Here is a 57671-nt window from a genome sequence, read left to right as displayed (position 1 = left end):
AGCGCGCGGCCCCGGGCCTGCTCCACATAATCGGGATGCATAAAATCGTAGATGCTCCGGCCGATGACATCGCAGGGCAGCGCGGCGCCGAACAGCTCCAGCCCCGCGGGGTTCGCGTAAATAAACCGCTCGTCGCGGATCATCGTCAAGGGCTGAGGCAGCAGCTCGATCAGATGCCTGTACCGCTCTTCGCTCTCCATCAGCTCCCGCTCGATCAGCACTTTCTCCGTGATGTTCCGGGATACGATGATGATGCTCTCCGTTTTCCCGTCGGCTTCCCGGACAGGGTTGGCTACACAATCGAAATGCAGCTCGGAGCCGTTCGCATGGATAAGCCGGCAGCGCGCCGTCCATACGCAAGCCGATTCCGGCATTCCTTCCAGCTTAAGCCGGATCAGCTTCCCGTCTTCGGGATGCATACTATCGTACAGCGACAGGCCGGCTGCGGTGGATTCGTCCAATCCCAGCCTCGCTTTATAGGAAGGGGACGTGTATTGGAACTTTCCGTCCCTGCCTACCACGGCCACGAGGTCCGTCATATTTTCCGCGATCAGTCGGTAGGTGGCCTCGCTTTTTTGTAACGACCGCTCGGTCAGTTTCTTCGAAGTAATGTCCCTGCACAGCACAAAAACTCCCGTAACCGCGTCGTTTACATACACGGGCACCATTTTTATATCCCAGTGGTACATACGGCCTTCTGTATGATAAGAATTCATTTCGAATGTCTGGTTCGTCCCCTGCACCACCCGGCCGAAATACACCGACATCCGTTTCAGGCTGTCCACACCGAACAGTTCGATAAGCGACAGCGGGTTCGCGATATTGTGCCGGCTCCCCGTAATTTCCAGGGCGGCCGAATTGATATCCAATACCTTCCCGTGCAGATCCAGCTCCACAATCACATCCGAATGATGCTCGAAGAGAGAACGGTAGCGCTGCTCGCTTCTCTGCAGAGCCTCCTCCGCCGCTTTCCGGGCCGTAATGTCCAGCACCACCCCGTCCAGACGCAGCAACGCGCCGCTCGTTTCATCCAGCGTCGGAATCATCCGCACCTGCACCCACCGGACATCGCCGCAGGCGTGAACGATCCGGTATTCGCTGAAATCGGAAATCCCCTCTTTGACGTTGACGCACGATGCTCTATACCGCTGAAAATCGTCCGGATGGATGATTCTTTCCCAGGCTTCCCGGGTAGCGAAATATTCGGGCCGGTAGCCGGTAATCTTGAGCAGGGCTTCCGATGTAAAAGGAACGCGCCGGGACGAATAATCATACGACCAGGTGCCCACATCCACGGTATGCATAATATTGACCAGCAGGCCGTATTTTTTGACGAGCTGTTCATGATGTTTCCATTTTTCCAGATTTCTTTTGTAAAGAATGAGAAGGATTTGGACGGTCAGAAGAAGGATGCATACAGCAGCGCCGATGATAAATTCATTCAAGATGTGTGTCTCCTTTATGCGTGAAGAGTGAGCCCGGGGATGATGTGCGGCAGATGAGGCTGCCACGGAACAAGAAAGGCACGAAATGGATTCAGATAAATAATAGTTCGGAAAAAGCGCGTTCCAGTCCTTCCCGATCCGTGCGTAAATGCGGATAAATTTGACAATGAAGAAAATTTGTTTAGTCCTAAAGTTTTTATACCGCGAAGCATTGGTTTATAATATAGCTTATCCGGATCAGCATTTAAAGGAGATCTTACAAATGAGCCCTGATTTTTATTCGGCCTCTTCCCCGCTCCCTGCGGGTGAAACGCCTCCCATCAAGCGCGTCCTGATCATGACGCCCGTCCAAGCCGAGCGGGACGCCGTACTCCGCGGTCTAGCCGGAGCGCCCGGCTTCCGGGTGGAGCTCGCGGGCGTCGGTCCCGTGGCCGCGGCTGTCTCCACGACGGCGGCCCTCGCCGCCGCCGAATACGACCTCGTCCTGGCCGCCGGAATCGCAGGCGGCTTCGAGGGCCGGGCCGAGGTCGGCTCGCTCGTCGTGTCGAGCGAAATACTCGCCGCCGATCTGGGCGCCGAGACGCCCGGGGGCTTCCTCAGCCTGGACGAGCTCGGCTTCGGCTCGGCCCGCGTGCCTGTCGACGCGGCGCTTGCCGGCCGCGTCGCCGAAGCCCTGGCGGCCGCCGGGCTGCCCGTAAGCACAGGACCTGTGCTTACGGTCTCCACCGTGACCGGCACGGCGGAGCATGCCCTGGAGCTCGCCCGGCGGGTGCCCGGCGCCGCGGCCGAGGGCATGGAGGGCTTCGGCGCGGCAAGCGCCGCCCTCGCCCGCGGCATCCCGTGCCTGGAGCTCCGCTCGGTCTCCAACGCGGTAGGGCCGCGCAACAAAGCGGCATGGCGAATTCCCGAAGCGCTCGCCATGCTGGAGAAAGCAAGTTCAGTCTTACCGGAGGTGCTGTTATGAAAATCGCGTTTTCCCCGTGTCCGAACGACACGTTCGTCTTCCATGCCTGGGTGCACGGGCTCGTCCCCGGCGCGCCCGAGCTCGATGTCCTGTATGCCGACATCGATATTACCAACGGTCTGGCCGCGGGTTCCGGCGGTCCCGAAGTGATGAAAATCTCCTACGCGGCACTGCCGTGGGTTCTCCGCGACTATGCCCTGCTCCCTTGCGGCGGCGCTCTGGGCAGAGGCTGCGGGCCGCTCGTGCTGTCGAACGGCTCCGCCGATCCGGCGTCCCTCTCCGGCAAGCGCGTCGCCGTTCCGAGCGAGCGCTCGACCGCGTACCTGCTGTTCCGGCTGTGGGCCGCCCAGCAGATTCCCGGAGGCGTCGGCGAGATCGTCGTGATGCCGTTTCACGAGATCATGCCGGCCGTCCGGGACGGGAAGATCGACGCGGGCCTCGTCATTCACGAGGCGCGCTTCACCTACCCGTCCTACGGTCTCAGCCTGCTGGCCGATCTCGGCAGCTGGTGGGAGTCCGACACGGGACTCCCCATTCCGCTTGGCGCCATTATCGCAAAGCGTTCGATGGACCCGGAAGCGGTGGCGGGATGGATCCGCTCTTCCGTCGAGTATGCGTGGGCCCATCCGGAAGCGTCCCAGGCATACGTGCTCCAGCACGCGCAGGAGATGTCTCCCGAAGTCGCCAAGGCGCATATCGACCTGTACGTGAATTCGTTCACGGGGGACCTCGGCGAGGACGGTTACGGAGCGGTCGAAGCGCTGCTCGGACGGGCCGCGAAGGAAGGGCTTGTGCCCGAGTTCGATCTGAAACTGCTTCGCGCCTAGCCTTCGGACTATCCCTCCATCATCGGAACCTCCATCCGAAAATATCACCGGCTGACAGTGGAGCACGCAAATATGAAGCCGGCACATGAAAGTTTATCTTCTTAAATAAGACAGCCCAAAAACAGCCTTGATTCGGTAGTTGACCGGATCAAGGCTGTTTAGTTTTTTATAAACAAAAGTTCTCCAAGTCCCCGGAATTTCTCAACCGTTCATCCGCCTCCGGACTTCTTTCACTGATTTGCTTTTCTCCCGCGGGTCCTTGTTCTATGCTGGAATCAACAATTTTAAACCGTTTTGTTAATGCTTTTCACTTGCCTGCGTATTAACATACGTAAATTTCCTCGCCCAGAACACTTAACCGAAGAAAGAAAGGAGGAAAGGAGTTGGAGAGCGTTTCAATAAATATGGAAATTTACCGCAATCAAGATGAGACAACGCGTGGAAATATTTTAACCTCCGAACAATTTTCAGAGCTGTATGAAATGTACATCGACCGCGTTTACAAGTACATCTACTATCGGATTCACAATACTTACGAGACGGAAGATATTTGCAGCAAGGTTTTTGAGACGGTCATTTCCAAGTACAACAGCTTCTCGGAAGAAAAAGCCAAATTTGATGTATGGCTGTTCGCGATTGTAAGAAACGCGGTGACCGATTACTTTCGCGCTCGAAAAAAAAGATTCCATTTTTCACTGGATTCCATTACCGGACACATCCTGCCTAAGCCGTCACCCGAAGAGCTCGCTATCCGGGGCGATGAGCATCGGGCACTGTTTAATGCGCTCGGGAAACTGCGTGACAAGGAACGCAATATCATCGCAATGAAGTTCGCGGCCGGTCTGAAAAATTCGGAAATCGCCGAATTGATGGGGGTCAGCGAGTCCAATATCGGCGTCGTAGTCTTCAGAAGTTTAAAAAAGCTGCAAAAAATTTTGGAGGCGGGTAGGTTCAGGAATGAGTGAAAAACAGAATCCGGAAGCATGTGAAAATGTCGTTGATCTGCTTGAAAACATGGAGGTCGATCCCTTGACCAAAGAACGTATTTTCAAGCGTGTGGCAAACAAATTGGAGACGGGAACCATTCAACCCGAAAACACGAAAAAGGATGCGATCACTATGTTGAATAAAAAATGGAAAACCGCTGCCGCGACGGCCGCTGCTGTAATTATCATTGGAGGCGCTCTTTCGACCACCTCATACGCACAGGGGATGTTCGATTCCATCCTGGCACGTTTCCAAGTGGGCAATATGAAAATCGTCCAAACCGACAAGGAACGACCGGCACCTGAAACTAACGTACCGGCCCAGCAGGACAAAGCCGCCGAGCCCGGGGAGATAAAGCTTCCGGAACAGCCGAAGCTGACTGTGCAGGAAGCCCGGGCAGCAACAGGCATGAATTTCCCTGTGCCTGCCTGGATAGCCGATTTTGAATACTCCAACACCGTTATTCAAGCTAAAACCATGGTAGAAGTACAGTACAGACAAGGCGAAAAAACCGTTAACTTCCTGATCTCTAAGGGAGGCGAGAACGGTATTGAGACAACTGACGAGGTTAAAACGGAGGTTATCGCCGGGAAGAAAGTCTATTTTGCGAACGGGATTGTACTCTGGGAAGATAATGGTTTCACCGTAGAGCTGTATGCACAGGAAGATTTCGACACGGCCTCGCTCGAAAAAATCATCAAAAGCTTTGCCGTCGGAAAACCGTTGACGCAGGAAGAAATCGACAAAGCGAAATCAACCCTCGACACCAGCTTGAATTCTGAAAAATCCGGACCCGCTCCAGCCCCGGCTTCGAACTGATAGCAATTAATCGCGGCAGCTTCTCCGGGACAAATGACGCCCCACAATCCTTACGGGTTGCGGGGCGTCATTTTTATGCCAGGAGGTTCGGAATTACGGCGGCTGAATCCAGGCTGCGGCCTCGTTTGTCATCCCGCCAAAATGATTTAAAAAGAAGAAGCCCGCAGCAGACACGGGCTTCTTCTTTCTTCTTCCTTCTAACGTGAGGCTTCCGGAGCGCGGTGCTCGGCATCATATGACGGTGGTCAACACGGTCCGCATAACGTGACTTTAGGGCAACGCCATCCGGCTTTCAGCATATGCCCCGCTGCCGCGAGTACGGCAGCTTGCCCGCAATTGTCGCAGTCGGCCGCTGCGTGCGCGGTTTAAACGACCGGGAACCAGCCCGGTGTATTTATGATCGCGTTCCACAGCGGGTCGGGAATGACCAGACGCTCCTGGTCTTCTTTCGTTAGCGTCGTCTTGATCTCCGACTCGTGTCCGTCCGCTACTTTACCGACCCAGTCCGGCTCCACGATCAGCTCGCGGCCCAGGGCGATCAGAGGCACGCCCGTCTCCAGCGCTTTCAATGCGTCGTCGGCCGTGTGAATAGAGCCTACGCCCATCACCGGCGTTCTTCCTCCGACGGTTTCGAGGATAATCTCGATCCGCGGACGATTATCATCCTGGGTTCTCGGAGCCGACCAGAAATCCATCAGGGATACGTGGATATAGTCCAGACCTTTGTCGGCCAGCGTATTTACGAGCTGAATGGAATCGTCCATGGAGATTCCGGGTGTCTCGGGCTCTTCCGGCGAGAAGCGGTAGCCGACGGCAAACGGCTGTTTCGCATGCTCCGCCACGACACGCTGCACTTCGTCGACGATCGCAAGCGGGAAAGTCATCCGCTTGTTCACGTCTCCGCCCCACCGGTCATCGCGGCGGTTGGAATGCGGGGAGAAGAACTGCTGGATGAGATAACCGTTCGCTCCGTGGATCTCCACGCCGTCATAGCCCGCTTCGATGGCGCGGCGGGTCGTTTCGCCGAAGTCGCGGATAATGTCTTTGATTTCGGCATCCGTCAGCGCTCTGGGCACGACGCTTCCTGCCTTCTCTTCCGACACGGCGCTTGCGCTTACGGTCTCGCCGTTCGGCACCAGCTCCGGCGGGCAGCTGCGGCCGCCGTGGAAGATTTGCAGAATGGCTTTGGCTCCCTGCCCCTTGATTGCCGAAGCGAGGCGGGCGAGGCTCGGAATCATTTCATCGCGGTCTCCGGCAAACTCGCCGGGGAACCCTTTGCCGTTAGGCGTTACATACGTACAAGCGGTAATTACAAGACCCGCTCCATTGGATCTGCGTTCATAGTATGCGATTTCAGCGTCCGAGACGGTACCGTCCTCATGAGACGAATAGTTCGTCATCGGTGCCATCACGATCCGGTTACCCAGCTCCACGCCGCTAGGAAGCTTAAAGGTTTCAAACAAAGCGTTAAACTTGCTGTTCATCTGGTTCTTCCTCCTCTATATCCGTTCACACGTACAGGGTTAGTTTGCTCCAATTTGTCCGGAGATATAAAAGTGTTGCGGTGTAACTCCGCGCCTGTTGACTTCTCCGGCCTTTGTTCTGACGCCTGTAAGAGCCGATTTATTTCAGGGCCTTTCCTGCGCCTGACTGTTATTTTATTGGTAACAGTTACACGTTGTCAAGTGCCGTCACATCCAGGCTTCCCGCTCGACCGCTTTTTTCTGTCTATTCCGCCTGTTTCTCTAGGAATTTGGCGAAAAAAATTTTGCCGTATAGGACCTGGATGTGCCGTTTTTCCATGCAGCCTTGCTTTCCGATAAAACTGTAACTATAATGATTACAAGATAGCACAAAAAACTTTCTGTTTGCTCCGCGCGCAAACGGTCCGAAATAGAAATGTGGAGGTTTGTTAAAATGAAAATTGAGATTTGGTCCGATTTCGCCTGTCCGTTCTGTTATATCGGCAAACGCCGGTTCGAGCAGGCGCTTGAACAATTTCCGCACAAGGACGAGCTTGAAGTCGTGTACCGCAGTTTCGAGCTGGACCCGAATTCCCCTCGGGACATCGGCCACAGCGTCCATGACATGCTTTCCCAAAAATACGGGATGAGCGTGGAGCAGGCCAAAACGATGAATGCCAACGTGGTCGCGCAGGCGGAATCCGTAGGGCTTACCTATCACATGGATACGATAGTCCTGACCAACACGTTTGACGCGCACCGTCTGGCTCATTTCGCAGACACACACGGCAAAATGCACGAAATGACCGAACGGCTGCTGAAGGCTTATTTCACCGATTCCCTTCATCTCGGCGATCCTGCCGTGCTGGCTTCTCTTGCCGAAGAAGTCGGCTTGGATAAAGCCGAGGCCGAACGGATTCTTGCGGGCGACACCTATGCAAACGAAGTGCGCGCCGACGAGCAGGAGGGCGCGGAGCTGGGCATCACCGGCGTTCCGTTCTTCGTAATCGACCGCAAATACGGCATTTCGGGCGCCCAGCCTCTTGAAGTTTTCGTGCAGGCTCTGGAGAAAGCATACGGCGAATCCAAACCGCTCACGATTTTGAGCGGCGCGGAAGGCGGACCGGCTGACGGAGCCTGCGCCGACGGCGTGTGTGCGCCCCCAACGCGGGACAAGTAAGCTGCCCCGCTTCAATTTGAACGCCAAAAGGCTGTCCCGCAAGGGACGGCCTTTTGACGTTATTGCCGCGGACCGCTCTAGGCCCGCAGCGGACCGGCCCGGGTTAAACACGGGAGAAACCGCACCCTGTTCTTACCGAGCACGCAAACCGCGCCGGGCCTTTGTTGACGGTAGGAAGGCGGTATGCTTAGAAGCGCGGCAGCAAGTGCGAGAAGAAAGAAGACCGGCTCCCGCCTACCGCTTTCACACAAAAGAGGCACGGAGCGACTGTTTTTCCGTGCCTCTTTTCCCCATCCGCTTGTCTCACTCTTTCCCGTCTACCTCATCAATTGTCGCCGAATAAATATTTTTGCCGTAAAAAATCTCGTCCATTTCCAGCGTCAGGCTTTCCGTAATTTCTTCCTGCTCTTCGGCAGTCAGCTTGTCCTTCGTATACCCGAATAAATAGTTGTTCAAATCGAATTCACGCAGTTTACATTTCGTGTGGAAAATATTTTCCTGGTACACGTTCACGTCGATCATATGGTATTTGTCCTTGACGGACTGCGGAATATAATTCTGGATGGAGCTGATTTCATGATCGATAAACAGTTTATGCCCGTGAATGTCCCGCGTAAAGCCGCGGACCCGGTAATCCATCGTAAAGATATCCGTATCGAACGAATGGATCAAGTAGTTGAGCGCCTTCAGCGGAGAAATTTCGCCGCAGGTGGAGACGTCGATATCCGCCCGGAACGTGGAAATACCCTCGTCGGGGTGGTATTCCGGATACGTATGGACCGTGATGTGGCTTTTGTCGAGATGAGCGACAACGACCTCCGGCAGAGGCCCGGGGGACTCCTCGAACGATTCCGTGGACGCGGCATCGACAGGCCCTTCCGATACGAGCATCGTAACGCTGGAGCCCTGCGGCTCGTAGTCCTGCTTGGCGACATTCAGAACGTGGGCGCCGATGATGTCGGACACGGTATTCAAAATTTTCGTCAGCCTCTCCGCGTTGTACTGCTCGTCGATATATTCCAGATACGCCTGCCGCTCTTCCCGGGTACGGGTGTAGCAGATATCGTACATATTAAAACTCAATGACTTTGTAAGGTTATTAAAGCCATGGAGGGTGATCCGCTGCTCGGGTGTCAGTGCCATGATTGATTTCCCCCTATCCCAGTTCAGGTTAAAAAAAGACTATTTTTATTTTTACCCACTCAGCCCAATAAAAAACATGTCGAAAAATAAGGAAAGTGTAAACATCGGAAAACGAAAAGACCGCCCTTGCGGGCAGCCTCTGGCACAAGCTTTATTCAGCTTACTTAAACCCGGGAAGACCGCGTTCCTTCAACCATTTTTCTTCGTAATAATCAAACACGTTGTTCTGGACGAGCGCTCTCCGCTGTGCGGCATACTCACGGCCGAGCTCCACCGACCGTTTCAGAACGCTTTCGACTTTGAGCCTAGTGATCGGCTCCGTAACTCCGTGTTCCTGGACAAACGCATACAGAGATTCCGCTTCCTCCTGCCTGCCCGCCATACTCCAGCCCATCGCTTCCTCGCACAGGATGTGGGAAATGATCATTTTGTTGTGTCTGTTCCCCGTTTCACTGCTGAGGGCGTCCATAAGAAACGGCATAAAATCTATCGCGTTGATCCGGTCCCTGCCGATTACCTGGCTGAAATATTTCGCGTAATAGAGCACGAACAGATCCGTAAACTTTTCCGTGATCCCTTTCTTGTTGCCGATATATTTATCGAACAAATACGTTTCCGACTTCAGCAGCAGAAATTTAAGGCTCTCTTCTTTAACGTTCGGGATCGTAAATAAAATATTCCAGTAATAATAGAGCGATTCGTACGGATCGGAAATCGTCTTGGCGAGCCTGCCGTCCGAGAAGATCAGCGTCCCCAGCCCCATCGCCAGCGATAAAATACCGAACAGCGTCACCACGAGGTAGTCAAAGCTGCTTTTAAGCAGCGTTAAGGCCAGAATACCCGTCACCAGGCTCATCACAGGCCCCAGAATAAAAATGACAGACTGCTTCTTATTATTTCTTTCGTAGGAAGCCTCGTCGCGGAAATCGGCCACATCCACAAGCACATTCCCGACGTAATAAAAGTTTTTCCACGAAAAAATCAATTTTTTCTGCGGAACGGACAGGGTTACCGGCCCCAGACTGAATTTGATTACTTTCCTCCCCGTAATAAACGCCCCCAGAACATGACCCAGCTCGTGAACAAAAAGGGCGGCTCCGCCCGCGGCCGCGAAAGACAGGAGGAAAACGACGATATTCAGAGCCATCCCGGGGCTCGCCACGGCAACTGCCGCCAGCACAACCAAACAGCCGATCAGAAATTTTACTTTTCCCTTCATTTCTCTCTCCTTTGAAGACCGGCAGATTTTGCGCCGAACGCTCCCTGCCGTTTGTTAAAAAGTCGTGTCAGGTTTATTTTACCTCATAAAATAAAAAGTTAAAAATATTAAAGAGGCACATCCGCCTGAGCGAATGTGCCTGACATGCCGGAATGCCTCTATTTATCCGGTGCCGCGTCGTAGTCTTCTTTTAAAATCGCGTAGATTTCCAGATCGACGATTCCTTTGCCCGACCACAAAGCGGCCTGACGGAGCATTCCTTCCTTCCGGAAGCCGTTCTTGAGCAGCACCTTCTTGGAGGCGTCGTTCGCCGGCATCACCTGGGCCTGAATCCGGTTTACCTCCGCTCCCGTAAACAGATAGGCGGTCAACAGCCGGACGGCTTCCGAGGCGATTCCCATGCCCCAGCAATCTTCCGCCAGGAAATAGCCGATCGTCACCATATCGACTTTTTGGTTGAAATCGAAAGCTTCGGCGATTCCCGTCAGCCTGCCGTCCTCTTTGCGGAAGATTCCCCACTTGATTCTTGATTTTTTGCCGAAATCTCTCTCGAAATGACCGATCATCGACCGGACCGTCTCTTTGTTATGCTTGGGGATAATGCCGCAGTGGCGGAATACTTCCTCGTTGTCGTAAATACGAAACACTTCGTCGAGGCTGTCCTCTCCGATTTTTTTCAATACCAGCCCGGATGAATCCAGAACAGGAACTTGCGCGAATACAGTTTCAATGTTCAACGTTACACCTTCTCGCAGCGGAATAAGTCAGCCTTGGGGACGGACAGGAATATACAGATCCACCTTTGCCTTGCCTTCCGGGTGCCGGGCCGGATCGTTCATACAAAACTCCAGGCCGTACCTGTCGTCCGCTTCATACCCGCTCCCCGGCAGCCAGTTTCCGTACAGGTTTGCGTAAGCGAGGGCCAGCTTGTCCACGGTATCGTAAAAGGCGTACCGGCCGTAGAGGCCGCCCTCCAGCGTTTTGAAAAAGACGTCCGTATGGCCCTCCCGTTCGAAATTCGGCGGCAGCGTGACACAGGCATCATAACGGCAGGCAAATTCGTCCACGAGTGACGGGTCATCCAGCGAAATCCCGATGAACTGCTGATTTTCCGGAGTGAGGCCGTTCCGGGCGGCCCAGCTCCCCAGCTTCTCCCAGGCCCCGCCCGTTTCCAGATAGCTTCCCGTATGGCGCACGCAAGCCGCTTCCAAATCCGGCAGTTCTTTCAGCGTGACATTCATGTTCCAAATCCTCCTCAGAAAGTGATTTCCGTTACCGGCACTTTCATCATACTCACGGGAGAAGGAGAGTTCTTCCTGCATCTTGCTGTCTCCTAACGAAAAATTGCGGTTTTGAAATTCGTTGCGGAGTTCACTCGGAGACTTCCCGTACCGCCTTTTGAAAACACCGTTAAATGTCGATAACGATTCAAACCCGCACGAATTCGCGATATCCAGTACTGTCCTGTCGGTATCTTCCAGAAGCCGGACGGCGTTCTCCAGCCGTTTGCGGGTCACGTAAGCCGCCGGAGTAACGCCTGTTACAGCGGCAAAAATGCGGGAGAAATGATATTTGGAAAAGTTCGATACGCCCGCCAGCGTGTCCAGATCGAGCTTGCGCGAGCAGTTTTCCTCGATGTAGGCCTTCACTTTGCCGATACGATCGGCATATTCGTGCTTCATGGTACGGTTCTTCCTTTCAGGCGGAATCTTGGCATGCGCGGGCGGCCGGACAGGGCCGCCTCGATGTGGCAGGACGACCGTCAGGCAGGACCATCCCGCCGGGTGGGCCGTCTCGCACGGCGGGATGCCCCGCCAAGATGCACTGTCCGGCACACCGGACGTGACGGCACAGCAAGTTGACGAGGCACAGCAGAGGGGCCTCGTCAGGCCGTCCATGGCGGTCGGAGCCGACAGATCGGGCCGGGAACGCCAAAGTGCCTGGCGGGCGTTTAGCGCCGCTGCTCCAGGAGGAGCCGGCTCGCCGGACATGGCTCGGCGAAGCCGCCGAGGGGCAAGCGGACCGTCAGGGCTCGGCAAAGCGGGCTCGTTAGGCCGTCCGTGTAAGGCCCCGCCTCACAGCACAAAGCCCGCTCCGTCTCAGCCCGGGCTTGACGATACGAGGCCCGTTCCGCGCTAGTCCGTGCCGTCCCGGAACGGCGCCTCGAACGCCTCGACTTCCTCTCTGGCCGGAAGAGAGGTCTGCGCGCCGAACCGCGTCACCGTCAGAGCCCCGACCTTCGAGGCGAACCGGACCGCTTCCTCCAGCGGCGCTCCCTCGCTCCACCGGACAGCCAGTCCCGCGTTGAACGAGTCGCCCGCAGCGGTCGTATCGGCCACCTCCACCCGGTAGGCCGGATGCGCCCCCTGCTCCCCGTGCAGGTCGTAGAGCACGCCCTTCCCGCCGCACGTTACGACGATGCCCGCCCCGTCCGTCATCTCTTTAAGCCGCCTCATGCTGTCAGAGACGGACGTCCCGTCCTGCCCCGAGGCATCGGCAGTACCGCCGGTTAGAATAAGCGCTTCCGTCTCGTTAGGCGTGATGAGATCGATCTGCCGCAGAAGAGAGAGCGGAAGCTCCGTGGCGGGCGCCGGATTGAGAATGACTTTCACGCCGTGAAGGCGCGCGATTTCCACCGCTCTGCGGACGGCTTCCGGCGGAATCTCCAGCTGGACGAGCAGAACGTCCGCACGGCGGATCGCCTCTTCGGCCTGCGACACCCGTTCCGGGGTCAGGGCGGCATTGGCTCCGGGCACAACGACGATGCTGTTGTCTCCGCCGCCCTGCACCTGGATCAGCGCGACGCCCGACGAAGTCTCTTCCGCCGTACTGACGAAGGCGGTGTCGATGCCTTCCCGGCGCAAGCCCTCAAGCATCTTTGCGCCGAACGTGTCATCGCCCACACAGCCGATCATGGACACCTGCGCGCCAAGTCTCGCTGCGGCCACCGCCTGATTGGCGCCTTTTCCGCCGTGGATCATCCGAAATTCCCGGCCCATTACGGTTTCACCGGGAACGGGGGCACGCTCGGCCGTAACGACCAAATCCATATTGATGCTTCCCGCAACCGCTATTTTGGCCTGTTTTTGACTATTCACGTTAAAGCTCCCCTTTCTCGCAAGACCCTATCAGGTACAGTGTAACATGTCTGCCCGGAGATCTGCTTGACGGCATACCCGCGTTTTGTACCGCCGCTCCCTTCCGCAAAAACCGAAGTCCGTCCTCTTTACATATAGTTGCCCCCGATGCAAAATATGGATATAGGTGATCCAAGCCTAAAATCCTTGTAGGAGTGATCGAATGTCCAAAAAGATCCTGATCATTACAGGCGATGCAGTCGAGGCTTTAGAGGTGTATTACCCGTACTACCGCGTGCTGGAGGAAGGCTATGAAGCGGTTCTCGCGTCTCCCAAGCAAAAAGTGCTTAAAACCGTCATCCACGACTTCGAGGGCTGGGACACCTATACGGAGAAGCCCGGATACCTTCTCGAATCACACGTTTCGTTCGCCGACGTAAACCCGGCCGATTTCGACGGTCTGATCATTCCCGGCGGCCGTGCGCCCGAATATATCCGGCTCGATCCCGACATCCCCCGCATCGTGGGGCACTTTTTCGAGGAAGGCAAACCTGTCGGAGCCATCTGTCATGCCGCTCTCGTGCTTGCCGCGCTGAAAACCAACAAGTACTTCGAAGGACGCACTCTAACCGCTTACACAGCCTGCCGGTACGACGTGGAAAGCGTCGGGGCTACCTATACGGAAGAAACACTGCACGTGGACGGAAACCTCGTCTCCGGGCATGCCTGGCCGGATCTGCCGGGTTTTATGCGCGAATTTCTGAAGCTGGTAAGAAGCTGACCGGACTTATTAACAATTCTTATAATTTATGCGATATAACAAAAACCTGCCGAAGCTTCAGCTCCGGCAGGTTTTTTTACGTATGAAAGGCCGTTCATACAGACAGCGGGAAGGCGGGCGAAAAGCGGCTTCGACTCGGCAGTCCTCCGCTTATTTGCGCAGCAGCCCCGCCTGCATCAAATAATCCTTGGCGGTCTGTTCCGCCGACGCTCCCTGAACGTTTACCTTGTAGTTCATTTCGCGCATCTCGTCGTCGGTGATCTTGCCGCCCAGCTTGTTCAGGACTTCCCGCAGCTCCGGATGCTCCTCCAGCGTCTTCGCAAGCAGCACGGGCGCGCCCTGATACGGCGGGAACAAATGCTTGTCGTCCTCCAGCATCGTCAGGTTATACTGCTTCAGTTCACTGTCGGTCGAGTAGGCGTCCACAAGATTAATATCGCCGGACTGTACGGCCTGATAGCGGATTTTCGGCTCCATCTTTTTGACGTCCGCAAACTGGAGGCCGTACAGCTTCTGGATGCCCCTGTACCCGTCTTCCCGGTCGGAAAATTCCAGCGTAAAGCCGGGCTTGATCGTCTGCCGCACCTTTTTCAGATCGGAAATGGTCTTCAGCCCCCGCTCTCCGGCAAACTGCGCGGGCACCGCCAGCGCATAGGTGTTGTTGTACGCCATCGGCGTCAGCATTTCCATGCCGAATTTGCTCCGCATGCCGGTTTTTGCCTGTTCGTACACCTGCGTGCGGTCGGTGCTGACCGGCGTCTCCTTCAAAAACTCGGAGATGGCGGTACCCGTAAACTCCGGATAAATGTCGATTTCGCCGGCCTTCAGCGCGTTGAAAACGAACGACGTTTTCCCTAAGCCCGGCTTAAGCTCGACCTTCAAATCCGTGTCCTGCTCGATGAGCTGCTTGTACATCTGGATCAAAATTTCCGGTTCGGAGCCGAGCTTGCCTGCGATCACGAGGTTTTTGTCCTTGCCGCCCGTGAAATACGGCACAAGCAGCAGAAGCAGCACGACCAGGATGGCCGCCCCGGCTGCCGGTACGAAGCGCCGGAAAGACATCCGCTCGAACGCCCGCAGCAGCAGGTCGAACAAGATCGCAAGCAGCGCCGCCGGCACCGCACCGAGAATGATGAGCGCGGAATCGTTGCGGTCGATGCCGAGCAGGATGAGATCGCCCAGACCGCCCGCTCCGATGAGAGCGGCCAGCGTCGCCGTGCTGATGATGAGCACGGTGGCCGTGCGGATGCCCGCCAGAATGACGGGCAGCGCGAGCGGCAGCTCGACCTTGAACAGACGCCTGCGGCTGTTCATGCCCATCGCTCTGGACGCTTCGATCAGCGAGGCGTCGACCTCTTTGATCCCCGTGTACGTGTTGCGCAGGATGGGAAGCAGCGCGTAGATGACGAGAGCGATTACCGCCGGCAGCCGACCGATTCCGAACAGCGGAATGAGCATGCCGAGCAGCGCCAGCGACGGAATCGTCTGCAGGACGGCCGCGATGCCGATAATGCCTTCCGCTCCGCGGGTCTTCCGGGTCAAATAAATGCCGAGTGGAACCGATATGAGGACGGCGAAGAACAAGGCGATGACGGACAGCAGAATATGGTCCGCCACGGCGCCGAGAAGCTGGGACTGCCTCTCGCGGAAAACTTCGGCCAGCGTATTCATGTCCGCGCCCCCTCCTTCAGCCGCCCGGCCATGAACTTCAGCAGCGCCTGCCGCGAGACGGAGCCCACGATCACGCCCGCCTTCTCAACGGCGAGAACCTCTTCATCGGCAAGCAGCTGCAGGGCCGCTTCCAGCGGCACTTCCGCCTTGGCGATAGCCGCGGGACGGGGAGGGAAATCGGACGGGCCGATTTCCAGCAGCACATCTTCCAGCGTCAGCCGGCCGCCGAAGAGCGGCTTCTGCCCGCCGACGAACTGTTCCACGAACTCGCTGGCGGGATTTTGTAAAAACCCCTGCGGGGTGTCCAGCTGGACGATTTCGCCTTCGTTCATGAGGCAGATCCGGTCCCCCAGCTTCATCGCTTCCTGCATATCGTGCGTCACGAACACGATAGTCTTCTTGATCCGCTGCTGAAGCTCCAGAAGCTCGTTCTGCAGCTTCTCCCGGCTGAGCGGATCGAGCGCGCTGAACGGTTCGTCCATCAGCACGATCTGCGGGTCCGCAGCCAGAGCGCGGACAACGCCTACCCGCTGCTGCTGTCCGCCGGACAGCTCCTTCGGCTTGCGGGAGCGGTAGGTCTTCGGCTCGAGTCCCACCATATCGAGCAGCTCGTCCACGCGCGCGCTTATTTTCGCGCGGTCCCATTTGCGCATTTCCGGCACGACGGCAATGTTCTCTTCAATCGTCATATGCGGAAACAGAGCGATCTGCTGGAGCACATAGCCGATATTCCAGCGCAGCTCGTGGATGTCGTACTCACTCACTTTGCGCCCGTTGATCCACAGCGTTCCCCCGGACAGCGGGATAAGCCGGTTGATCATTTTCAGCGTCGTCGTTTTTCCGCACCCGCTGGGCCCGATAAAGACGAAAAATTCCCCTTCGTTGATTTCCAGATTCAGATCGTTTACGGCTACCGTATCGTCCGCGTAACGTTTAGAGACGTTCTCGAAACGGATCATATTTTTCTCCTCTGCGGCACTCACTTTTATTGGCCCCTGTGTACCTGTCTCTATCTATAATAGCCTTACGGGCAAAAAATGAATCTGCAAAAAACCTTGACCGGCCCAGAGAACCGTCAAGGTTTTGAAATGAGATTATTCGGCGAACGAATAGGACTTTATGTTTTGAGCCAGCGTCGACACCGCCTACAAGCTGCTCGGAGGAGCGGCTGCCAACATTGCGGCGCTTGTTTTTATGACGGCGATCTCCTACTTCAAGCCGCTGGGCAAAATCTGTAAAACAGCGCGCAAAAGCTAGCCGCCAGCGCCGTACAGCCGGTCCCCCGCCGGGCACCTATCGTGCGGAAGGATTCCGCAGCGGCGGGAGCGGGAATTTCTGCGGGCACAGCACCTTCCGCAGCCGGCGCAAGCGGGAATGCGCCGATCGATACAGGCGCAGCGGAGAACGGGCTTCCGCGTTCCGCAGCCGGCGGCCTGCAATACGCGCGCCCCATCAGGCGGGGCCGGGGTACTGCTCGCCGAGTTCCGCGATGAGCTCCCGGATGGCGGCTACCAGAGCCGCCGGCTGCTCCACACGCGCTTCCCTGCCGAAGCTCACAAAAAAGCGGGCGGCCCACGGGATAAAGTCCGGCCGGATCATCCGGCTGATCGTCCCCGTCCCGTCCCCGTAAACGGTCAGCCCTTCGGCCATCCAGGTTTCCGTGCTGCACCTTCGGACACCTTCCTTGTCCAGCTTCACGTGCAAAGGCGAAGCCCCCTCTTCATCGGATACCTGCAAATAATCCTGGACGGTGAACTTGTCATAGTTCCGCTTGCCGCTCTGGTCCTCCACCGGCTCGATGGAGGTAATCCGGTCTACGCGGAACACACGGACCGCGGAGCGTTCGAAGCAGTAGGCCGGGCAGTACCACAAACCGTTCGTCGCATAAATACCGATGGGCTGGACCCTTCTCGAGACGACATCCGTATTGGCGTCATACCCGATCCGGATGATACGCTGATCCAGAGCCTGCTCCAGCAGCCCGGCCAGATGGGGAGCTTCCACATGGCGCTGCGGAGTCCAGAACGTGAAACGCGTCCGGAGCCCGTTAATCCGCTGCCGGGTTTCCTCCGGGAGATAATGATAAAACTTTTTAAGTGCGGAGATCGACTCCGGCTGAAAAGGCAGGTCGGGATAGTCGCGCAGCGACTGGTAAGCGAAAAACATCGCGACCGCTTCATTTTCCGAAAATAAAATGGGCGGCAGCGTTTTCTCTTTCAGCATCTGATATCCTCCGGCCGCTCCCGGCTCGGAGTATAAGGGAAGGCCGGCTTCAGCCAGTTCCTGCAAGTCCCGGAGGATGGTTCTCTTGGAAACGCCGAACTCCTGTGCCAGTTCGCCTGCCGTAAACCTCCGTTTCGTATTGAGCGTAATCATCAGTTCAATCTGTCTTCGGGATTTGGACAATGATATGGACTCCTTGCTTTCGATTTGATTTCAGGCACTGCTTCCGCAATTGCTTCAAGAATTGCTTCCAGTATACCTCACAAATGTTGACAATCCTTGTCACCATTCCATGATAAGTTGATTACAACCGCTGAATCAGGAAAGGGGCAAGTCATGGAACTGCTTAAAGATTTATATAGTCCAATTTTTTTCGAGCGTTTTATTCATTTCGTTAAAGAGAAGTATCCCGCATTTGACGGGGAGCGCTTCCGTTCCTCCATTTATGACGATAACTGGGATCAGGAGGCGTTCAAACAGCGGATGCGGCATATTACCCGTTCGCTTACGGAGACGCTGCCTCCCTCTTATCCCGAAGCATTGGAAGTTTTGGCCGCAGTCGCACCGCAGTGCCGGGGAGTAGAGTATTTGTTCTTTCCCGACTTCATAGAGCTTAACGGACTCGGTTCGTACGAGTTGTCTATGGAGTTTTTGCAAATATTCACTCCGTACTCCAGCTCCGAATTTGCCGTCCGTCCTTTTCTTCTGCAGGAACCCGGACGTACCCTGGAGCATATGAAGCAGTGGGCGCGCCATGAGAACGAGCATATCCGGCGTCTGGCCAGCGAAGGCTGCAGACCACGTCTTCCGTGGGCTTCCAATTTGCCGGCTCTGCGGAAAGATCCCCGCCCGATTCTTCCGATCCTTGAAACACTGAAGGAAGACCCGTCGGAATATGTGAGAAAGAGCGTGGCGAACAACCTCAACGACATATCCAAGGACCATCCCGAGCTCGTGCTGGTGCTTGCCAAGGGCTGGTATGGAAAAACCACGGCAACCAACTGGATCGTGAAACACGGCTGCCGCTCGCTGCTGAAGAAAGGCGATTCCCGTGCGCTCTCCCTCTTCGGTTACGAAGAGAATCGGAGCGTCTCGGTTCATGGTCTGGACGTGAAAATCGGAAGCATAGCGGCGGGAGAAAATCTTGAGTTTTCTTTCCGGCTTATGAACGAATCGGAAGACATACAGGCCCTGCGGATAGATTATGAAATCGGGTACCGGAAAAAAAACGGGACGCTTGCCCCGAAACGCTTCAAGCTGACCGAGAAACCGTTCGGACCGGGAACTCACCCCCTTGTCAAACGGCATTCGTTCAAGCTTCTTACCACCCGAACCTATTATGCCGGAGAACATGAGGTCCGCATTCTCGTGAACGGGACCCCTATGGCCGCGGTGTCGTTCGAATTTACGGGGTAACGCAATGCCGCTGCTTCCCGCCTGATGCGCCTGCAGTTCCCCGCTCCCTTTTCCGGCCGGTCTACGCTGCCGTTTGACGGTAGTTATTCCGATTAGCAAAAGGCTCGGGCCCTCTCCTCCCGAGGCGGCTTGAGCCTTTATTTCCGCTTGGCCCCCGGAAAGCAAAAAAACCTTTCCGCGGCATCTGCGCCATTTTCACAAGGCACACGTTTACGGAAAGGTTGGTTTTGTATGGTTAGTGGATGAGCGTGTCCCGGCACGAATGGTGCTACTCCAGAATCGGAACGGTTGCGGCTCTGCGTTCCGGTTCATTTGAACCAACCCTTCTCCTTGAAGCGGGTGATGGCTTCGATCCGGTTGCTCACGTCCAGTTTGTCGAGGATCACCGAGATGTAATTGCGGACCGTCCCGGTCGTAATGTACATCTGGCTGGCGATCTCTTTCGTATTCTTGCCGTCGGCGATGAGAAGCAGCACTTCCTTCTCCCGCTCCGTCAGCGGATTCTCCTCGCTGTAGGCTTCGTCCACCAGCTCCGAGGCGTAGAGCCGCCGGCCCGCCATCACACTGCGGATGGAATCCGCCAGCTCCTCGCTGGGGCTATCCTTGAGCAGATAGCCGTTCACCCCGGCCTTCATGGCGCGCTCGAAATAACCGGAGCGGGCGAACGTCGTCAGGATGATGACCTTGCAGCCGGAGCCTTTCAGCTCCTCGGCCGCGTCCAGCCCGCTTTTGGCCGGCATCTCGATGTCCATGATGCAGACGTCCGGCTTGTGCTCCTGCACAAGCTTCAGGGCGTCTTCCCCGTTGCCCGCAACGCCGACAACGGTCATATCTTCTTCCAGGTTCAGCAGGGAAGCAAGCGCGCCCAGCAGCATCCGCTGATCCTCGGCGATCACAATGCGAATCATTCTCCCGCCTCCTTTGCCGGTTGTTTCAAAACGATCGGAATTTTAATGACGACCGTGGTCCCTCCCTCGGAGACGATGTCCAGCGTGCCGTTAATAAATTCCAGGCGCTCCTTCATGCCGCGCAGCCCGTTTCCGCGGAAATAATCGAACTGCTCCGCGCGGCCGTTTCCGTTGTCCTTGACCTTGACGACGAGATCCGTCCGGGACGGCTCGATCACGATCGTGCAGGCTGTCGCACCGCTGTGCTTGACCACGTTGGTGACCGCTTCTTTAAGGCACATGCTGACGACATTCTCCGTCATCAGCGAAGTATCGATCTGCTTCGGGTCGCCTTCCAGCTTGAAAGCTATCTGCGCCGCTTTCAAAATCTGCTTGACCCGGAACATTTCTTCGGCGACCCGCGTGCTGCGCATGTTGGTCACCATTTCGCGCACTTCCTTCAGCGCGCTCCGCGCGGTCTGCCGCACATCGTTAATCTCGGCCCGCGCCTGGTTCGGATTCTTGGCGATAAGCTTGCCCGCAAGATCACTCTTGAGTCCGATCAGGGAAAGCTTTTGCCCCAGCGTGTCGTGCAGATCCCGGGCGATCCGCTGGCGCTCCTCCAGCTTGACCAGCTCGTCAATCCGTTTGTTCGCGTCCTCCAGCTGCCCTTGCAGCTTATCCCGCTTGTTCTTCGTATACGTGTTGACCGGAAGCAGAATGACCCCGATCAGGGAAATCAGCACGAACGGAAGCTGCGTAATGAATATCGGATTTTGCGTGACGAAACCGAAATTGATCGTAGCGATCGTGCTTACCAGATGAATGGTATAGAAGGTAAAGAAGCCGATCTTGTTCTGGATATTCCCGATAAAAAAAGCGAGAAACAGCGAAAAATACACGTATCCGAACAGCAGCGTCATCGCAATCGAAACGACGATCTGCACGCTCGTCCAGAAATACACAAGCCACCCCTTCGATACGACGGACAGCACGTAGCAGCTGAAAAACACAATGATCATGCCGATGCCGAAGACGTTCTTGAGGGTGGAGCCCGAACTGAATATGAAATAAAAAGGAAGGATGTAAAAGACTACCCACACGTAAGGACTGAGACCGGTGTTTTTCTGAAAAATTCGAATCCAATTCTGCATGGTCTCTTCACCTTTTCTGTGGCGCCGTTTTACATCCATTTTAGCATAAACCGTTAAGTTTGGGACTATTCGCCCTGGAAACCCGGTTTCGGATTTTTCAGGACATCGCTTGCTGCTCCCGGCCTGCGGAGCACATGTTTGACATCTTTAAAGCTTACAAACGTCTTCCCTTTCTCGTCCCACAGACGGAAGCGGAGAGACTGAAGGCTCGTACGGAGCGTAATGGTCGTCGCTTTTTGCAAAGGAAGCGTTGAGTTATGCGCCTTTTCCAGGTTGTAATTCGGCACTCTAGGGCTCAGATGATGAACATGATGGTAGCCGATGTTGCCTGTGATCCACTGCAAAACTTTCGGAAGCTGGTAGTAAGAGCTGCCGTCAACGGCCGCTTTCACGTAGCTCCACTCGTCTTCTTTCTCGAAGTAGGAATCCTCGAACTGATGCTGTACGTAGAAGAGCCAGATGCCAAGCAGTCCCGATACGAAGAATACCGGCGCCTGCACGAGCACGAACGCCTGCCAGCCGATCAGCCAGCACATCAGCGCGTACAGCAGCACGATGGATACGTTGATCACATACGTGTTGATGCGTTCCTTGCGCTTCGCTTTCTTGCGGTTGAAACGGTACTGGATCAGAAAGACGGCTATCGGCCCGAGGCCGAACATAACCAGCGGATTGCGGTAGATGCGGTAAGCGGCTTTACGGAACCATGGAGATGCGGCATATTCTTCTACGGTCAGCACCCACATGTCTCCGGTGCCGCGCTTGTCGAGATTGCTGCTGGTGGCATGATGCACGGAGTGGCTGTATTTCCACTGCTCGTAAGGACACAGCGTCAGAATGCCGGTAATCGTGCCGAGAATATCGTTGGCCCGGCGGCTTTTAAAGAAAGACTGGTGACAGCAGTCGTGAAATATGATGAACGTCCGAATGACAAATCCGGCTGTGAGTAAAGCGAGAGGGAGCGTGAGCCAGTACGAGACGGCAAGGCTTGCATAAGCCGCGTACCACAGCAGGAGGAGAGGCACAATCGTGTTGAAAACCTGCCGGATGCTTGATCTTGTATCGGTCTTTTCGTAGGGGGCGACATCTTTTTTCAAATTCATAACTTTCGTTTGAGACATTAGTATGTGTCCTCCTCGTTCCGATGCGGGGCTAAATCCCTGGCATCAGCGCGCTATTCTACCTTCATTATAAAGAGAACCGCTTTCGCGCAGTAGTCATAAACGTCATGAGGGCACATGACAAATGTCATATAGGCCGGAGGGAAAAAGGTCGGCGAACCTGCCTGACAGCCGGTCTCAGGGAAAAGGCGCCGAATCGGCGAGAGACGGAAGGTATTGCCGGAGAGGCCGGAGAGACAGCGGAAGGACGGCCGGAAACAGGCGGAAACGGCGGGGTCCGGTTCAGTAAAAATCGGCCCGGTTCTCTTCATCCGCTATGTCCTGAACCTCTTCGGGCGTAATGATCATGACGGCATATCCGTCTTCGTTCTGCTTCTTGAGGGCCCGCTCTTTCATAAAACGGGGACTCCCCTCGCCCGCTTCTTCATCATAAAAAAGAAGAAGGCCGTCCGTTTTGCGCAGGAGAAGGTCGTCCCGGGCCTGAAGCTGCCACACGCCGGCATACGGCTGTTTGCTGACAGCCCCGTAGAAATCCACGTCCTTCAGGATGCCGCGGTAAAACTCCTGCTTGTCTTCCTTCCACTTCTCTTCCGGGTTGGCGTAGGCGGTCAGAATCGACAGTTTCAACTGCGGATACTGCTTCTTGAGTTCGATCACAACCTCGCATGCCCAGAGATCGACCCCGTACTGCCCCGGCGTGATCACCCACTCCAGCCCGTCTTCGATGAGCGGGATCAGCCGGCCCGCTATCGCTTTTTTGATATACTCAATGCCTTCGTGCTTTTCGTTAAAAATGTTCAGCTCATGCGCCCGGTAGCCGGTCACGAGAAGGTTTTTCAACTGCGGACACTCCTTCGGTGCGGGTGATGACATACATCTTCCAATATACACGAAATGGCCGTTTTCCGCCTGCTTGCCGGATTGTCACCCCATGAAAGAACGGAACTGGCGGTGTGCTCAGGTCGTTAGGCGAGGGCCTTGGTTTGCCGGAAGGCCTAAGCTCCGCATGTCCCCCGCCGACGCATAAAAAAAGCCCGGGACCGGGTGGAAACCGGTTCGGGGCTGACGGACTTACGCGTTAAGATCGTAAAGACCCGGGCTGTGTTCGTTAGGAAGCTCCGGCAGATAGGGCAGCGGGAACCCTTCCGGCGGCGGCACAACTTCCAGAGTGCCTCCGTTTCGACTCGGCGACTGGCCGCTGTAAATCTCGCCGATCCGGGTATTATCCAGCCGGAAGTTAAACTGGGCGTTATGGAAGCCCATATCGACATATTTGCGGCATTCCGGATATTTGTTAAGGTCGTAATTCGGAACCGGGAACAGCTTGCCCCAGTTTACGCCGAGCGACTCCAGCGCTTTGGCGAAAGCGTTCTGATGGGCGTTGTCGCGGACGATCAGGAACGCCAGCGTTTCACGGAACGTTTTGTTCGAGCTCATCTCGTAAATGCGTGATTTCTGGAGAACGCCGGTCGATTCCAGCACCAGGTTATCCAGCAGGTCGCTGATCAGATTCCCGTGATCGTAGACGTAATTGCCCATCCACGGGTTTCCTGCCGCATCGACGGGAAGCGAGCTTTGAGCCCCGATAATAAAATGGTGCGGATTGGCATGCTTGACCGCTTCGTTCAGCGGAGCCCCGTCCACACCGGAATCACCGGGCATTTCTTCTCCCGATCCCGTGAGCAGCTGATTAATTGTATGCTGGACGAGCTCCACGTGGCTGAGTTCCTCCAGGAAAACGCCGCGGATCAAATCGCGGAACTGCGTTGCTTTGCCGCGGAAGTTGTTGCTCTGGAAAAAGAATTGCATCATCGTGCGCATTTCACCGAAACGACCGCCTAGAATTTCCTGGATCACTTTGGCTGCCGCCGGGTCGGGCTTGTCGGGAACGATCATGTTGATTAAATCTTCTTTATAGAAGTACATCGTCTGCCTCCTGGTCCGAATATGTAGGTACGGTTTAGTTTGGTTCGGAGGAAGAGGGTTTATTCTATCCTCGTTTTCCGATGATGAGATCTCTTGCAGAAATGTAGAGTCCCTTCCCCCACACACACCAAAACCGTCCTAACGCAAGCGTCAGGACGGTTTAAGTGCTCTATGTGCGGTATTGGCGCTCTGCGCGCCGTGCAGGTACCCTACAATCTCGGGTCGATCTCTTTCTCCTTCGCCACCTCAAACAGCACATTGGCCGCCGCTTCCTTGTATCCCTCATGGTCAGGCTCAATATCGCCGTATTTCACGGCAAGCATCTTCTGACCCAACAGGTATTCGTTCAGCGAGGTCCGCAGCTTAAGCCTGATGTTTTTCTGCTTCATGAGTTTGGCGTATTTGTGCGGAAAGCGGTAATCGTATCCGTAAACAAGGGTCAAGTAATCCCGGCTGCGGACTTTCATGTAAGGCACGGTCTCACTGCCGGGCAGCTCCGGCTTGATAACGACTCCTTCCATATGAAGACCGGTCGTCAGGCTCTCGAAGTACGCTTCCGCTTTCGCATAGCTGTCCGGGTCACTCAAATTCAGCAGGAGATATTTATCCCCGGACAAAAAGGCGTACATCTCGGACGTAGTCATCCGTGGAATTTGCTCTTCGCCGTTTTCGTGGATCATCTTGAGGATCGCAAACGGCTTGTATTCCGGCTCGCCGGGTTCTCCGTAAAGCTCCAGCTGTCTTTTATACGTGCGGTATGCGGCCTCGTGCTCCTCCAGCGGGACCCGCTTCTCCAGCAGACCGCGCATGTGCTTGTAGTTCTGATAGACGCTCGTACCGTATTTTTCGCTTAAAAGGGCTTTCGGCATCGTGAACTGATCTTTTTCGAAGCCGCTTGCCGCGTAGGTTTCCGCAAGTTTGCCGAACGCCTCCTCGAAGCCGTTCGCCCTCAGAAAATCCAGCTCCGCTTCCAGCGACTTCTCGATCGGTCTGAACTGGCGCTCGATAAGCCCCTCGCCCAGCGCATGCCAAGGAAGCAGTTCGCCGTCGAGCAGGAGCATGGCGATCTCGTTTTCTTCCATATAGGAATCGAATTTATCCAGCAAGCTTCTGAAAATACCGCTTAAATCGGCTCCCTTGATCTTGTAGCCGTTCCGGCTGACGCCATAGCAATGACCGGGATCGCGGTGCAAGTAGATCTGGCATCGGGAGCCCATATATTTGGGCTGAAGCACGACTCTATCCACTCCATGATCCGCAAAGTAGCGCAGACCCTCCCTCAGTGATTCCAGCTCGCCGGCGGCTTCGTCTTTGTCCGCGGGAGACATCGTTCCGGAAATGGTGTTGATCCGGTTCCTGGAGCAGTAATGCAGCCTCCTCAGTTCCTCGGCGTCCAAGTCTCCGAGAGTCACTTTGCGCTCTTCCCGGAACAGAACCGGCAGCTCCTCCGGCAGAACCGCCTCTCCGGCGGCGCGCGATTTGAAAAACGGCTTGAACGAGAGGCTTACCGCGGTCAGCTTATTTCCGCTTACGCACCCGGTGTCCACGTGGACCTTGTTTCCGATCCGGAACGCGTTCTTCGCCGCAACGTGCCCGAACACGTGAAACGGGTGATTTTTCACGGCTTCTTCTTTCAGGAAAGCGAGCTGCTCCTCGTAAGGCTCTCCCCGGTCCAGCCTGAAATTGCGCTGGTGACGCGCCGAATTTCCATCCAGCTTCCCGATATATTTATTGCGGCAAGGCGAATGGGTCACATAGAACGAAGGCCCCCGGGTACCTACCTTCCGGTAAAACGGCTTCGACATTTCGACGAGCTCGTTGAATTTCCGCAGCAGTTCGGCATCCTTCCCCAATGTCTCCACGGACGTGAAATATGATTGAAAAAGCTCTTCCTCAACTCCGCCGATCTCGCCTTTCAAATATTTGAACACGAAGTTTTCATGATTGCCGAGGACAAACAAGAAGTGTTCGCGGTTTTCGTAAAGGAACTCCACGATGGCTCTCGTTTGGCGGCCTTTATCGATCCAGTCTCCCGTCAGCACGATTTTGGTATGGCGCAGCTTAACCGGCAGTTCCAGTGAATTGCCGCTGAGCTTGAAGCCGTAATCGAGCAGGAGTCCTTTCAGATCGTCCACGCATTCGTGCACATCTCCGACAATGATGTAGTCGTCTTCCTGCGGAAGTACGGCGGCTAAATATTCCTCAAGGTCCGCAATTTCAACCGTATAGGCTTCATTAGCCTTCCCTTCCTCCGGGAAGTAGAAGTCTTTGGCGCGCACCTTGTGAATTTTCGTATACCCTTCGCGGGAGAGCGAGCCCATCACGTCTTGTTTCAACCGGTTGATATGCGATGTAATCAGCTTTTTGGAGCGTTCCGACGCGTAATAATCGTGCCGTTTCCGGTAATCGAAGAGGATAACTTCCAGGTTGTAGTTGTTCTCCTTCGCCACCGCGCGGACTTTCTCGCGGAAATCCTCGGCCAGTCCCGTCGTATCGACCACCACAAATTCGGCATTAACGGGAAAAGAGGTCGCCATCCTCAGCCGTTCGAACAAAAGCTGAAAAGCCTGGCCGCTGGATTCCAGCATAATCTGATCGTATTTATCGTAATCGAATCCGAGGATTTCCTGCCGGATACGGTCCGAGGACAAATACTGGACGTTCGCTTTCACCGCTTTATCGGAAGCTTCGAATTGAAGCCCGGGAATGAGCACTTCCTTGGCAAAAGTCGTCTTGCCGCATTCGGTCGAACCGACCAGCATAAAAATGGTATGAACACGGGTTTGAATATGCACGGGTTACGCCTCCTTTTTCGTTAAAATAACACCCTGTGTCGTGCGGATGGAGTTGACTCCGTCCCCGATCGCCGCCGGTTCGGCCTGACAGCCTGCCGTCTCGATAAAACCGCCGATCCACTGCCCGAATTCTTCCTCGCCCATCTCCCATTTATGATCGGGATGCCTGTAGCCGTCCAGCTCATAGAAGGGATTAAAATCGGCGTTAGGCGTCGTAATGATAAACCGGTCGAAATCCACTTCCGCACAAACCTGCAAGATCAGCTCCCGTGCTTCCTCGGGACTCATGTGCTCAATGACCTCCGTCATAATCACATCGACTTTTTCACCGTTGTACTGGTCGAGGAATTGCCGGATCGAAGGCAGGGTAACGAGATTATCCAGCTCCTTGGCCCGGGCCTTGCGGCGGACCGTCTCCAGCGTTTCTTCATGAATATCCACCGCGTAGTAAGTGTCTTCCAGTTTGGCCGCGAAAGGGATGGCATAGAAACCTTCCCCGCACCCGATATCGAGAATCGCTTTATCAAAAGGAAGCCGCCCGCGGATAAAGGACCGCCTCTGGTGACCGGTCCCTCCGAAATCGAAATCGATGGCGTAACGGTCCGTTTTTTCCAGTTCTCCCTTATACTTCTTAAAACGCTCACGCGAATTCAGGAAATTCCGCACGAACAGGCTCCGGATATAAAAAGGCGCGTCGATCACTTGCACGCTGCGGATATACTTCTCAAGCAGAAGATCGGAAATATCGATATATTCGTTGCCGAATGTGGACAGAAACAGGCAGAGCACGCTGACGGCATGCAGCAGGTGGTATAAACTGAGACCGGTCGTCACCGTCAAGGAGTAGGTTTTGTGTGCCTGATGGACGATTTCGAATGAAAAATCCGGCAAATGCTTTTCAAAAAAATGAATGTAGCGGACCAGCTCGATATGAATCATCGGAATGCGGACGGTATGTACATATCCTTCGGAATCACGTTCGTCCCTGGTTTTAAGCGGTGCCGTGAAAAATTCGTTCCACGCGTTCAGCGGAAACAGCGGCGTATTGTAGCGGGAAACGTTGAGATATTCAAACTCTTCTTTGTCATGCTGTTTGTACGAAATTTCGTTGTCGGCGTCCTTGAAATACACGTTAAAGGCGGATTCGCCGGTGTACCAGCCGTAAGCCGTGCCTTTGCGGACCGATCTGATCAGCATCCCCGATTCGGGGTTTTTGCGGATGAGATATGAAAACTGCGGATTTGTCGAGCTCAACTGTACGATAGCCATAACCATCTTCTCCCTGCCTGATTCTTTGTACCTTCATTATCGCTCATACGGCGGCAGCGGAACATGGCGAAAGTATTACGACGCCGGAGAAAGTTTTCCGTTCCCCCCGTCTCCCGCCTTTGATACAATGAAAAGATGACAGAATTTAGGGCATAGAAACGGGGGAAGACCATGGCCCGCGAAAGCTTCGATAAAGAAATCCAATTCCTTCGCCTGCTTGTTCTGACAAGCGGCGCCTACAGCCGGCAGCAGTTTGCCGAACGGCTGGGCATTTCCGTACATACTTTCGATAAAACGTTACGGCGGCTGAAAGAAATAGCGAGCACCGTCTCTTATCCCCTGGCCGAAGGACAGGACCGGGAATTCGCGGAAATGCTCCGCTTCAATTACTATGAGTCCTCCGATCCTCTGCTCCTCTTCCTCTACCGGGCAAAATCGATGAAGGAGTCCGAGAGCCGGCGTCTGCCCTTCCTGCTGGCGGCCATGCAGGATCGGGACCAGGCTATGTCGGCCGGGGAACTGATCGACGCATGCTGCGGAGGAATGCCGGGCGACGTTCCTCTCCCCGACGAGAAAACGATCCGCTCCGACCTCAAATATTTGGAGGAAGTCGGCGTGATCCGCAAGGAAGGCGGAAGTCGTCCTTACCGGTACCGCCTGCACAACGATCTGATCCGGCGCTTGAGCCCGGAGGAGCTTCTGGATCTGTACGATTTCGCCGACGTGATGGCCAATACCCGGCTTCCTTCCGTGCAGGGCTATCTCCTCCGGGACAGCCTCAAGAAAGCGATCCGGCAGCAGGGGCTGGAAGCGGCGATCGCCGAGCCTTTTCTATATAAATATCACTATTACTCGCGCATTCTGGACGAAGCGCATCTGTTTCCCCTCTTTCAGGCCATCCGGCAGCGGAGGAAGCTCCGGTTTCTGTATTTTTCGCCGAAGACGCACAAAAGCTATGCCTCCCGCAACACGAATCCGCTCTTTGAACGGGAGACGAACGGGAAACAGGCGCACGTGCTTCCCCTGAAGGTTGTGTATGACCATCAATACGGCAGATGGTATCTGCTTGCAAGCGACGCCCGGCAGGGAATCATGAAGTTCCGGATCGAGGGCCTCACCCAGATCGAGGAGCAGAACCCGGTTCCGGAAGAAGAGTTCCGGCGCAAGCTCGCGGAGCTGGAAGAGAAAACTCGCTACAGCTGGCTCATCGATACTTCCGAGCCCGTCAAGGTCCGGGCGCGTTTCTACAGGCCCCTGGATGCTCCGGCCGATTTTATCAAAGAGAGGGTGCTGCTCCAGGGGCAGTGGGGAACGATTACCGAAGAGAACGAGGAATCGTTCGTCTACGAAATTACGGTCAACGGATGCACCGAGATTAAGCCCTGGCTCCGCAGCTTCGGGTCCAGCTGTGAAGTGCTGGCGCCCCGTCAGCTTAGAAAGGAATTCATAGCGGAATGGAAGGAGATTCAAGCCTACTATGAACCTGTTCGAGAAAATCTTTAACTACCAGATGATTTCCCGGCTGGAGGAATCCGGTGTCGTAACGCTGACCTCCCATGAGCGCACCTGGCTAAAATCCGCTTTGAAGCATCCCGCTGCGGAAGAAGCATTTGCGGCCGAAACGCTGGTGAAGCTGCGCGGCCTTCTCGAAGAGGAGCCGGATCTGGGGACGGCTTCCCTCGTTACGGAGAAGGCCAAAAGCCCCGACAAGCAGGTGTACCATCCGCTTCTGCGCCCTCTGCGCCGCCTGATGCGGGAACGGCAGGGAATCCGGCTCAGCTACCGGATCCGGAACGGTCGCACGATGGAAAGCCAGTCGGGCATCCCTTACAAGCTGGAATACTCCATGGTGAAGAAAGAATGGTACCTGCTCTGGTACCATTTGCGAAACCGCATGTATATGGCGACCAAGCTCGGCAGCATCCTTGAGCTGGAGGCTGAGGCCCCGGCGGACGGTGTGTACGAGGAGATTACCGCCAAGCTGGATCAAAGCACCCTGCTTCGCAAAGAAAGCTCGGTCATCGAGGTCGTCCGCACGTATAACCGTGAGCTGTCGCGGATTCTGTACGCTTTCTCCTGCTTCGAGAAAGAGGTAAACTACGATGACGAGAACGATCTGTACCAGATCCGGCTGACCTATATGAGCGAAGACGCGGAGTACATTTTATCGAAAATCCGTTTTCTCGGAATGAGAGTAAAAGTCGTGGAAGGGCGGCATCTGCGGTGGCGGATGGCCGATTCGGCGGCGCGGGCGCTCGCCCGCTATGGGGATGAACCGGCGGAGCCCGGCGTCCTATCGCCCCACGAGACGACGGAACTGCACATAGAAGCGCCAAAAGCGCCGGCTCCTGGGAGCTGACGCTTTTTTTATGTGCATTTTTGCGATTATTCCTTTCGGTTACCCGTCAAGGAGCGAATCTCATCGACTACCTGCCGCTTTAGAAAAAAGCCTATTTCTCCGAAAGGGGTGCCCTTCTCAGGATGCTTTAAGTGATCGAACTCATCCAAAACGGCATCCTTCTCCAACTTATACACCGTACAGGCTTCGAACAGATCCTGCAGGCCGGCAGAGCGGCTTACTAACGGAAAGACCAGAATAGTCACCGTTTCTTTGAAATTAGGGAGAACGTAATATAAGGAATTATTTTTGGTCATATACCTATTCATATTGCGCATTCCCCTAGATACCGGTCCCTTTTTTTCGATTGTTTTGGAATACGGCGATGGCTTCCGCTTTGGAACGGACAGCCAGTTTTCGATATATGACACTCATATAGTTATCGACGGATCTTTTGCTGACAAAAAGCTTATCTGCTATCTGGCTGCTTGTTTCTCCAGAAGAGGCCAAAATCATAATTTTCTTCTCCTCTTCCGTCAATTGATCCGGATCTTTCTCCGGATCGGAAACGAGCTTCGCAATGGTTTCATGGGGCAGCACCAACTGATTATCCAATATGCATTCGACCATCCGCCTTATGACGGGGGCTTCTTTTTCTTTGGATATAATACCGTGGAGCCCTATCTCCGTTAGCGGGGCAACCAAATCAAGAACATCAAAGCCGGTTATCATCACGATTTTCATTGCCGGATGCGTCTCTTTAATCCATTTAGCAACGCTAATACCCGAACAATCCGGCAACTGATAATCTAGCATAACGAGGTTTGGGCCATATAAATTAATCATATCCATCCCTTGAACCCCATTTGTTGCGATACTGACCACTTTCAATCCCTCAATTTTTTCGATAATATGCTTGGTTGCTTCCGCCATGATGGGATGATCATCTATAATGATCACTCGAATTTCCTCATTCAAAATGCAGCTCCCTCCTTCCAGGGAATGATCGCTTGAATTTTTAGGCCATTGCCCTCACTGCTTTCCAAAGAAAATTGACCGTTCAGGGATATGATTCTGCTTTTCAATTGTTTCATCCCCATTCCCGATATTCTGCCATCCTGCCAATCTAAAATATCGATATTGAACCCCTTCCCGTCATCTTCATAGAAGAGTAAAATCTGCTTGTTATTTACACCTAACCGAATAGAGAGCAGGTTTGCCTCGGAGTGCTTTTTTGCGTTGTTAAGAAGCTCTTGGATAACGCGGAACAAATGGCGTTTTGTTTCCAGGCTTAACCGCTCGACAGTGTCGGCTTCCTCGACGCGGAATTCGACTTCAAACGATTCAAGTTTCATTTCTTGATCGATTAATTTTTGCAGAGCGACTACAATACCGGTTTCTTTAATTAAGTGCGGATGCAGTTCATAGCAGCTTTGCCGCAAGTTTGCATTAATAATATCAATGTACTCCATTATGTTTATTATTTGCGTTCTCTGCATAGGCGTTAGCTCTTCCTTCAAATTACTTAATCTTCTTTTAAGAAAGAACAAATCTTGCATTGTCGTATCATGCAGGTCGGTAGCGATACGTATGCGTTCCTTCTCCTGTAAGTCAAACAGGACTTTCCGGAACCAGATCAAGGCATCCGTCGCTTCTTCGTTCGGAATTTGGGAAGCGATTTGCTGCATCTTCATTTGCATCGTGCGAATCAAATAAACATTCTCCAGACTCACAGAAAGATGCCCGATTACGGTACGAAGCCACTGTCGATCTTCCGTACTCACATATGTATTTTCTTTCTCCTCCGTCAAAATCAGGTGACTGGTATATTCTCCATGCTTAGAAATGGGGTAAATGAAATACTCGCCGCTTCTGCATTCTTGGAATGGCTTATCCTTCGCAAGCTGCTTAACGATACGTTCATCGATTTCACCGTCGCATACTGCATCAACCTCAGTAGAAGATGCAAACACGATAGCTGCTCCGTAAACCTGCAGAACCGACACGATATCTTCCAAAACCGCCTCTTTAAATTCCCGAAAGGTCGTGATTTCACTCAATTGATCCGTAATTCGGCGAAGTGAATCCCGATGTAGACTTCTTCTTGGAAAAAAATAAGGCTCTGTTATTTTTGTGAAATATTCAAGCGAGAAGAGGAACGCCGAGCAAAACATGCATCCAAGCATAAATACAAGAATGATTTGTTGGAGGGGCAAATCAGGCAGATACGCAACCAACACACTTGTAAAAAACACGGAAGGAATGATAGACATAACGGCCATAAAAAGCAGCCGACGGACAAATAAATCAATCTCGTAAAGCTGCTTGGTCGCGATCAGGTAGGTAAGCAGTATCGGGAAGAGTAAAGCGAAGAGCCCGCTGTAGATAGGATCTACAATATACGTCATCGAAAAGACTCTGGGAACAAAATACAGGAGAGTAATAGGACCAAATGAAACTAATAGTGAAAGCATGATTGTTTTAATAATATCTGCTACGTATTTCTTATTCTTCCGTTCTTTTTGATACAGCGATAGGAGGAACACCATATTTATGATAAAGCCCGCTACAAAAACAACCATGGATGTGTTCTCCATGAATTGGAACACCCTTCTGGTTAATTCTGAAGGAACTACATAAACAAGCTGGACGAGAAAACTCAATCCAATAAAAATATACAAAATAAGTAGCAATTTAGAATTAGCATCCGTTCTTGTTTTGCCGCGCTCTCTCATAAAAACGATAAAAAAGTGATAAAACAAAACAGGGAGCAACATCACAGCGGTCAAAACCATGTTTTTTGCAAACCCGTCAGATCTTAAAGAACTTGGTAAGGACATAAATAAGATTCCTAAAGCTAAAAAAATTAGACACAAATAACGAAATGACGCCAAGGGCGGCATCTTCCAAACTAAGATGAATAAAGTAAAGAAACATAGAATTTGTCCGAAAATATTACACAGATCATAACTGGTTACATGCGAAGTCGGTGCGATTGTAAAAGTTTCATCTCCACGTATGATTTGCATCTGCTCAGCCCGCCCAACTGCATCCCATTTAACTACACTGGCAATGGAAGCGGGTGGTTTTCCGTCAACGGCAATGACTTGATCGCCGATTCTAACTCCTAAATCCCCTGATACCTGCTGTGTTTCAAAACCTGTTATCACCCACTGATGATCTTCATTTTCCTGAATATGAATTCCCACAAATGGTGAAGAAAATAAAAAGTGTGTAAACCCAACTTGAGTTCCAATTAGCAGTACAGCCAGTATACCTATAACAGATTTTGAGTACAAAATATTCCCTACTTTCGACCTAGAGAATGTGGTATATATTAAACAAACACACTTATTTATTAGGAGGTATATCAGCATGCAGCTTGTTCTCTGGTCCCCGGAACTACGAACAACTATTAGAAAAATGAAAGCAGAATCTTTGTCCGCTTCTCAACCGAATTCCCTACTGGAGCGTTTCTCCCTAGAAAGTACTAACACCGCTCAAAAAAAGCCGTCGCAACCAAAAGAGTACTGGGTCTAATTTCCTTACTTTATTCTATTTGTAAGTATATTCCTTCTCGAATTATAGCTTAAAATAGGTTTTCTTGGATACTACTCCCTTAAAATTATCGCTTCCTAAAACAAAAATTTTATGAAATAAGCGTGTACATAACAAATGCACAAAGCCGCGATTCCTGTTTCCGGGATTGGCGGCTTTTTGTATTATTTCTTTTTGATTCCTAATTACCAGATTTTATACCTATGCGTCTGTACAAGCGTATAGATAAAAGAGGTAACATTTTTTAAACGATTGTAAGCAAAGATTAAATTAAGGTATAATTTACCATAAAATACTTTTACCGATTCAATTATACGTAAACAGTTGAAAAAAAGTAGGAATTCAGCGAGAACGGCTGACATAATTTCCAGTGGAAAAGGAGTGGTGAGAACAATGAACGAAACCGTTTATAACTCGGATTTTTTTAAGTCACAGCAGGATGGGTCCAGGAAATCGGCCTGCGAGATAGTTCCTATTCTCTTGGACCTTATTAACCCGGAATCCGTCATCGACATCGGGTGCGGCACGGGTGCCTGGCTTTCCGTTTTTAAAGATCGCGGAGTCGGGGAAATCCTGGGGGTAGACGGTGATTATGTGAATGAGGACATGCTCCAAATACCGAAAGAGAATTTCAGAAAACATGATCTTGCCACGTTTTTTTCTTCCGGGAAGCAGTATGATCTGGTCGTTTCCCTGGAGGTCGGCGAACACCTGCCCCACACTTCCGCCGAGACCTATGTAAATACCCTCGTTTCTCACGGGGATGCCGTTTTATTCTCCGCGGCTATTCCTTATCAGGGGGGAAGAAATCATATTAACGAGCAGTGGCCGGGCTACTGGGCGGAGCTTTTTAACAAAAAAGGATTTGTCGCTATTGATTGTATCCGCAGTCAGGTCTGGGAAAATGCTCATGTCCAGTGGTGGTACGCACAAAACATCCTGCTTTATGTAAGAGAAGAAGCCTTGAGCCGTTATGCTTCCCTTCAAGATTACCAACCTTCGGAATCGGAACCTTTATCGCTTGTTCATCCCCGCTTATACATGCATCTGGCAAAAGATTTCTTCGGGGACGACGGCTATAAGGACGGCAATATTATCGGCCGGAAATTTACTCCACGAATATAGCCGCGGTGTCATTTGCATTGAACCCGGCTCCCCGATACAAAAAAGGCTGCCTCCTAAGAGACAGCCCGGGGCCGTACGCTTCTGAAGCGCCGTTCCCTTTTCCTACTCGTTCAAATGGTCGCCCAGGAACTTCACAAGCCCGTCGTCCGCATCCTGGGAATATTCCCAGACCATGGCGCCGCCCAGATTATGCGCCTTGATATAGGCGATTTTTTCCCGGAGCGCTTCCTTATCTTCGTACGAAATGAACGTTTTGCCGTCGTACAAATAAGCGGCTTTGGCCTTCTCGTCGAAATACCGTTTGAACCCGTTCTTGTTCATGTATTTCTCTTCGATGGTCTTGTAGCTGAGATCGGTCTTGTCGATGTCGATCGGCTTGCCGGGCGAGAACGCCCCGTCGCCGTCGCTCTTGACGTCTTCCCATCCGTACGAATACGCGGGAACTCCGAGCAGCAGCTTGGCCGGATCGATCTGGTGGCTGAGATACAGCTGCACGATGCTGTCCACGCTGTCTATGGATTTATTCTCCGCATCCTTGTACAGATTGGAGTTGAGCCCCGTCGTATCCGACCATTTGCCGGTCAGGTCGTAGCTCATGACGTTGATGTAGTCAACGTATTTTTCAACCTTTTTAACCTCGACGTTCTTGAAGTACCAGTCCTGCGTCCCCGACGCGAAGGTCAGGATATACTTCTTGTTCTTATGCGGAAGCCGGTTCAGCTTCTCTCTCAGTTCCTTCATCAGGTAGGTGAAGTTCTGCGTGTCTTCGCTGCGGGATTTCTGCGTTCCCCAGGCATCCGAGGCCGGGTATTCCCAATCGATATCGACGCCGTCCAAGCCGAGCTCTTTGACCAGGGCTACTATGTTGTCGGTAAACGTCTGGCGGTTCTCCTGCAGGCTGGCGTCGGAAAAACCGTCCGCCCCGTATCCTCCTACCGCGAGCACAAGGCTCGTTTTCGGGTTGTTTTTTTTGAGCTTTTTGATATTCTCCTTGATTTCGGCATCCGCGGCTTCGTCTTTATGGAACGCTACCTTGTACTTGTCCCCTATTTGGGCGAAAGCCAGGAACGCGATGTCGATCTTTTTCTCCTCGAAGTTGATTTCGGCCAGATTGTCCCCCGTCGGAATGACGTAGACGGAATTGATTTTATGGTCTTTGGCCTGGGTGGTGTTATAAAAGTAAAGGCCCATTCCGGAAATCAGCAGCGCGACGAACAGCTTCGTATACAGGTGTATTTTCATCGTTATCCTTTTCCTCCGAATAAGACATTCGTCACCAGTTTGTTAAGATTGAGGATTTTGACGAGGAGATAGCTGACCACAAAAACCGCGCCGAGGTTAAACAGAAGCGTGACGGTCGTCTCGACCAGGCTTCCTTCTACCTCCGTTCTCCGGGAGACCATAATTTCGATAAGCAGGTGAATCAGGTAAATGCTGAAGCTCGCTTTGGAAATGGAGCCGACGAGCCGTTTGACTTTGTCGTTGACTCTGGCGCTGATCGCGGCATCCTTTTCTTTAAAAAGAATAAAGAGACCGGCCGCCATGAAGAAAGTCGTGACGGAGTAATTGCCGTAAAACATTTCGTCCAGCACCCCGCTGTACGCGGAAGCGAAATACGTGGCCACCGGCGTGAGAAAGAAGGAGACGATTCCCAGATTGAACAGGATGTTTTTCAGCCTGAGCGATATTTCGTAATGGAACAAGTAATAGCCGAGGATAAAATAGCCGAGATACCCCATAAACAACGGAATGTTCATGATGGGCACGTACAGGCTTTCCGATGTAATCCGCAGCACGCTGTCCGTAATGAAGCGGTACGCGATGCTGACGGTAAACCAGAGCAGCAGGTAATACCTAAGCTCCTTCTCGGTGCAAGCCTTAACCAAGCGGCTGATGAGCGGCACCGTCAGGTAGATAGCGATGATCGCATAAAGAAACCACAGGTGGATATAGTTGCGGTCCAGCATGAATTTGTAAGCGAAGCTGAGCAGGAATTCCCCCGCTCCCATCGTGCTTTTCTGCAAATAATATTGGGTGAAAATGCTGTAAATGAGGGACCAGCTTACGAGCGAAACGACAAGCGGCATGATGCGCTTCAGAAAGAACGTTTTGTAGGATTTAACTTCCGACCGCAGAATCATCGCTCCGCTGATCATAAAAAAGACGGGCACCGCGAAACGCGCGGCGGAATTGAACAAGTTGCTCACCCACCAGGAGGCGGTATCGAAATCGTTCGTGCTGGTCAGCAGGGTGGCGGTAATATGTAAAATGATCACGGCGAGAATCGAAAGAATCCGCAGGAGATCGATGTAAATGATCCGGTTCGTTTTGAGCACTGCGTTGTTCATATAAGGTTTCCTCCGTTAGCTCTGGGATAGTGGGGCTGCAGCGGGTGCGGCAGGCGCGGCGGTTACGTTGCGGGAGATGGACGCGATTCCTTTTCTCTCGACATACCCCCAGCCTTCGTCGTTATCGAAATATTTGAATGTCCCCACAATGTTGATATAGAGCAGCACGTTCCGGTATGTCAGCAGTTCGAGCTGGCTGAAAATAAACATGCGGATGTAGTCTTTGAGCGTGTAGGTGCTCCCGTATTTCTTGCACAGCGCGAGCGCAATGATAATCTGAATGGCGTTAATGAGCAGGGTCGCCGACAGGATAAGCAGCGCCATCCATATGCCGTCCCCCGCTATAAGCAGCTGGAACAAATACACGAACGTCGTGAACGCCGTCAGCGTTCCCAATACAAAGCCGTCAATGGCGAAAAACAGCCGGACGCCCAGATTGAACTTGCGGGGCAGGTCCGACCAATAAATGAGGATGCAGTCGATAAAAGCTTTCTGCCAGCGGATCCGCTGTTTGTAGAAGTTCGGCATATTCTCGGGGCATTCGGTGTAACAGACGGCTTCGGGGGCGTACACGAGCTTCTTCGAAAGCCCGTTCGCTTTGAGGTATTCGTGGATTTTCAGCGTGATATCGATGTCCTCGCCGACTGTGCTCCTGAACCCGTCCACTTGGATCAGCACTTCTTTGTAAAAAGCGCCGAAAGCGCCGGAAATGACCACGATCGAGTTAAGCGCAGACTGGGTAAGCTTTCTGACATAGAATCCGTGAATATAGGAGATGATCTGACTTTTGATAAGTCCTTTGCCGGTAAATCTCTCCAGGATCCGCCCGTCCTTCCTTTCCGCGCCCTGGACAATCTTGACGGTACCGCCCAGCGCCATTACATCGGGATCGTGGAAATACTGGTTCACATACTGAAGGGAGTTCCCTTCCAGCATCGAGTCGGCATCCAGCGTAATGACGATGTCCGAAAGGGCGTAATCGATTCCGGCGTTGAGGGAGTCGGCTTTGCCGCCGTTGTGCTTATCGATGACATACATATGGGGATACTGCCGGGACCGGTAAAAGGCCCGAACCGGCTGATAAGTTAATTCCTGCATGACCTGGCGGTCGTCTTCCTGCAGATCCAGCAGCTCGTGCAGCTTCCGGAGAGTGGCGTCTTTCGACCCGTCGTTGATAATGATGATTTCATGATTCCGGTACTTCAGGCCCTCCATCGCTTCGATACAATTGCGGATCGTCAGCTCCTCGTTGTAGGCCGGCACAAGAACGGAAATCGATTTTTCCTCCAGGCCTTCCTCCAGCTTCTTTACCTTGCTGAACAGCAGCGGAATAAAGGTATACAAGAGCTGAAACGCCAGAAAAACGAGGGTCGTTACGTATAACAGTATCTGCATCTCTCTACTCCTCCTATCTTTTCTCTTTGTCTATAGGTCTCCTCCGGTTAAGGCACGCATTACAGCGTTAAAGGATTTATCCGATAATCTCCTTTCTTCTGGAAATGTAGTTCTTTTTATCTAATTTAGTCTAATCTAGTAGTAGTGTAAAACTCTTACAAGAACCGATAAAGCGAATACATCACACGTTTACTAAAAATTTCCTCCATTTTTCTCCGATTATCTAACTCTAATAGGTGAATGTTTTAGAATTTTCGCTATTTGTAAACAAAAAAAGACTCAAAAGCGCTTACTTTGAGTCTTTTAAGGTATTTATTGGATTTTTTAATATAATTATAAATAAAATTTAGTATTCTGTTCGGAAGTTCAAAAAATCTACATATATGTCAGCCCCTCAAAGCGACCATCTGATAAACAAGCCGCGGCGTGGCATCCGAACCGCCGTAGGAGCCTTCGGCCACTTTATACTGCGAGGAGCCGCTCCCGTCCAGGAAGATGCCGTCAACCGGCTAGGCGCCACGGGAATATTGTTGTTCACCGCTATCTGCAGCAGGGTCCCGTCGTAAAAATACCCGCCGTTTACTCCGTAAGCCGTCTGTCCGACCACGCTCGATGCGCCGATCGATTTGATATAAATGTTTTTGGGACTTGTTTTAATCGCGTAAAGCTTCACTTTGTTGGATGCGGTAACCGTCGAAAAGGTATAGGCCATTCAGATTCACTCCCCTTAAATATTCAGGGCGCAGCCCCTCGCTTTATAGGCGGAAAACGGGGCCTTTCTACAACCTTCAGGCCGGCTTTTCTAACCCTCCGATTGAAGACAAACGGCGAATACCTCCGCTGGGTCCAAGCCATACTAATAAAATCTTTCCATACAAAGGAGGAGGACCGATTTGTCCACACAAAAATGGCGGATACCCGCAACCGAAGGGCTCGGATTCCGGCTGCTCAAAGGCCAGACCGTGCGGATCACGGACGTGGAAGGCGAGCAGGTTGCCGATATCGCAGCCTTCCGGGCGGACGATCCCGCGGAGAAATTCGATCCGACCGTCACCATGGATGCCCTGCGCAAAATGAAAGTGGCGCCCGGCGATATTCTGTATTCCACCCGGTATACGCCGCTGCTCACCATTGTGGCCGATACCGTAGGCCAGCATGATTTTATCAACTCCGCCTGCCGGCCGGAAATGTACGAGTTCACGTATCAGAAAAAAGATCATCTGTGCTGTTACCACAATTTGAACCGGGCCATCGCCCAATTCGGCATCGAGCCTCCGGAGCAGCATTATCCGTTCAATTTGTTTATGCACACAGTGATTCAGCCGGACGGTTCCATCGAGGTTAAAAGGCCGCTCTCCAAAGCCGGCGATTATATCGACCTGCGCGCGGAAACCGACCTGCTCGTCGCGATGTCGGCTTGTCCGGCGTCGGAAAGCATCTGCAACGGTTACGTCTGCACACCGATCGATGTGGAAATTTTGTAAATTCTTCTAAGCGGGACATCCCCTGAATACAATGACTTGTACGCTTGTACCTGTCATCCATTTCTAAGGGGAGTGTTGCTTTTTGAATGCCTTCTTGACCTATATCGTGCTTGGCATATCGCTGTCCGCGCCTGTAGGACCCATCAATGCCGCCCAGCTCGAAAAGGGTGTCCGTTTCGGCTTTCTTCACGCCTGGCTCGTCGGAGTGGGCGCGATGTTTGCCGATCTTTTTTACATGCTGCTGATTTATTTCGGCGTTGCCCATTTCCTCGATACCCCCTTTATGAAAACCTTCCTCTGGCTGTTCGGCTGCTTTGTTCTTCTTTATACGGGAATCGTTACTCTTAAAAGCCTCAAGATTAGGGAAAGCAGCGAGATGCGCGAGTCTCCGTCCGAAATGAGTTCTTTCCGGTCCGGCTTTTTTATGGCGCTTACGAGTCCGCTGACCATCCTTTTCTGGCTGGGTATATACGGCTCCATCCTTGCCCAGAGCTCGCAGAGCCACAGCGCCGGCCAGGCGCTCTGGCACAGCCTCGGCATATTTGTCGGCATTATGGTCTGGGATGTCTCGATGGCTCTCATCGCAAGCTCTTTCCACAGATTCGGCAACCGTCTGATTCTTCAGATCACTTCCCTGCTCGCAGGAATCTCGCTCATCATGTTCGGACTTTATTTCGGCTATCAGGCTCTTCTGATGCTTGCGGGCTGATCCCTTGCTGCCCCGAATAACAGTGTGCCGCAGGGCATACACCCATTCCCGTCTGTCTTCATACACTGGTTTGTGTAAAGAGGGAGGGTGTGAAGATGGCAGAACTTCGCAGCAAGATCTGGATCGAGGAGCACGGGGCGGGGCTTCCGGAATGGCAGCGGACGGCGTTCGGTGAATTCGCCGCGATGATTGCCGGACCCGGCAGCGAGTATCCGTGTGTACCCGGACACAGAGGCTTCGTCTCGAACAATCTCCGGTACGGCTTTGCACCCGATCCCCGAACCGACCGGGCCGTTTCGGATACGGCTGAGCTTCTTAGCGCATATGGCGAATGTGCGCGTGAAACGGGGAGATACGCTTCGCTCGTTATCTTCTACGAGACGCCGGAGGATTTGACGAATACAGCGGACGTCCGGGAGTATGAGCTCCTTTTCTGGTCTCTTCTCAACCGGCTGCACGACAAAGATCCGGCCCCTTGGCCCGGAGATATCCCGCAGGACCCCGGGACGTCCACATGGGAATTTTGTTTCGCGGGTGAGCCTTATTTCGCTTTCTGCGCGACACCTGCGCACGGACGGCGCAGAAGCCGGCATTTTTCTTCGTTCCTCATCGCGTTCCAGCCCCGCTGGATTTTCGACGAAATCAACGAAACGACCGCGTTCGGCCGGAACATCAGCAGAATGATCCGTGAAAAACTCGCGGCCTACGACGATGTACCGGTGCATGCCTCCTTAAAATGGTACGGCCAGCCGGACAATCAGGAGTGGAAACAGTATTTCCTGCGGGACGATGAAACGTCCCCTTCGCGGTGCCCGTTTATGGCGATGAAAAATAAATTCCAAAAATGACCCCTCGTGAACAAAAAAGAAACCCGGTAAGGTTCAGAGAACCGCAGCCGGGTTTCTTATATTTTTACTGGTAGCGCGGAGCGAAATTCGCCGGAATGCCTTGATTGCCGATAGGCGATTGCGGGTAGCCCGGCGTCGGTACGAACGTGTTCAGCATGCTCTGCATATCGTTTTGCTGCAGCTGGGGCACCTGGTAGTACGCATGTTTGTTTTGATACAGGAAAATCTCATAGGCCAGTTCGACGAAATTCTGAACCTGGGAAGCAAGCACGCGGCGGACAACCGGGTTCGTAACTTCCAGAGCGGACATAGTCAGAAGTGCCGCATGCGTTTTGATCAGTCCGAGCATATGGCCGCTGATTCCCGCGTCCTTCACGTCCGCCAGAGACTGGTTCGGCTTCTTGGGCTGGCTCGGCTTGATGCCGTACTGAATGTTGGTCGGCTGCTGCATCATATACGTGGACGTCTCGTGGCTCGGCTTGCGGCCTGTCGCGAAACATTCCGCGGTGAGGTTGTACTGGGAAAGAATGAAGCTGTACTGGCGGTCAATGATGTCCAGAAGCTCCGGGTCTTTGACGAAAGTCCGGAACAGCATAAACTGGTCGAGGACGTTGATCGTGCCGGAAAGCACCTCGTGCATGTCAAAAAATTCGTGGCCGCCGTGGTTAAAGTTAGGTATTCCTTGCTGGATCTGATTGTTGAAATAATTTTGCTGCTGCATGTGAAATCCCTCCGCTAGGTTGATGGTTAACAACTTGAATAGTTTAGGTTTCGAATCGTCATTTTATGAGGGGACTTTCTCCCCTCCGTTCACAAAGTCAAGACAACCTCATGGATACGTTTGTCGTCTGCCAGCGGAACAAAAGGGCCGCCGGAAGAAAAATCTCCGTCCGCTTCCTGTCCGTCGAACGTCAGCCGCGTATACCCGCTTGATTTCCGCGACGGATTAAGGACCGTGATCCGGTATTCGGATTCCCCGAAACGGTAGACAGCCTTGAACTCCGGCCATTCCGGAGGAATGCAGGGGCGGATATACAGCTTCGCGCCCCGGCGCCGGATGCCGAGAATCCACTCCAGCCCCGCCTGATACATCCAACCGGAGGCGCCTGTATACCAGGTCCAGCCCGCATGACCTCTATGCGGCGGCTCCGTATATACGTCGGCCGCCATGGCATAAGGTTCGCCGACATACTTCCGGACCTCCGCTGCCGTCTTGGTATGCATGACGGGATTGAACATCTGGAACAGCTCCAGCGCCTTCTCCCCGTTCCCCAGTCCGCACCAGGCGACAATGCTCCAGATCACGCCGTGCGTATACTGTCCGCCGTTTTCCCGGATACCCGGGGGATAGCCCTGAATATAGCCGGGACTCGGATCGGTCTTATCGAAAGGCGGGGTCAAAATATGAGCGACGGACAAGCTCCGGTCGACAAGTTCCCGGTCGAATGAATTCATGGCCTGCCGGGACCTATCGTCCGGAGCCATGCCCGAGATGACCGACCAGGACTGGGCGATGGAATCGATGCGGCATTCCGCATTGTGGATCGACCCGAGCCACTGGCCCGCATCCGTAAAGGCGCGGCGGTACCACTGGCCGTCCCAGGCACTTTCGTTCAGCGCCGCGGCCAGCTTCTCCCGTCCGCTCCAGAAACGTTCGGCCATCTCTTCTTCACCGCGGATTCCGCAAAGTTCGGCCATGCCCTGGAGCACATCTCCAAGGAACCAGCCGAGCCAGACGCTCTCTCCCCGGCCCTCGGGACCGATCATGCTCATGCCGTCGTTCCAGTCGCCGATGCCGATCAGAGGCAGCCCGTGCTCCCCGAATTTCAGAGCCCGTTCCACTGCCCGCAGGCAGTGCTCGAAGATCGTTCCGCTGCTGCCGGACAGGACCGTTTCCTCGTAGCGTTCGTGTTCCTCCGGTCCCAAAAGCCGACTGGTCAGGAACGGCACAGTTTCATCGAGAATACTCCGGTCCTCCGTATGATCGATATACCGGGATACGGCGTAAGGCAGCCAGAGCAGGTCATCCGAGAAACGGGTGCGGATACCGCGGTGCGTCTCCTCGTGCCACCAGTGCTGGACGTCCCCTTCTTCGTACTGATGGGACGCGTGAAGCAGAATCTGGGCCCGGGTCAAGTCCGGACGGCTGTTGAGCAGAGCCAGCGAATCCTGAAGCTGGTCCCGGAACCCGTAAGCTCCTCCCGCCTGATAGAATGCGGTACGGGCCCACATGCGGCAGGCCAAAGTCTGATACAGCAGCCAGTTGTTCAGCATTATGTCCATTTCCGGCACAGGGGTGGAAACGGTCACGGTTCCAAGCAGACCTTCCCAGAACGCATGAATCTCCTCATAAGCGGCCGTACAAGCCTCAGGCTCCCCGTACTTGCGGGCCAGCCTCACCGCTTCTTCGCGGGAATCCCCGCAGCCCAGAAGAATATAAACCGTCCGCACGGCGCCCGGTTCCAGCTCAAACTTCGTCCGCACGGCGCCGCATCCGTCATAAACGGGGCCGGTCACGCCCGACAGGTCGAGGCGGCTCATCGCGGCCGGATCTTCAATCGTCCGGTTGCGGCCGATAAATTCAAGCCTGTCTCCCGTCCAGGATACATGGCTTCCACCGGCGCGCACTGTAAGGAAGGCGGTGGCATCCCGGAAGTTTTCCTGATAGGCGTTGCGGGCGATCAGGCTGTCCGCCTCGCCGTCCCAATCGGTCAGAACGAAGGAGGCGTTCCCTTCCCGCTGGACGCCCAGCACCCATTCCGCATAGTAGGTAGCGGATAAGGATTTATTATGAGATGTGGTGTTGCGCAGCTTCACTTCGATAATCTTGACGGGATCCTCCAGGGGAACGAATACCGTCATTTGCTGTCGTATCCCCCTGCTTTCATGCTCATAACGCGAATATCCCCTGCCGTGAGCCACCCGATATACGGACCGGTCGTCTTGCCGCCGGGAAGGCGTCATCTGCCAATAGTCCCCGTTTGTTTCATCGCGGATATAAAAGACTTCGCCCGGCGGGTCCAGGGCGGGATCGTTCGACCACGGGGTCAGCTTGCATTCCCGGCTGTTGCGCCACCACGTGTATCCCGTATACAGCTCGGAGGCCAGACAGCCGAACCGCGGATTCGCCATCACGTTAATCCACGGAGCCGGAAGATGCTCCCCGTTTTTGAGCGTGATCCGGTACTCCCGGCCATCCGGAGAAAAGCCTCCCCATCCGTTAAAAAACAGGGTGTCGGCGGCAGGTTTCGCCCCGGCGGCCTCCCCCATGATGCCGGAGACACCGGCTGCGGCCGCTGCGGTATCGTTCGCTTCAACGGAGGCCGCGGCTTTGCCGGAGGCTGTGGTTGATTCCGCGCCGGCTGCGGTTACCGTGCCGGGACTACCGGCTGTGCCGGAGGCGACGGTGCCCGAGTCTGTGCCGGCAGCCTCCGCCGAAACTTCGTCCGTACCGGAGAAGGCGGTTGCGCCCACTGTGCCGACAGCCTCAGCCGTGCCGTAGCCTGCTGAAGCATCCGGAACGAGTGGATTCGGGGCTATTTCAGCCGAAACCGGCAGCGGCACATCGTAGGCCTCCTTGCGCGGCCAGATTTTCAACTGCGCCCGCAGGCTCGGCCCGTCCGCACGGAGGACAACCCGCGCCGCCGCAAGCAGGAGCGTCTTATCCTCTTCGGGCATTGCGGAAGCGGGAACGACATGAATGCCGCCCTGGCCGGCGGCGCCCGGGTTCCCGGCTGCCTGCTCCGACAAGCGGACGAGGGCATCCCTCAGCTCCTGCTGATACCCGCCCGGAGATTCGTTAAACAGCACGAGATCAAAAAACAGCCCGTGCCGCCGCAAATACTCGAAGCCTCCGAGCAGCTTCTGCACAAACGGCAGATCTGCGCTTTCGGCAACTCTCGCCAGCACGATGGGCCTGTCGCCGGAAACTCCGTATGCCCAGAGCCCCTGCTGCCCTTTGCTGTTGGCCGCTATGCTCTCCGCCTGTTCGGGCCCGAGCGGCCCCGTGTAGAGCACCCGGCCCGCCAGCGCCCGGTAGACGGAAGCCTCCGCCTGCGTCACATGCAGATGCTGCAGATCGATCTGGCTGCGGGTCCAGGCGAGCTGGAAGGTTCTGTCGACCTGACGGTCATCGGAAAGCCGCCGGACCATCTCCAGGCTCTGTTCCTTGGAATCCGCGACGCCAGTAACCGCGCAGAGCCGAATGCTCTCGCCAGGTTTAAGACAGATGCGGCGGCGCATGACGAAGGCCGGATCGGCGACGGAACCGACCGTCCCCTCCAGGCGGGCGGTGAGCCCTTTCGGCCTTGCAAGGGAGTGGCCGCGGCCGATAAAGGCAGCCCGGTCCGTCTCGAACTCGGCCGGGCCCAAGGCAGCGCCGAAGGCCGCTAAGTTGTGAAAGGCCCAGAGCGACTTCTCGCCCGCATTCCGCGGGCGTTTGCGGGCAAGCAGGCAGCCCGTCTCTTCCTCGAACTGCGTTTCGACAAACAGCTTCGTGAAAGCCGGATGAGCTTTATCCGCATCGGGCAGGGCCAGAGCGATTTCAAGAAACGTCGTCACTTCGAGGATGCGTGCCTCGCCGCTTTTGTTTTCCAGCGTCAGCCGCCGCACCTCAGCATTCATCTCGGGCGAGACCGTAATTTCAAGAACGGTCTCCATGCCGTCATCTTCGCGCCGGAAGGTCGTACGCTCCTGCGAGAAGCGTACACTCTGAGAGTCCGAAGGAACGCGGCAGGGCTGGAACGTCGGGGACCATACTTTCTCCCGGGTAACGTCGCGGATGTAGAGGTACACGCCCCACGGGTCCCCCACCGGATCTTCTCGCCAGCGGGAAACGGCCAGTCCGTTCCAGCGGATAAATCCGCTTCCGCTGTTGGTGACGGCCGTCGTGAACGTACCGTTGGAGTGGACGCCCACTTCCGGCGCCGGCGTATCGGCCGCTGCGTTCTCAGGCACGGAATGCGTTCGTTCCGCTTCCGGCTTTTGAATCCGCGGCTTTCCGGCCAATTCACGGGACAGCATCGACTCGCGCGGCGGAATGCGCTCGATCAGGAGCAGCTCGGCCGCCTGCACGCGCTTGTCGCTGTGAAAATAGTCGTACATTTTAACGGGAAGCAAAAGGTTCGCGATCGTCAGCAGGCTCATGCCCTGGTGATGGGCCATAAAGCTGCGGATAATTTTGCAGTCTTCCCCCTGCGGCATTCGGTCTGCCGTAAAATCGATCGCTTCATAGAAGCCATACTTGCCCCTCGCTCCAAGCTCCTCCATCCGGTCCAGGTCCTTCAGCCCTTCCCGGAGGGCAAACGGAAGCGCCATAACCGCCGCGTAAGGCGCGACAACCAGATCCTCTTCCAGCCCCCGCTTGAAGCCGAGTCCCGGCACGCCGAATGCCCGGTACTGGTAGTTCATCTGGTAATCGAACGCGTAATAGCCCGATTCCGAAATGCCGAACGGGACGCCCCGTTCGTGGGCGTATTCCATCTGGCGCTCGACGACGCCCCGGTAGGTGCTGTCCCAGAGCGTATTGCGGTAAGTCCGCATAATGAGCCACGGCATCATGTATTCAAACATCGTGCCGGACCATGAAATAAGCGTGGTATTGTTCCCCTGGAGCTTAACCGTGCGGCCCAGCGCCATCCAGTGGGATACGGACACCTGGCCCAGCGCGATAGCGACAAAACTCGTCTGCCTCGCTTCGGACGCCAGCAGATCGTACAAAATGCTGTCCCGCTCCCCTGTCGCGGCATGATAACCGAGAACAAACAGCTTCGCTTTGTGATCGTAAAGCTGCGTAAAATCGGTCGCCGCTATGAGCGTTTCGATCCGCTGGAGGAGCTGCTCCCCTCGAACCAGCCAATTCGGAAGGTTCATCGGAGCCGCATGAACAATCTGCTCAGGCTTGCTTTCGCCAACCGCGAGGACTGCCGGGCCGCTGCCGATTCGGGAGTTTTGGCCTGCTTGATGGCCTGTACGGTTTTGGTCTGCATGGTTTTGGTCTGCATGGTTTTGGTCCGCATGGCTTTGGTCTTCACAGTTTTCACGGTTTTCGCCATCTATGCCGTTTACGCCGTCCTCCCTGCCTTTTCCGGCTCGTTCGCCTAACCCGTTCAGTGCGGATTCCCCCGACGGATTCTGCTCCAGATCAACGGCAAATTCTGTACCGTAAGCTCCTGCCGCAGACGGCCTGATCCCCGCAAAACCGCCTTGCTTTTCCGCTTCTTGCTTCAGCCAGCTTGCCAGTCCCTGCTTAACGGTCATGAGGCTTGCAACGAAATTTCCGGAATCGACGGTAGATACATAGGCCGGCGGCAAAGTTTGGAGCGTCAGCGTGTCGTACCAGTTGTATAAATGACCGTGCCATTTATCGAGGTTTTCGACCGTGCCGATCGTATTTTCCAGCTTTTCAACCAGCTTCGGCGTATCGATAAAACCGAATTCGCGTGCGGCAAGCGCCGAAGTCAGCAAAAAGCCGATATTGGTCGGGGACGTCCTGTGAGCCACCCCGTTCGGCGGGTCTACCTGGACATTATCCGGGGGCAGGTAATGATCCTTGGGGCCGGCATAGTCTTCATAAAAAGACCAGATTTGTCTCGCCAGCACCCGGAGCTTCTCTTGTTCCTCCGCTCCCAGCGGTGCTTCTTCCCGCGCCACCGGCCGGTCCAGCCATGAAACGGCAAGAGGAGCCAGCGCCCAGAACAGGCTTAGCGCAAGGCCCGCCCACAGCAAAGACGCAGAGGTTTGCACAGCCGAGGCAAGTGCAAACACAATAATGAACGCATAGCCCCAGCCCGCTTGAAGAAGCGGTGTGTGCTGCTGTTCCCGGCTTTTTCGCTCGATGTGGGACGAACTTGTCCATTCCAGAAGCCGGCGCTTGCTGACCAATATCCGGTACAGCGTTCGGCCGATCGCGTCCAGCAGCACAGCCGCTTGAAAAGGCAGCGTCCAAATCTGTACAAGGACATGCAGGCCCGTTGCCAGCAGCCGCCTCCGCTGCCCATAAACCCGGTGGAGCATAAACAACTGCCGTAGCAGCGGTAAAAACATTGTCGCCAGCAGTACGGCGGACCAGCGCCACGGAGAACCCGGGAGAACGGTCCAGGCAAGAACGAACAGGATGAAAATCGCGGGTGGAAGCAGGCTTCGCCTCAAGTTATCGAGCATTTGCCAGCGGGTCAGAAAAGATAAATCAATGGGCCGCAGCACTCCACGGCGGTCGCAGATGCTGGCAAAAAGCCAGCACAACAGCTGCCAGTCTCCGCGTACCCACCGGTGCAGCCGCTTCTGGTAGGAAACAAACTTGGCCGGATGATCGTCGATCAGCTCGATATCGGACAACAAGGCGGCACGCATAAAACCGCCTTCCAGCAGATCGTGGCTGAGTACGGTGTTGTCCGGAATCCGTTCGCACAGAAGTTCGGCGAAAACATCCACATCGAAGATGCCCTTTCCCGTAAAAATACCCTGGCCCAGCGCATCCTGGTAAGGGTCGGAAGCCGCGAACGCATAGGGGTCCATGCCCGGCTCCGACCAGAAATACGCGTGCCGTGAGCGCATCGCCGAATCGTGGCTGATCCCGATGCGGGGCTGAAGCACCCCGTAGCCTTCCACGACCCGTGTCCGGGCCTTGTTCAAGCGCGGACGGTTGTACGGCAGATGCAGAGTGCCGATCATCCGCTGCGCGCTGCCCATCGGAAGCTGCGTATCCGCATCCAGCGTGATCAGATACCGGATATGAGGAAGAACGGACGCATCGCCGACTTTCACCGCATAGCTGGTCTCGCCGCTGCCTTTCAGCAGCTCCACGAATTCGACCAGCTTGCCGCGTTTGCGCTCCCAGCCCATATACACACCCTCACGGGGGTTCCAAAGTCTGCGGCGCTGGTATAAATGAAACGTCGTTCCGCCTGCCGCGGAGTACTTTTCGTTAAGCGCACGAATTTTATTTTCGGCAAAGCGGACCAGCCGTTCGTCCTCGGGAAGCTTTTCATCCAGTGCATCCGTAAAATCGCCCAAGAGAGCATAGTGAATATTAGTGTCGCGGTTTGCCAGATAGTGAACCTCCAGGCGGTCGGCAAGCTCGGCTACCTCGTCGGGCGACGACCAGATCGCCGGTATAACCACCATCGTGGCGGCTTCCGCCGGCACACCGGCGGAGAAATCGTACCGGAGGAGAGGACGCGGCCGGCAAATCCGCTCAATGCCGAAATGCAGCCAGGTCATTCCCCATTCGCTCACGGGCAAGAGCAAAGCTGCGAGAACGGCTGCCCAGGCGGAAGCGGATAGACCGTACCCGCTTCCGATCCATGCGGCCGCGATAAGCCAGAGCACAGCGAACAAGCCGAGCATCGAGGCGAAATAAGTGCCGGCCGGCCGCTTGGCCAGGGCCTTCTCCGGCATTGTCCGGGGGGAACTGCATTTCCGCAGGGAGGCAATCAGCTTTTGTACACCTTCCGCTTCGAACAAATAATAGGAAGGAAACTGCAGGCGGGATCGCTCCCCCGCGGCCAGAGGCGCTGTAACTTCTCCATTTTCATGGAGAATGAGGACACCGCTTGAGGCGGAAGAGCCCCCTGTTTCCGCGGCTTGCGCCTGTCGAAGGGACGCATCTGCCTTAGCGGCCCTAATGCCTGCGGCTGACGCATCGGCTGCTCGTGCCGGCGCAGACGCCTCTACGGGCGCAGAGCCAGCCCCCGCAGCCGGGCGGTCCGCCTCAGGCGATGCCGCGCTCGGCCCCGACGCAGGCGGCCCGCCGGAACCGGCTAGTGCGGCTTCAGCTCTCGCCGCCGCTTCCCTGGCCAGCGCTACCGCCTGGCCCGCAACCAGATTCTCAGGCACCCGGAGACGGCGGGCAAGCCGCTCCACTTCGGCGAGAATCCGGTTACGGCTGTATGCGTCGAGCAGCGGATACACGCCCGTATGCTCAAGCCGAAGCGTCCGCTCGGGCAGGCTGATCCGCTCGAACAGATCGTTCCAGTCCCAGCGCTCGTTTTTGCGCAGGCTGGTGATAATACTCCCCGCCCGTACCTGATAGGCCGCTTGAAGCTGATGCTCGTAAGAAACGACGCGGTCCAAGTCCTCCGCCCCGTTTTCATAGCTGCAAATCAGCCATTCCCGGACCGAAGCGGTATCTCCGGCCCATTCCCGCAGGTGGCCGATTAAATGGACGATCCATGGGCCCGGCAAAGGCAGCGTCAACCCCGTTGTCTCCAATCCGGCATGGACCGTTTCGGGACTTAAGCCGGCCGGCTCGATCCGTGAGAGGACACGTCCGACGTCTATGCAGACTTCGCGGCGTTCCCGGACGAAAGCCATCGTTTCCGCCAGCTTTTTCACCAGAACCACGCGCAGAATGAGCGGCACCGAACGGGCTTCGGTCAGCGTTAAAGCGCTCACTTCCTGGTAGGCGTGGATATAGGCGAGAATCGTTTCCTCACTCAAAATCCCCTCGACATGCGTTAAATAATCTTCCATCATGGACTGGATTCGGAGAATTCCGTTTCCGCGCAGTCTCGGCATCCGGCCCGGCGCGTCCTGAAGCAGCAGAGCCCTGACTTCCTGGGCCTGCTCTTCGATAAATTCAGCATTGTCCAGCAGCCATTGCTCGGCCGGTTGGGTACAGCCGGCATGAACCGTCTGGAGGGAACGTACAAATTCCCTCAAGCTTTCTATGTCTTTCGTAAAATGTTCTTCGATATGAGCAGGCCGTGTGCGCGGCAGAGTCGTTACGTGCTGCAGCGCAAGCTCCCGCGCTTTCCGGCAAAGTTGTTCGTTCGTATAGGTCATCGGTTCCTCCGGAGATCAGTTATTCAAAGGTGTACTGTTCGTCCGGTGTAACTAAACAGTCCGGGACAACTAAATTATTCCCAGCTTTGGCTCGTTTTATGAGCCGGAAAGCCTCCTCCGGAGGATCAGCCCTGAACGGAACCTTTTCGCCTTCATGCCGTATGCAGTAAATAAAGGAAATGCTTGTTTTTGGAAGGAGTGATCGAAAAATGGAACTTTACTTTAAAGAAAATTTTTTCAGTTCCGGTAAAAGTCCTATTCTGGAGGCAAGCGGTCTTCCTGCCGGTACGCTGGATATGAAGCACATGTTAAGTTCGTCTTTATCCGTGCTGGATACCGGCGGGCGCAAGGTATGTTCAGGCTCGTTCCGGCTCTTATCCCTAGGACGAAAATGGGAGATTACGGACAACCAAGGAAACATGCTCGGTGTACTGCGTCCCCGGTTTACGCTGCTGGCTAAAAAATACGAATACGATGCCGGCAGGCGCGGGTTATTCGACATTGAATCGCCGCTCCTGTCCAAACACTATACGATCCGGGACGCATCGGGCGCTCTCGCCGCCGAGTTCCGCCAGGTGAACGGCTGGCTCCAATCCGGTGCTTCCGTCTGAGGAACGATTCGCCCTTGCTGGACAGCTTCGAACTGATCGCCGTTGTAATGGGCGTCCACGAGCTTCAACGGCGGAATCATATGACGGGCGGTACGACAGAGAGCCAGACATACACGCCGAATCAATTTTAACGGGCAGCGTCCCGGAAACCTCAGGCAGCTTCGCCCGCCTTTTTTACAACCGGAAGGAAAGGGGCGGCTTGCGGTATCCCAATGCCTGCACTTGTACCTGCACTTGTACCTGCACTTGTACCTGCACTTGTACCTGCACTTGTACCTGCACTTGTACCTGCACTTGTACCTGCACTTGTACCTGCACTTGTACCTGCACTTGTACCTGCACTTGTACCTGCACTTGTGCCTGCACTTGTATTTTGCACCTGCACTTGCACTTGTATTTTGCACCTATACCTGCACTTATACTTGCACTTCTTACGCTTATGCTTACACCTGCTTATGCTTTCAACTTGCGCTTACCTGTACCGTTTCCCTCCCGCCCAAACACACAAAAAAAGGCCTCGTTCCGGAAGGAACGGGCCTTTTTGTCTGAACCGCATGCGGCTTAGACCATGATTTTGCAAATATTGTTCGTAAATTCGACAGGGTCGTTCACTTGGAGACCTTCGATCAGAAGAGCCTGATTGTACAGCAGATTGGTATACAGGTTCAGCTTGTCTTTATCGTTCGCATACGCTTCTTTAAGGGAGCGGAAAACGTCATGGTTAACGTTGATTTCCAGCACTTTGTCGGCCTGAACTTCCTGTCCGTTCGGCATGGCCTTCAAAATTTTCTCCATTTCGATCGTCAGCTCGCCTTCGGTGGACAGGCAGACCGGATGGGATTTCAGACGTTTGGACGCTTTGACGTTCTTCACTTTGTCCGACAGGATCGTTTTCATCGTCTCGAACAGATCTTTGCTGTCGTTTTCCTCTTCTTCCGTCTGCTTGTCCGCCGCGTCCGGCTCGATTCCGAGATCGCCGCTGGACACAGATTTGAATTCTTTTTCCTTGTAGGCCATCAGCATCTTAATGGCGAATTCGTCGACATCGTCGGTGAAGTACAGAATCTCATAGCCTTTGTCGAGGACCATCTCGGTTTGCGGAAGCTTCTCGATGCGCTCAATCGACTCCCCGGACGCGTAGTAAATGTATTTCTGGTCTTCCGGCATGGCCGATACGTATTCATCGAGTGTGACGAGCTTTTTCTCTTTGGAAGAGGTGAACATCAGCAGGTCCTGAAGATCGTCCTTATGGGTGCCGTAGTCATTGTAGACACCGAACTTGAGCTGCCGGCCGAAAGACTTGTAGAACTGCTCGTATTTCTCTCTCTCATCCTTGAGCATGCTTTGCAGCTGGCTCTTGATTTTGTTTTTGATATTTTTTGCGATCAGCGTAAGCTGGCGGTCATGCTGCAGCATTTCCCTGGAAATGTTCAGAGACAGATCCTCCGAATCGACCATCCCTTTTACAAAACCGAAATAATCCGGCAGCAGATCCCCGCACTTGTTCATAATCAGCACGCCGTTGGAATACAGCTCCAGGCCCTTCTCGTACTCCTTCGTGTAATAATCGAAAGGTGTACTTTCCGGGATAAACAGAATCGCTTTATATACGACGGCGCCGTCCGCACTGATATGGATATGTTTGAGCGGCTTGTCGAATCCGTACCGTTTTTCCGCATAAAAGTTTTCATAGTCTTCCGTCGTCAGCTCATTTTTGTTTTTGCGCCAGATCGGAACCATGCTGTTGATCGTCTGCTCTTCCTGATATTCTTCGAATTCGTCGTCGCTGCCTTCTTTGGGCCTGCGTCCGGACACGTCCATCTTGATCGGATAGCGGATAAAATCGGAGTATTTTTTGATTATCGCTTTCAAGCGGTATTCTTCCAAATACTCGTCGTAGTTGTCGTCTTCGGTGTTTTCTTTAATCTTCAAAATGATTTCGGTTCCGACCGTTTCTTTGTCGGCAGGCACAATCGTGTAGCCGTCCGCGCCTTTGGACTCCCATTTAAACGCTTCCTCGCTGCCCAGCGCCCGGGAGATCACCGTAACGACGTCCGCCACCATGAAAGCCGAATAAAAACCGACGCCGAACTGCCCGATAATGTTATGGCCGTCCTTGGCTTCGTTTTCTTTTTTGAACGCAAGCGAACCGCTCTTGGCGATCACGCCCAGGTTATTTTCAAGATCCTCTTTGGTCATGCCGATCCCCGTATCGGTAATCGTCAGCGTGCGGCTTCCCCGGTCAGCCTTCAATTTAACGAAGTAATGGTCGGCGTTAAACTCCAGACTGTGGTCCGTGAGGGCTTTGTAGTAAATTTTGTCGATTGCGTCGCTGGCATTCGAAATCAGCTCTCTTAAAAAGATTTCCCTCTGGGTATAGATCGAGTTGATCATCATTTCCAGCAAACGCTTGGATTCCGCTTTAAACTGCTTCTTGGCCATGAGTGAATCTCCTTCCGCAAGATCATAGTTAGCACTCCGTTGACTTGAGTGCTAATTCCTAGTTTTATAGTACCTATTCCATTTTTTGAAGTCAACCGCTCCGTTAAAAATTCATGTCCTTGCCTTCTATCTTTTTGCACAAAAAAAGAGTCATTCCCCAGCCGTCTGCAAGACCGCTGTAGGAATAACTCTCCTCTTCTTAAATCAGTTCGGATTTCTGAAGAAGTCTCTGCACGATGGCGGCGACTTCCGCTCTTGTAATCGACGCTTTCGGAGCCAGCTCCGTGGCGGTTCTGCCCGCAAATATTGCGCCCTGCAGGCAATCGGCCACGCCGCTTTTCGCCCATTCGGCAGTCGCTGCGGCATCCGCATAAGGAGCCAGCGATTCCGCCGCTTCTTTGGACGGCAGCTTGTCCCGGAGGCCGGTGGTCTTCATCGCTTTTGCCATGATGACCATAGCTTGTTCACGGGTGATTTTGTCGGACGGACGGAACGTTCCGTCTTCAAAACCAACAATGAGATTGTGCGCGTAAGCGGTCTGAACCGCGGCGCTGTACCAATCCGCTGCTTTCACGTCCGAGAAAGGCGCGGACGCTTTTTCCTGTTTAAGTCCCAGGGCACGCACCATGATGGCCGCAAACTCCGCACGCGTAATCGCCGTATCGGGATTGAACGTGCCGGTGTCGACACCGCTCACGACCATGCGCGAGCCCATATCGTTGACCGCATTCTGCGCCCAGTGTCCGGCAACGTCCTTGAATTCCACCGGATGCCAGACCACCGAGTAGGTGCTGTTCGTCAAGCTGTTGATTTTCGCAAAATAGTGCCCGTCCACGTTAACGATACGGGTCGGCACGTGACGGACGGTACCGTCCGCTTCCACGACAACGCCTGTCGTGATTTTGCCCGGATCGACGCCGTCCGGGATGGCGATCATACGCTCTACGTAGGCGTTGAAACGGGACACTTCAACCGTTGCGCCGCCGTAAGTTCCGGTAACCGCGAAATTAACGGCGGGCGCTACCAGCGTGAAATTCCCGGTGGAAGCCGAATTTTCGACGATTTTCAGCGTTTCCTTGGACGGAGCGGCAACTTCGATGCGCACTTTGATAGCGTCCAGGGATGCCGGATTACCGAGTTGTCCCGACAGGACGCTGACATTGATTTGCTCCGCGGGAATCGTGTAAATGATGTCTCCGGCGGAGATTTTAACGACCGCCTGCTTTTGCTCCATGGCTTTCACCATTTGGCCCGTCAGTTCGCCGATGAGCACATCCGCTTTCTTATCTTTCGCAAGCGGGATGGTCACGACGGCATGTTGGCCCTCGGACGCCAGCTTATCGTCCAGCTTCTTCGGATCGACTATGATCGTCAGAACAGATTGTCCGTTAACTTCGGACGACTTCAAGGTTCCGGCGCGTTCGGTTTTCCCATTCACGAGGATATCGGCTCCGTCGCCGGCAGGTACTTCCGTAACGGGTGGTGTGGTCGGCGTCGGCGTGCTCGATTCCGTAGAACCTCCGCCTCCACCGCCTCCGCCGCTTGACGGAGCATAAGGGGTGACGGAATTCGATGGAGCCGAAGCCGCGCTTCCGCCCGCCTCGTTAAGAGCTTTAACGGTAAACGTGTACGCGGTTCCGTTCGCAAGCCCGGTCACCGTGATCGGACTTGCCGTACCGCTCACGACTTTATCGCCGGGCGAAGCGGTGACTTCGTAGCCGGTGATGACGCTGCCGCCGTCGGAGACCGGTGCCGTAAAGGAAACGACGGCTTGTCCGTTGCCCGCCGCGGCGCTCACGTTCACAGGAGCGGACGGAACGGTGTACACCGTCAGAAGCGCCTCCTCGGACGTTACCGGCTGGTTCCCCGGATTCGCTATGACGACGCGGTACTTAAAGCCGTTCATCGCTTTCGTTACGGAAGGCACACTGAGAGAGCGGTTAGTTTCGTGAGGAATTCCCACAAAACCCGAACCCGTATCCACCTGCCATTGATAGGTCAGGCTGAGTCCCGAAGCTTCGACCGAAAGCTTGAACATACCGCCTTCGGCCACTGCCTTGCCGGCAGGCTGCTCCTTAATGACCGGTGCCCGGAATGTCGGAATGACCGTTAAGATCACCTCATGAGATGTTACCGGCTGGCCGCCCGTACCTGATACGACAACGCGGTATTTGTAATCATTCATTCCCAGTGAAACGGCCGGAATGCTCAGGATGGCGTTCGTCTCGCCGGGCATGTCCTGGAAGCCCATGCCGCTGTCTTCCTGCCACTGGTACGTGAGTCCCGTTCCCGTGGCCGCAACTGCAAAAACTGCCGGTGCACCTTCAGACACAGGCGGCACGTTTTGCGGTTGTACCGTAATCGCCGGAGGGAACGTCGGAATGATCGGCAGCACCGTCAGCACCGCCTCATTTGATGTCACCGGCTGGCCGCCCATACCCGATACGACGACACGGTATTTATTGTTGTTCATGCCCATCGAAGCGGCCGGAATGCTCAGCGTGGCGTTCGTCTCGCCAGGCAGGTTTTGGAAGCCTGATTGCGTGTCCACCTGCCACTGATACGTCAGCCCCATTCCTGTAGCCATAACGCTGAAAGAAGCGGGGCTTCCTTCAAGCACCGGCAGCGGGCTTTGCGGATGCAGCGTAATCATCGGAGGGAAC

The 57671-nt window shown here is 54.3% G+C and carries 42 protein-coding genes (1 of these 42 only partly in view); 14 read left to right on the top strand and 28 right to left on the bottom strand.

What is annotated here, in order from left to right:
* Positions 1-1445: the 5' end (the start) of a PAS domain S-box protein gene (locus C4S74_RS19905; protein ID WP_103997026.1), read on the bottom strand. Its footprint begins 2095 nt before the window's first position; 1445 of the gene's 3540 nt are visible here — the first part of the coding sequence; its start codon is at positions 1443-1445; its stop codon lies beyond the left edge, outside the window.
* A 262-nt stretch (positions 1446-1707) separates the two neighbouring features.
* On the opposite strand from C4S74_RS19905, the gene C4S74_RS19900 reads away from it, so the two are divergent.
* From C4S74_RS19900 to C4S74_RS19885, 4 genes are all read left to right on the top strand, one after another.
* On the top strand, positions 1708-2409 hold the full coding sequence (locus tag C4S74_RS19900) for a futalosine hydrolase (RefSeq protein ID WP_103997025.1): 702 nt from the start codon (positions 1708-1710) through the stop codon (positions 2407-2409).
* Entirely contained in the window at positions 2406-3236 is an 831-nt protein-coding gene (locus C4S74_RS19895; RefSeq protein ID WP_103997024.1) for a 1,4-dihydroxy-6-naphthoate synthase, read from the top strand. Before C4S74_RS19900 ends, C4S74_RS19895 begins: the two co-directional genes overlap by 4 nt.
* A 383-nt stretch (positions 3237-3619) precedes the next feature.
* Entirely contained in the window at positions 3620-4201 is a 582-nt protein-coding gene (locus C4S74_RS19890) for a sigma-70 family RNA polymerase sigma factor (RefSeq protein WP_258042553.1), read from the top strand.
* Complete coding sequence (locus tag C4S74_RS19885; RefSeq protein ID WP_103997022.1) at positions 4194-5042, top strand: hypothetical protein; 849 nt, start codon at positions 4194-4196, stop codon at positions 5040-5042. The genes C4S74_RS19890 and C4S74_RS19885 overlap by 8 nt, the downstream gene beginning before the upstream one ends.
* Before the next feature lie 365 nt (positions 5043-5407).
* Here the strand turns inward: C4S74_RS19885 and C4S74_RS19880 are convergent, their stop codons facing one another.
* Positions 5408-6526, bottom strand: a complete 1119-nt coding sequence (locus C4S74_RS19880) for an NADH-dependent flavin oxidoreductase (RefSeq protein ID WP_103997021.1) — start codon at positions 6524-6526, stop codon at positions 5408-5410.
* 433 nt (positions 6527-6959) lie between these two features.
* Here C4S74_RS19880 and C4S74_RS19875 point away from each other — a divergent pair, with 433 nt between their 5' ends.
* Positions 6960-7685 carry a DsbA family oxidoreductase gene (locus C4S74_RS19875; protein ID WP_103997020.1) on the top strand — a complete coding sequence of 242 codons (726 nt, stop codon included), beginning with the start codon at positions 6960-6962 and terminating at the stop codon, positions 7683-7685.
* Positions 7686-7988: 303 nt separating this feature from the next.
* On the opposite strand, the gene speD is transcribed toward C4S74_RS19875, so the two are convergent.
* From speD to rbsK, 5 genes are all read right to left on the bottom strand, one after another.
* Positions 7989-8828: an adenosylmethionine decarboxylase gene (gene speD, locus C4S74_RS19870; protein WP_103997019.1), complete on the bottom strand. Its 840-nt coding sequence runs from the start codon at positions 8826-8828 to the stop codon at positions 7989-7991.
* 160 nt (positions 8829-8988) lie between these two features.
* Positions 8989-10047, bottom strand: a complete 1059-nt coding sequence (locus C4S74_RS19865) for a site-2 protease family protein (protein WP_103997018.1) — start codon at positions 10045-10047, stop codon at positions 8989-8991.
* Positions 10048-10205: 158 nt separating this feature from the next.
* Positions 10206-10784: a GNAT family N-acetyltransferase gene (locus tag C4S74_RS19860; RefSeq protein ID WP_103997017.1), complete on the bottom strand. Its 579-nt coding sequence runs from the start codon at positions 10782-10784 to the stop codon at positions 10206-10208.
* 27 nt (positions 10785-10811) lie between these two features.
* The gene (locus tag C4S74_RS19855) at positions 10812-11729 is read right to left on the bottom strand and encodes a GyrI-like domain-containing protein (protein WP_103997016.1); all 918 of its coding nucleotides are present in this window, start codon (positions 11727-11729) and stop codon (positions 10812-10814) included.
* Between the two features lie 453 nt (positions 11730-12182).
* Positions 12183-13145 carry a ribokinase gene (rbsK, locus tag C4S74_RS19850; RefSeq protein WP_258042552.1) on the bottom strand — a complete coding sequence of 321 codons (963 nt, stop codon included), beginning with the start codon at positions 13143-13145 and terminating at the stop codon, positions 12183-12185.
* 202 nt (positions 13146-13347) lie between these two features.
* Here rbsK and C4S74_RS19845 point away from each other — a divergent pair, with 202 nt between their 5' ends.
* On the top strand, positions 13348-13905 hold the full coding sequence (locus C4S74_RS19845; protein ID WP_103997015.1) for a DJ-1/PfpI family protein: 558 nt from the start codon (positions 13348-13350) through the stop codon (positions 13903-13905).
* Between the two features lie 150 nt (positions 13906-14055).
* Here C4S74_RS19845 and opuFB read toward each other — a convergent pair whose 3' ends face one another.
* The 3 genes from opuFB to C4S74_RS19830 form a co-directional block, all read right to left on the bottom strand.
* A complete protein-coding gene (gene opuFB / locus C4S74_RS19840) occupies positions 14056-15576 on the bottom strand; it encodes an osmoprotectant update ABC transporter permease/substrate-binding subunit OpuFB (protein ID WP_103997014.1) in 1521 nt (506 codons plus the stop codon).
* Positions 15573-16535 (bottom strand): ABC transporter ATP-binding protein, encoded by a 963-nt coding sequence (locus C4S74_RS19835; RefSeq protein WP_103997013.1) that lies wholly within the window; start codon positions 16533-16535, stop codon positions 15573-15575. Before C4S74_RS19835 ends, opuFB begins: the two co-directional genes overlap by 4 nt.
* 493 nt (positions 16536-17028) lie before the next feature.
* Positions 17029-17982 carry a YafY family protein gene (locus C4S74_RS19830; protein ID WP_103997012.1) on the bottom strand — a complete coding sequence of 318 codons (954 nt, stop codon included), beginning with the start codon at positions 17980-17982 and terminating at the stop codon, positions 17029-17031.
* Between the two features lie 153 nt (positions 17983-18135).
* Between C4S74_RS19830 and C4S74_RS19825 the strand changes: the two genes are divergently transcribed.
* A complete protein-coding gene (locus C4S74_RS19825) occupies positions 18136-19215 on the top strand; it encodes a DNA alkylation repair protein (RefSeq protein WP_103997011.1) in 1080 nt (359 codons plus the stop codon).
* Positions 19216-19523: 308 nt separating this feature from the next.
* Here C4S74_RS19825 and C4S74_RS19820 read toward each other — a convergent pair whose 3' ends face one another.
* The 7 genes from C4S74_RS19820 to C4S74_RS19790 form a co-directional block, all read right to left on the bottom strand.
* Entirely contained in the window at positions 19524-20123 is a 600-nt protein-coding gene (locus C4S74_RS19820) for a response regulator transcription factor (protein WP_103997010.1), read from the bottom strand.
* On the bottom strand, positions 20120-21256 hold the full coding sequence (locus tag C4S74_RS19815; RefSeq protein ID WP_103997009.1) for a sensor histidine kinase: 1137 nt from the start codon (positions 21254-21256) through the stop codon (positions 20120-20122). The genes C4S74_RS19820 and C4S74_RS19815 overlap by 4 nt, the downstream gene beginning before the upstream one ends.
* 65 nt (positions 21257-21321) lie before the next feature.
* Entirely contained in the window at positions 21322-22377 is a 1056-nt protein-coding gene (locus C4S74_RS19810) for a fatty acid desaturase (protein ID WP_103997008.1), read from the bottom strand.
* 282 nt (positions 22378-22659) lie between these two features.
* Positions 22660-23217 (bottom strand): DUF1273 domain-containing protein, encoded by a 558-nt coding sequence (locus C4S74_RS19805; protein WP_103997007.1) that lies wholly within the window; start codon positions 23215-23217, stop codon positions 22660-22662.
* Between the two features lie 231 nt (positions 23218-23448).
* Positions 23449-24303: a manganese catalase family protein gene (locus C4S74_RS19800; protein ID WP_103997006.1), complete on the bottom strand. Its 855-nt coding sequence runs from the start codon at positions 24301-24303 to the stop codon at positions 23449-23451.
* A gap of 209 nt (positions 24304-24512) precedes the next feature.
* A complete protein-coding gene (locus C4S74_RS19795) occupies positions 24513-27098 on the bottom strand; it encodes a metallophosphoesterase (RefSeq protein WP_103997005.1) in 2586 nt (861 codons plus the stop codon).
* 3 nt (positions 27099-27101) lie between these two features.
* Complete coding sequence (locus C4S74_RS19790; protein WP_103997004.1) at positions 27102-28367, bottom strand: bifunctional 2-polyprenyl-6-hydroxyphenol methylase/3-demethylubiquinol 3-O-methyltransferase UbiG; 1266 nt, start codon at positions 28365-28367, stop codon at positions 27102-27104.
* Positions 28368-28538: 171 nt separating this feature from the next.
* Between C4S74_RS19790 and C4S74_RS19785 the strand changes: the two genes are divergently transcribed.
* Positions 28539-29870: a YafY family protein gene (locus C4S74_RS19785; RefSeq protein WP_103997003.1), complete on the top strand. Its 1332-nt coding sequence runs from the start codon at positions 28539-28541 to the stop codon at positions 29868-29870.
* Positions 29845-30726, top strand: a complete 882-nt coding sequence (locus C4S74_RS19780) for a WYL domain-containing protein (RefSeq protein WP_103997002.1) — start codon at positions 29845-29847, stop codon at positions 30724-30726. The genes C4S74_RS19785 and C4S74_RS19780 overlap by 26 nt, the downstream gene beginning before the upstream one ends.
* A 26-nt stretch (positions 30727-30752) precedes the next feature.
* On the opposite strand, the gene C4S74_RS19775 is transcribed toward C4S74_RS19780, so the two are convergent.
* From C4S74_RS19775 to C4S74_RS19765, 3 genes are read right to left on the bottom strand one after another with little or no spacing between them, the layout of a single operon-like run.
* Positions 30753-31022: a hypothetical protein gene (locus C4S74_RS19775; RefSeq protein WP_146065514.1), complete on the bottom strand. Its 270-nt coding sequence runs from the start codon at positions 31020-31022 to the stop codon at positions 30753-30755.
* Between the two features lie 25 nt (positions 31023-31047).
* Positions 31048-31683, bottom strand: a complete 636-nt coding sequence (locus C4S74_RS19770) for a response regulator transcription factor (protein ID WP_103997000.1) — start codon at positions 31681-31683, stop codon at positions 31048-31050.
* On the bottom strand, positions 31680-34004 hold the full coding sequence (locus C4S74_RS19765; RefSeq protein WP_219819068.1) for an ATP-binding protein: 2325 nt from the start codon (positions 34002-34004) through the stop codon (positions 31680-31682). Before C4S74_RS19765 ends, C4S74_RS19770 begins: the two co-directional genes overlap by 4 nt.
* A gap of 652 nt (positions 34005-34656) precedes the next feature.
* Between C4S74_RS19765 and C4S74_RS19760 the strand changes: the two genes are divergently transcribed.
* Complete coding sequence (locus tag C4S74_RS19760) at positions 34657-35388, top strand: bifunctional 2-polyprenyl-6-hydroxyphenol methylase/3-demethylubiquinol 3-O-methyltransferase UbiG (RefSeq protein ID WP_103996998.1); 732 nt, start codon at positions 34657-34659, stop codon at positions 35386-35388.
* A 102-nt stretch (positions 35389-35490) separates the two neighbouring features.
* On the opposite strand, the gene C4S74_RS19755 is transcribed toward C4S74_RS19760, so the two are convergent.
* The 4 genes from C4S74_RS19755 to C4S74_RS19740 form a co-directional block, all read right to left on the bottom strand.
* A complete protein-coding gene (locus tag C4S74_RS19755) occupies positions 35491-36630 on the bottom strand; it encodes a glycoside hydrolase family 18 protein (protein WP_103996997.1) in 1140 nt (379 codons plus the stop codon).
* Positions 36631-36632: 2 nt separating this feature from the next.
* Positions 36633-37736: an acyltransferase gene (locus C4S74_RS19750; protein WP_103996996.1), complete on the bottom strand. Its 1104-nt coding sequence runs from the start codon at positions 37734-37736 to the stop codon at positions 36633-36635.
* Between the two features lie 15 nt (positions 37737-37751).
* Positions 37752-39131 carry a glycosyltransferase gene (locus C4S74_RS19745; RefSeq protein ID WP_103996995.1) on the bottom strand — a complete coding sequence of 460 codons (1380 nt, stop codon included), beginning with the start codon at positions 39129-39131 and terminating at the stop codon, positions 37752-37754.
* A gap of 394 nt (positions 39132-39525) precedes the next feature.
* Complete coding sequence (locus C4S74_RS19740) at positions 39526-39843, bottom strand: hypothetical protein (RefSeq protein WP_258042551.1); 318 nt, start codon at positions 39841-39843, stop codon at positions 39526-39528.
* Between the two features lie 181 nt (positions 39844-40024).
* Here C4S74_RS19740 and C4S74_RS19735 point away from each other — a divergent pair, with 181 nt between their 5' ends.
* From C4S74_RS19735 to C4S74_RS19725, 3 genes are all read left to right on the top strand, one after another.
* Complete coding sequence (locus C4S74_RS19735) at positions 40025-40615, top strand: DUF1989 domain-containing protein (protein ID WP_103996994.1); 591 nt, start codon at positions 40025-40027, stop codon at positions 40613-40615.
* Positions 40616-40697: 82 nt separating this feature from the next.
* A complete protein-coding gene (locus C4S74_RS19730) occupies positions 40698-41324 on the top strand; it encodes a LysE family transporter (RefSeq protein ID WP_103996993.1) in 627 nt (208 codons plus the stop codon).
* Between the two features lie 95 nt (positions 41325-41419).
* Entirely contained in the window at positions 41420-42172 is a 753-nt protein-coding gene (locus C4S74_RS19725) for a YqcI/YcgG family protein (RefSeq protein ID WP_103996992.1), read from the top strand.
* 64 nt (positions 42173-42236) lie between these two features.
* On the opposite strand, the gene C4S74_RS19720 is transcribed toward C4S74_RS19725, so the two are convergent.
* The gene (locus C4S74_RS19720; protein ID WP_103996991.1) at positions 42237-42893 is read right to left on the bottom strand and encodes a spore coat protein; all 657 of its coding nucleotides are present in this window, start codon (positions 42891-42893) and stop codon (positions 42237-42239) included.
* 89 nt (positions 42894-42982) lie between these two features.
* The gene (locus C4S74_RS19715) at positions 42983-51955 is read right to left on the bottom strand and encodes a GH36-type glycosyl hydrolase domain-containing protein (protein WP_103996990.1); all 8973 of its coding nucleotides are present in this window, start codon (positions 51953-51955) and stop codon (positions 42983-42985) included.
* 209 nt (positions 51956-52164) lie between these two features.
* Between C4S74_RS19715 and C4S74_RS19710 the strand changes: the two genes are divergently transcribed.
* Positions 52165-52566, top strand: coding sequence for a hypothetical protein (locus C4S74_RS19710; RefSeq protein WP_258042550.1), 402 nt, complete (start codon positions 52165-52167; stop codon positions 52564-52566).
* A 561-nt stretch (positions 52567-53127) separates the two neighbouring features.
* Here C4S74_RS19710 and htpG read toward each other — a convergent pair.
* Together htpG and C4S74_RS19695 are read right to left on the bottom strand one after the other, a co-directional pair.
* Positions 53128-55008, bottom strand: a complete 1881-nt coding sequence (gene htpG / locus C4S74_RS19700; protein WP_103996989.1) for a molecular chaperone HtpG — start codon at positions 55006-55008, stop codon at positions 53128-53130.
* Positions 55009-55207: 199 nt separating this feature from the next.
* Positions 55208-57671, bottom strand: a 2464-nt coding sequence (locus tag C4S74_RS19695; protein WP_258042549.1) for an S-layer homology domain-containing protein, incomplete at its 5' end; no start/stop codon positions are given.

The sequence above is a fragment of the Paenibacillus sp. UNC499MF genome (assembly GCF_900107975.1).
Lineage (GTDB): Bacteria > Bacillota > Bacilli > Paenibacillales > NBRC-103111 > Paenibacillus_F.
The sequence above is the reverse complement of the archived record's forward strand: the minus strand, read 5'-3'. Positions and strand labels throughout refer to the sequence as shown.

Bases quoted from the DNA above. Each gene is read 5' to 3' on its own strand.
- C4S74_RS19815 (WP_103997009.1), bottom strand. From the start codon at position 21,256: ATGCAGAATTGGATTCGAATTTTTCAGAAAAACACCGGTCTCAGTCCT.
- C4S74_RS19820 (WP_103997010.1), bottom strand. From the start codon at position 20,123: ATGATTCGCATTGTGATCGCCGAGGATCAGCGGATGCTGCTGGGCGCG.
- C4S74_RS19825 (WP_103997011.1), top strand. From the start codon at position 18,136: ATGGAACTGCTTAAAGATTTATATAGTCCAATTTTTTTCGAGCGTTTT.
- C4S74_RS19780 (WP_103997002.1), top strand. From the start codon at position 29,845: ATGAACCTGTTCGAGAAAATCTTTAACTACCAGATGATTTCCCGGCTG.
- C4S74_RS19895 (WP_103997024.1), top strand. From the start codon at position 2,406: ATGAAAATCGCGTTTTCCCCGTGTCCGAACGACACGTTCGTCTTCCAT.
- C4S74_RS19740 (WP_258042551.1), bottom strand. From the start codon at position 39,843: ATGGCCTATACCTTTTCGACGGTTACCGCATCCAACAAAGTGAAGCTT.
- C4S74_RS19775 (WP_146065514.1), bottom strand. From the start codon at position 31,022: ATGACCAAAAATAATTCCTTATATTACGTTCTCCCTAATTTCAAAGAA.
- C4S74_RS19855 (WP_103997016.1), bottom strand. From the start codon at position 11,729: ATGAAGCACGAATATGCCGATCGTATCGGCAAAGTGAAGGCCTACATC.
- C4S74_RS19710 (WP_258042550.1), top strand. From the start codon at position 52,165: ATGGAACTTTACTTTAAAGAAAATTTTTTCAGTTCCGGTAAAAGTCCT.
- C4S74_RS19835 (WP_103997013.1), bottom strand. From the start codon at position 16,535: ATGATCCGTTTCGAGAACGTCTCTAAACGTTACGCGGACGATACGGTA.
- C4S74_RS19755 (WP_103996997.1), bottom strand. From the start codon at position 36,630: ATGAAAATACACCTGTATACGAAGCTGTTCGTCGCGCTGCTGATTTCC.
- C4S74_RS19790 (WP_103997004.1), bottom strand. From the start codon at position 28,367: ATGGCTATCGTACAGTTGAGCTCGACAAATCCGCAGTTTTCATATCTC.
- C4S74_RS19885 (WP_103997022.1), top strand. From the start codon at position 4,194: ATGAGTGAAAAACAGAATCCGGAAGCATGTGAAAATGTCGTTGATCTG.
- C4S74_RS19875 (WP_103997020.1), top strand. From the start codon at position 6,960: ATGAAAATTGAGATTTGGTCCGATTTCGCCTGTCCGTTCTGTTATATC.
- C4S74_RS19865 (WP_103997018.1), bottom strand. From the start codon at position 10,047: ATGAAGGGAAAAGTAAAATTTCTGATCGGCTGTTTGGTTGTGCTGGCG.
- C4S74_RS19745 (WP_103996995.1), bottom strand. From the start codon at position 39,131: ATGCAGATACTGTTATACGTAACGACCCTCGTTTTTCTGGCGTTTCAG.
- C4S74_RS19785 (WP_103997003.1), top strand. From the start codon at position 28,539: ATGGCCCGCGAAAGCTTCGATAAAGAAATCCAATTCCTTCGCCTGCTT.
- C4S74_RS19900 (WP_103997025.1), top strand. From the start codon at position 1,708: ATGAGCCCTGATTTTTATTCGGCCTCTTCCCCGCTCCCTGCGGGTGAA.
- C4S74_RS19800 (WP_103997006.1), bottom strand. From the start codon at position 24,303: ATGTACTTCTATAAAGAAGATTTAATCAACATGATCGTTCCCGACAAG.
- C4S74_RS19720 (WP_103996991.1), bottom strand. From the start codon at position 42,893: ATGCAGCAGCAAAATTATTTCAACAATCAGATCCAGCAAGGAATACCT.
- C4S74_RS19845 (WP_103997015.1), top strand. From the start codon at position 13,348: ATGTCCAAAAAGATCCTGATCATTACAGGCGATGCAGTCGAGGCTTTA.
- C4S74_RS19760 (WP_103996998.1), top strand. From the start codon at position 34,657: ATGAACGAAACCGTTTATAACTCGGATTTTTTTAAGTCACAGCAGGAT.
- C4S74_RS19750 (WP_103996996.1), bottom strand. From the start codon at position 37,736: ATGAACAACGCAGTGCTCAAAACGAACCGGATCATTTACATCGATCTC.
- C4S74_RS19715 (WP_103996990.1), bottom strand. From the start codon at position 51,955: ATGACCTATACGAACGAACAACTTTGCCGGAAAGCGCGGGAGCTTGCG.
- htpG (WP_103996989.1), bottom strand. From the start codon at position 55,008: ATGGCCAAGAAGCAGTTTAAAGCGGAATCCAAGCGTTTGCTGGAAATG.
- C4S74_RS19810 (WP_103997008.1), bottom strand. From the start codon at position 22,377: ATGTCTCAAACGAAAGTTATGAATTTGAAAAAAGATGTCGCCCCCTAC.
- opuFB (WP_103997014.1), bottom strand. From the start codon at position 15,576: ATGAATACGCTGGCCGAAGTTTTCCGCGAGAGGCAGTCCCAGCTTCTC.
- speD (WP_103997019.1), bottom strand. From the start codon at position 8,828: ATGGCACTGACACCCGAGCAGCGGATCACCCTCCATGGCTTTAATAAC.
- C4S74_RS19725 (WP_103996992.1), top strand. From the start codon at position 41,420: ATGGCAGAACTTCGCAGCAAGATCTGGATCGAGGAGCACGGGGCGGGG.
- C4S74_RS19880 (WP_103997021.1), bottom strand. From the start codon at position 6,526: ATGAACAGCAAGTTTAACGCTTTGTTTGAAACCTTTAAGCTTCCTAGC.